Origin of the sequence: Rhizobium zaerense, assembly GCF_051810725.1 — a bacterium.
Classification (GTDB): Bacteria; Pseudomonadota; Alphaproteobacteria; order Rhizobiales; family Rhizobiaceae; genus Rhizobium; species Rhizobium leguminosarum_I.
The window spans coordinates 2224013-2279258 of the sequence record NZ_CM132690.1 but is presented as its reverse complement, the minus strand read 5'-3'; the positions used below and the strand labels follow the sequence as shown (position 1 = coordinate 2279258).

Below are 55246 nucleotides of genomic sequence, written 5' to 3'. Positions count from 1 at the left end.
ACGCCGTGGGCGTTGCACTCGGTCACCGGCTTGCCGAGATGGATCTCGACCCCGAGTTTTTCCAGCGCCTTCTGCGCATAGGCCGAAAGCTCCTCGGCGAAGGTCGGCAGCACCCGCGGGCCGGCCTCGACCAGCACGACGCGGGTCTTGCGCGTGTCGATGTTGCGGAACTCCTTGGGCAACGTGAAATGCGCGAGCTCGGCAATGATGCCGGCCAACTCGACGCCGGTCGGCCCGGCCCCGACGATGGTGAAGGTCAGCAGCGCGTCGCGTGCAGCGGGATCGCTCTCCATCTCCGCTCGCTCGAAGGCGAGCAGCACGCGCCGGCGGATCGTCGTCGCATCCTCCAGCGTCTTCAGGCCGGGCGCCACCGGCTCCCATTCGTCATGGCCGAAATAGGCATGCGTCGCCCCGGTCGCCAGCACCAGCGTATCGTAACCAAGAGTCATGCCGTTGCGTAAGGAAACCGTCTTCGCACCGCTGTCCACGTCGGTGACCTCTCCGAGCAGCACCGTCACGTCAGGCCGGTCGGCATAGAGGCGGCGGATCGGCCAGGCGATCTCCGAGGTGGAGAGAATGGTGGTCGCCACCTGATAGAGCAGCGGCTGGAAGAGATGGTGATTGCGCCGGTCGACCAGCGTAATCTTGACGCCGGCACTCTTCAACCCGTTGACGAGCTGCAACCCGCCGAAACCACCGCCGACAACGACGACATGATGATCGCTCATGACCTACCCCTTTGCGCCATTTCGCTCAAAGCCAATGTGGCCTTCGCCGCGATGGTTGCAACTGCCGTTTCGGCATGCCTGCCCTGCGCCGCCGATAGTCGACGGCGCAGGGTTTATTGGCTTCGCCTGCAGTCCGACCTCGCTTTTTGCAGAATGCTGTAAACGTGTTGTGCATTGTCGATCCCCAAAAGCTGAGGTTCATTGGCAAGGGCCGGCGTCCAGCCGCTCATCCGTCGGTTGGACCGGACGCCGAACTTGATCGTACCCCTGCCGCGGGTGCCCTCTTCAAAGCTGATCGAGGGCAGAAGTTCATGCCCGCTGGTGTATAAATTCCGAAAGAACCCGCTTCTGCGAATGATGACGCGTCTGTCGGTTACCATGTATTCCGTCCTCGCCCGCGCGGCAGCATCGACGAAAAAACGTCCCGCGATGATGTAGAGGCCCATCAGCGCAAACAGACTAAGCCACAATTTCGTAGAAACCGGCCCGTCCCCAATGACGGCGGCAAATGCGAGAACATTCGCAAAACCGCCCCAGAGAAGCGAAAACGGAATGAGGAGGCGATCTCGTGATGTCAGGAAAAATCCCTGTGCGGGACGCCCTGACCAGAGAAGCTTTTCCCCCCGCATGAAATCACGATTGATATTGCCATTGCCCATATGATTGCAGCTCTTAAAAACACCGGCTCACCGTGCATAACCCACGGGTATCGCCGTTCCATGCTTCAACTCTTCCATCGAGATCGATGCCGAAACGTCGAAGAGTTCGAGTTTGCGGACAATCTGCTTGTAGATCACGTCGTAATGCTCGACGCGCGGCAGCACGATCTTCAGGATGTAATCATGGTTGCCGGTCAGGCGGTGCGCTTCGACGATTTCGGGGATGTCGCCGATGATCCGGCGGAAGGTCTCCGTCCATTCATCGGAATGGTGCGCCGTCTTGACCAGTGCGAAGAGCGTCGTCGGCACGCCCATCTTTTCCCGATCGAGCACGACGATGCGCCGGGCGATATGGCCACTCTCCTCCAGCCGCTGGATGCGCCGGGAGCAGGCCGAAACCGAAAGCGCCACACGCTCGGCAAGATCGGTCACGGATATGCCTGCATCCTTCTGCAGCATGTCGAGAATGCGCCTATCGCGATCGTCAAGCATGTGTCTAAACTGAACCTCTCGCCGAATTTTTGCATAAACTCGTAAATCCACGCAAAATAATATCACATATTTCACAGAGATGACAAACAACGCAAACACGTCGCGCCGGAATCGCGGCATCATTCCCGACAGTTGAGAAGCATGGGAGCTTGTAGAAATGGAAATGATCGGACTGATCGGTGGCATGAGTTTCGAAAGTTCGGCGGTCTATTACCGCCTCGTCAACGAGATGGTGCGCGACCGCAAGGGTGGCCTCGCCTCGGCTGAACTCATCCTGCATTCGGTCAATTTCGAAGAGATCGTCGCGCTCCAGAAGGCCGGCGACTGGGATATGGCCGCCTCGCGCCTCGGCGATGTGGCGCTGCGCCTGCAGATCGCCGGTGCCCGTTGCATCCTCATCTGCACCAACACCATGCACCTGATCGCCGACAAGGTCGCAGACAAGATCTCCGTGCCGCTGATCCACATCATCGACGAGACGGCAAAATCGCTGCATGCGAGCGGCTGTAAGCGCCCGCTGCTGCTTGCCACCCGCTACACGATGGAGCACGGCTTCTACGGTGACCGGATGAAGGGCCTCGGCCTCGACATCATGGTGCCCGATGCCGGCGACCGCACCACCGTGCACGATATTATCTTCAACGAACTCTGCGCCGGCAAGGTGCTCGACAGTTCGCGTCAAAAACTGTTCGATGTCATCGCTCGCGCCGTTGATAACGGCGCCGACAGCATCATCCTCGGCTGCACCGAGATCTGCCTGATCCTCGACCCCGACCATTTGCCGCTGCCGGGCTTCGACACCACAGCGATCCATGCGCGGGCGGCTGTCGATTTCGCGCTGGGAATGGACGAGACAACAGAAGAGGAAGCCGCCTGATATCGTCAAATTAGTTGACTCAGTCCAATAAATGTCAGACAAGATCTTCGTCTGGAGATCTTTGCCGGGCCGCTGACAAAGTCGGTCAACTGCTCTTTCGTCATGCTCGGGCTTGTCCCGAGCATCTGCAGCCGGTGCAGCAGATCCTCGGCACAAGGCTGAGGATGACGCCGAGTGAAGAGCACGGTTCGTCAGCAGTTCGACCAGGATCTCCATTTGGAGATCATCATGTCTAGCCTATCGCTCATCGAAACCGCTCGCGATTTCAACCGGTTCTATACGAACTTCCTCGGCCTCTTGAACAAGGCCTATCTCGACACCCCCTTCACGCTGACCGATGCCCGCATCCTCTTCGAGCTCGGCTCGCATGATGGCGTCAGCGCCGCCGCACTTGTCCGCGACCTGCAGCTCGACCCGGCCTATCTCAGCCGCATTCTCAAGCGTTTCCGCGCCGAGGGGTTGATCGAGACCAGCCCCGATCCGGCCGATCTTCGCAGCCAGGTCATCATTGTCACCGACCAGGGACGCGAGACGTTCGAGGAACTCGGCCGGCGCTCCAATGCGCAGATCGCCGCCCGTTTCGACCGCCTGGCGAGCGGCGAGCCGGAGGCGGCCGTCTCCGCCATGTGCACGATTCGCGCCCTGCTCGACCCGGCGGCAAAACCTGCGCCGGCAATCATCCGCGCTCACCGGTCCGGCGATATCGGCTGGATCGTCCAGAGCCAGGGCCGCTTCTATGCCGAGGAATATGGCTGGGATCTGCGCTTCGAGGCGCTGGTCGCCGAGGTCGCCGGCAAATTCCTCGCCAATTTCGATCCGGTCAAAGAATATTGCTGGATCGCCGAGCGCGGCGGCGTCAATGTCGGCTCGGTGCTCATCACCAATGGCGGCGACGGCGTCGCCAAGCTCCGCCTGCTCTATGTCGACAAATCAGCCCGCGGCCTCGGTCTCGGCAAGCTGCTGGTCGATGAATGCATCCGCTTCTCAAAACAGAAGGGCTACCGCGAGCTTTCGCTCTGGACCAACGATATGCTGGAGACCGCCCGCGCCATCTACGTCAAGGCGGGATTCCGCCTTGTCTCCGAGGAGAGACATCGCATGTTCGGCCCCGAAGCGAACGGCCAGACCTGGGTGCTCGATCTCTGAATTTGCTGCGTCGCAGAAATTTCACTTGATTTGGAAACGTTCATTCCCTAATTAGGCGCTATGACCGTTGCCAATCTCACACCAGAAGCAAAGACCCGCAGCCGTGGCCGTCCGCGCGAGTTCGATATGGAAGCAGCACTGGATGCGGCGCTCCGCGTCTTTTCCGAACGCGGCTATCACGCCGCCTCCATCAGCGAGTTGACCGAAGCAATGGGCCTTGCTTCGGGGAGCATCTACAAGGCATTCAAGGATAAGCGCGGCATCTTTCTGGCTTCTTTCGCCCATTATCGAAAACTCGGCCGACGGCGCCTGGAAGCGATGATCGCGTCTGCGAAGACCGGTCGCGAGAAGGTCTTCCAGATGGTGATGTATTATGCCGAGGTCTCCTATGGCGAGGCCGGCCGCAAAGGCTGTCTCGTCGTCGGCGGCGCCAACGACTTCGCCCTGCTTGACGAGGAAGCCGCTGCCCACGTCGTGACTGCCTTTACCGCGGACGAAAAGCTGATGGCCGATCTCATCCGCATCGGCCAGGCAGACGGCAGCATTCCGAAGACGGCAGACCCCGATGCCGCCGCCCTCGCCTTCCTCTGCTTTACCAAGGGCCTGCGCGTCATCGGCAAAACAGGACGCAGCAGGGAAGAGATGCTGTCCGCGGCCGAGGCCGCGATGAAGCTCGTGACCTGAACAGTCCACATCGTGGACGAGAGAAATACCGGTATTCGGTCAAGGATCGGGTGGCCGCAGCCAGCATTTTTGCATTCAATCCTTTCAATCTTTGAATACCGGAGTTTCTGATGAGCATTTCAGCCACCACGCCGGATAGGGCCATTCCCAGGGCGCTATCCCCTTGGCTAACCTTCCTTTTCGCCGCCGCCTGCGGGCTGGTGGCCGCCAATCTCTATTACGGCCAGCCGCTGGCCGGCCCGATCAGTGCCGATCTCGGCTTCACGCCTGCCGCCACCGGCCTGATCGTCACGTTAACGCAGATCGGCTACGGCCTCGGCCTGCTGCTGATCGTGCCGCTCGGCGATCTCACCGAAAACCGCCGTCTGGTGTTGATGCTGATCGCCGTCTCCGCTGTCGCGCTCATCGGCGCGGCGCTGTCGTCGACGCCCGCGGCCTTCCTCGTCGCTTCGCTCTCTATCGGTCTTTCATCTGTCGCAGTTCAGGTCCTGGTTCCTTTCGCTGCCAACATGGCGCCGGATGCCACGCGCGGCCAAGTCGTCGGCAATGTCATGAGCGGCCTGCTCTGCGGCATCATGCTCGCCCGCCCCTTCGCAAGCTTCGTCGCCGAGGCCTCCTCCTGGCACGTGGTCTACTACGTCACCGCAGCGCTCATGCTCGTGCTCGCCGTCGTCTTGCGCATCAACCTGCCGGTTCGCGTGCCGAAGACGAAACTGCGTTATGGCGAGTTGCTCGCTTCTATGGGCCATCTGGCGCTCACCTCGCGCGTGCTGCAGCGCCGGGCGCTCTATCAGGCCGGCATGTTCGGTGCCTTCAGCCTGTTCTGGACGACGACGCCGCTGCTGCTTGCAAGCCCGGCCTTCGGCCTGACGCAGAACGGCATTGCCCTCTTCGCCCTCGCAGGTGCTGCCGGCGCCGTCGCCTCGCCGATCGCCGGCAGGCTTGCCGACCGCGGCATGACAAAGATCGCCTCGACGCTCGCCATGCTGCTCGGCATGGCCGCCTTCCTGATCAGCCATTTCGCCGGCGATGGCTCGCTTGGCGCTTTGCTGCTCCTGTCGGCAGCAGCGATCCTTCTCGATTTCGGCGTAACGACCAATCTCGTCTGCGGCCAGCGCGCCATCTATGCGCTGAACCCGGAACACCGCAGCCGGCTCAACGGCTTGTTCATGGCGACCTTCTTTGCCGGCGGCGCCCTGGGCTCAGCACTCGGCGGCTGGGCCTATGCGACCGGCGGCTGGACGATGACGGCCTGGATCGGCTTCTGCTTCCCGGCGCTGGCCTTCCTGCTGTTCCTGACGGAAGGACGCGGCGAGTAAAGGAAGCCGGCCTATTTGTCGACGGAATCGAACTGAGAACGGGCGGCGCGAACGGCATCATGGTTCGCTTCCGCCCAGTTCAACAGTTGCGCCAGCGTCTGGTACAGCGAGCGGCCGAGTTCGGTCATCGAATATTCCACACTCGGCGGCTTGGTCGGGAAAACCTCGCGGTGGATGTAACCGTCTCTCTGCAGGTCGCGCAGCGTCTGCGTCAGCATGCGTTGCGAAATATCGGGTATCATCCGCCGCAACTCGCCGAATCGATAAGGCCGATCCGCCAGCACATCGAGCAGCAGCGTCGACCATTTGCCGCCGATCTGCTGCATCATGTCCCTGACCGGGCAATTGCCGAAATCAAGACCGGCAAGATCGATCTCGCGCCGCGTCCCCGGCATCCTGTTCTTCAGATTGAGGACTGCGCCACTCATCTGCTGGTTCCCTTTTAGTAACGTACAGCCGAAAAACTGCCTCCTTTACACCGCGAAGTCAATTCCTATTCTAGTGTTACTCTCTTTTTGAGACCGCCTCTGAAACATAGAAGGAACCCGACGTATGAGCGAAACCATCCTGGTCACCGGCGCCGCCGGACAGCTCGGCCAGCGTGTCATCCATCACCTCATCGAGACCTACAAGGTCGCTCCAGGCAACATCGTCGCGGCAACGCGCCAGCCGGAAAAGCTTTCCGATCTGGAAAACAAGGGCGTCGTTATCCGCAAGGCCGATTTCGACGATGCGGCAAGCCTGGAGACGGCCTTCGCCGGCGTCGATCGACTGTTGATTATCAGCACCGATGCGCTCGACACCCCCGGCAAGCGTCTCGCCCAGCACAAGGGTGCCGTCGCGGCAGCAGTCAAATCAGGCGTCAAGCACATCGCCTATACCTCGATGCCGGCGCCGGACAATTCGCTCGTCACCTTCGCGCCCGATCATCTCGGCAGCGAAAACGCCATCAAGGCAAGCGGTGTCGCCCATACGATCATCCGCGACGCCTGGTATCACGACAATTACCTGCACGGCATGCCGCACAACCTGAAGGGCGGCAAATGGTACAGCGCCACGGGCGACGGCAAGATCTCGACCATCTCGCGTGACGACTGCGCCCTGGCGATCGCCGCGGCCCTTGCCTCCGGCACATCCGAGAGCGCCACCTATACGGTGACCGGCACGCAGTCGCTGGATAGCCGGCAGATCGCCGCCATCGTTTCCGACGTCGCCGGCAAGCCGCTCGAAGTGATCGACGTCAATGACGAACAACTCGGCCAAGGCATGCGCGGCGCCGGCCTCCCCGGTTTTGTCGCCGACATGCTGGTTTCTGCCGACGCCAACACCCGCGCCGGCAATTTCGACATCGTCACCGAAGACTTCACCAAGCTGACCGGCAAACAGCCGCAGCCGCTGAAGGATTTCTTCGTTGAACATAAGGCGGCCCTGACGGCCGCTGGAGCTGGCGGGCACTGAGGCATTTACGGGCAGTGGCTTGCGTTGCCCCCCTCTGCCCTGCCGGGCATCTACAAGGGGGGAGATTGGATGGGAGCGACGGCTTCCCCAGACGGCTACCGCACGTCTGCTCCGATATGGTAGAGAGGGAGCAATGATCCAGTCTCCTGCTGATCTCCCTTCTTGTGGGGGAGATGCCCGGCAGGGCAGAGGGGGGTGGCCACCCTGAGGGCAAATTGAGTCCTCAAACCGCCTGCCCGCAGGCCCGGCAGAAGCGGCGCACCGTTTCCGCCATCCCGTATTCCAACGCATCGGCGGTCAGCCCATGGCCGATCGAGACCTCGGCAAGCCGGGGAATGCGCCTGACCAGCGCCGGCAGGTTTTCGACCGTCAGATCGTGACCAGCATTGACGGCAAGGCCGATTGTGAGGGCTGCATCCGCCGTCCGTCCAAGCGCTTCCAGGATCGGGGCCGCCCGCTCCGGTGCATCGAAGCAGCCGCCGTAGGGGCCGGTATAGAGTTCGATCCGATCGGCGCCGACCGCCTTGGCGATCTCAACCGCCTGTGCGTCCCCGTCACCGTCGGAAAACAACGACACCCGGCATCCCATCGTCTTCAGCCGCGCGACGGCATCGGTCAGGAACGCCCGGTGCTTGCGGAAATCCCAGCCGTGATCGGAGGTCGCCTGCGCGGGATCGTCAGGCACCAGCGTCACCTGCTCGGGTGCCGCGCCTGCGCAGAGTTCGAAAAATTCCTCTGTGGGATAACCCTCGATATTGAACTCGGCCTTGGGGAATTCGTCGTCGATCAGGTTGCGGATGACAGGCAGGTCGGAGAAGCGGATGTGCCGCTGGTCGGGGCGCGGATGCACCGTCAGCCCGCTCGCACCGGATTTCAGTGCGATCCGCCCGAGCGCTTCGACGCTCGGCCAGGGCAGATCGCGCCGGTTGCGCAGCATGGCGACGGCGTTGAGGTTCACGGAGAGCTTGGCGGGCATGGCGAGATCCATCGGTCACGGAAATGGGAGACCTGCTTTTAAGCCAAGTGCTCCGCGATGGCCAACGAGATTCACAAATGGATGCGATGCCGATCGCTGATGGGCACCGAAATTACGCTGAGCATTTGCCGCACGCTTACCGCAGACAGTAAATCCCGTCATCTTTGAAGAGGGCCGCGGGATCCCGCAGTGCAGCACATGTTTTTGTGCAACACACCCAAGAACCCGGCAAAATATGCCGGTAAAGTTGCTATCCCATTTAAAAGAGATTATTTTTAGCACTTATAAAAAAGATTGTTCACGCATAACGTGGACATCGTATCGCGTAGAGTACGCCGCGTACTGCTTCTTTCCCACTGAGAAGAACGCCTAGAGGAAACCCCACTCGCCGCGCATGGGAAGCAACTGGCAAAACCGCATGAGGTGCAACAACATGCCCCAGGAGGGTTCATGCCAGACGGTTCCAAACGCCTGTTTGCCACCGCCGGTATCGCTTCGGAGGCCCGGTCGAAATACCGGTTCCTGCCTTCGGCCGCGCTACCGCCGGATCTACCGGACGGTCCGGTGCCCATTGCCGACATGGCAAACGCATTCGGCGTCACGCACAGGACACTGCATTTTTATGAAGAGAAAGGGTTGATTTCAGCCAATCGCATCGGCCTGATGCGGGTCTATGGCCAGGACGACGTGATGCGCATGGCCGTCATTACAGTCTGCCGCGAAACCGGCATGCCGATCGCCGTCATCCAGGAACTGATGGACGAACTCCGCAACGCCGATCTGCAGGAAACGGCCGAAGCGATGTTCCGCGAGGCCCTGCAGGTGCGCAAGCGCGAGCTGACGGCCGAGATGTCGACGCTGCACCGCCAGCTCCAGCAGGTCGGTGACCTCCTTGATTTCGACGGCAGCATCGAGGATCCGCCGCTGAACGACAATCAGGACAGTGCCAGCCTGACCGCACAGGAGCGGCGTTGCCTGGAACTGATGGCGGAGGGTTATTCCACCCAGCGCATCGCCCGGGCGCTCGACCTGAAGCATGACGAAACCCGTGACCTGGAGGCCGGAATCATCCTGAAATTCCGCGCCAACAACCGCTTCCAGGCCATCGCCAAGGCAGTTCTGCTCGGCATCGTGCAGGCCTGAATCACGCCCCCGACGGCCGCCACCATCTCCTCTTTCTTCTGTCCGATCAGCAGATGCGATCTGGTCGCGCGTGCGCCCGGGTTCACGAGTGTGAACGGGATCATCGATTTGATCGGGATCGCCGGATGTGATAGGGTCAGCGGACTATCGTCAGCGTCTCCGCCGCGCGCGTGATCGCAGTGTAAAGCCAGCGTTCCCGTGTATCGCGAAACGCCCAGCTCTCGTCGAAGAGCACGACATCATTCCATTGCGAACCCTGTGCCTTGTGAACGGTCAGCGCGTAGCCGTAGTCGAACTCGTCATAGCGCTTTCGGGTGTTCCAGGGGATCTCGCCCTCGACGTCCTCGAAGGCCTGTTTCAGCAGCTTGATCTTGGCGGCTCCCCGATCCATGTCATCGTCTTCGGGGCGGACCAGCAGATTGATGCCGGGCTTCGTCGTTTCCTTGGATGAGGTCATCACCTGCCAGAGCGAGCCGTTGAGCAGGCCCTTGGCCGGATCGTTCCGCAGGCAGACGAGCTTGTCGCCGGTCTGGGGATAATCGGCATTGAAGCCTTTCAGTTCGCGCAGGCGCTGATTGTAGCGCCGTCGTGTCCTGTTGGTACCGACGAGCACCTGGTCGGCATCGAGGACCAGCTGCTGAGTCACCTCATTTTTCGAAATCACCTTGGCCGTGCCGTAATCGCCGTACATCACCTCATTGCCTTCGCGCACCTGCATGGCCAGCTTGATGATCGGATTGTCGCGCGCCTGCCGGTGGATATCGGTGAGCAGGTAGTCCGGCTCCTGATTGGTAAAGTAGCCGCCGCCTGTGACCGGCGGCAGCTGGCCGGGATCGCCGAGCACCAGGATTGGCGTGCCGAAGCTCATCAGATCCTTGCCGAGCGCCTCGTCCACCATCGAGCATTCGTCGACGATGATCAGCGCCGCCTTGGCGACCGGGCTTTGCCGGTTGATCGAAAACATCGGCGCGATCGAGGTCTTGCCTGTTTCCTCGTCTTCCACCGCCTCCTCGCCGCGCGGCCGGTAGATCAGCGAATGGATCGTCCGGGCGTTCGAGGCGCCGCGCGAGCGCAGCACCTGCGCCGCCTTGCCGGTGAAGGCGGCAAACAGCACGTCTCCATCGACATTTTCGGCAAAATGCTTGGCAAGCGTCGTCTTTCCCGTGCCGGCATAGCCGAACAGGCGAAAGAGCGGCGAGCGCCCTTCCTTCAGCCATTTCGAAACAGCCTTCAGGGCTTCATCTTGTTGCGGCGCAAATTGCATGACCGCAGGACTTGGCAGGATTCGCGGGCTTTAGGCAAGGCGGAAAACGGCAAATCGCCCGGCCGGACGATCATCAGTTCCACTGCCGGTCCGCGCCACTGGCGCACATCGACGGGTCCTGCCCCATAGCCTCGGTGAGAAAATTCAGAACCGTCTTGACGCGCAGCGGCATGTTGCGCCGCGAGGGATAGACGACGGTAACCGGCAGCCGGCTCGGCTGGAAATCCTTCATCACGGGGACCAGCCGGCCGGCAGCGATATCGGGCATAGCGATGATGTGCGAGAGTACCGCAAGACCCGCTCCAGCAAGGGCTGCCCGGTGAATGGCGACGGCATTGCAGGCGGTCAGCCGCGGTGAGATCCGCACCGATATGTCTTCCGAGCCATTCGAGAAGGACCAGCTATTGGCCTCGCCTGCCCTGTTGTAACACAGGCATTCATGGTCCTTGATCTCCTTCGGTGCGCGGGGAGCCGCCCTGCGCGCGAGATAGGCGGGAGCTGCAACGAGGAAAGCGGTCGTCCAGCCGATCCGCCGGCAGACTAGGCTGCTGTCGGCGACCTGGCCCAAGCGCACTTCGAGATCCAGGCGCTCCTCGATCATATCCGAGCCCTGCTCCCTGAAGATGAGTTCGACCGAGAGCTTCGGATAGGCGGCGAGAAGATCGCCGAGCCGCTCGCTGAGATAGAGGCCGAGTGGTGCTGGAACGCTGAGCCTGACCTTTCCCGAGGCCATGGCTCCGTCCGATCCGGCCGCATCGCCAAGCTCCTCAACCGCTTCGAGAATCCGCAGCGCCATCGGCAGCATCCGCTCCCCCTCTGCCGTCAGCGACAGGCCGCTCGTCGTGCGATGCAGGAGGCGAGTGGCGAAATGGCCTTCGAGGGCTGCGACCTGTCGCGAGACCGCCGGCTGCGTCACGTCGAGATCGTGCGCCGCCGCCGAGAACGAACCTGTCTCCACGACGCGCTGAAAGGTCCGCAATGCCGAAACGATATCCATCCCCTGCCCCTCATACTTTTGCGCATAGGCCTTATGCAGCCAGATTAAGCGAGAATGGCTTTACAGTCCAGCGATTACGGATATCTTCTATCCATAAGGATATTTAATGTCCTTAATTAGAGGAGAGTTACATGACCCAGCGACTGAACTACGCCCAGCAGTCCCCCGAGCTTTTCAAGAAATTCATGGAATTCAGCATGGCGCTGAAGGGCAGCGTGATCGACGAGAAGCTGCAGGCCCTCGTCGAGATCCGCGCTTCGCAGATCAATGGATGCGGCTTTTGCCTCGACATGCATGTGAAGCAGGCCAAGATTCTCGGCGAGACGGAACTGCGGCTCTACCACGTCGCCATCTGGCGGGAATCGAACCTGTTCATCCCCCGCGAGCGCGCAGCCCTTGCCTGGACCGAAGCCCTGACGAAGCTGCCCGAGGGCGGCGTTCCAGACGAGATTTACGAACGGGTGCGCGGCCAGCTTTCCGAGAAGGAAATCTCGGACCTGACCTTTGTCGTCATGGCCATCAACGCCTGGAACCGCGTCAATGTCGGCTTCAAGACCGTACCCGGCGCGGCCGACAAGGCTTACGGCCTCGATAAGGCCGGGCTGAACTAAACCTTCGAATTCACCGCATCATTCAACTTTAACGCTGCCGCATCGCGGCAGCGAAGGGAGATCTGTTATGAAAATCGTTGTCATCGGCGGAACCGGCCTCATCGGTTCAAAGACTGTCGAACGCCTGCGCAAGCGCGGCCACGAAGTGATCGCAGCCTCACCGAACTCCGGCGTCAACACGATCACCGGAGAAGGACTGGCGGAGGCGCTCTCAGGCGCCGAAGTCGTGCTCGACCTCGCCAATTCGCCGTCCTTCGAGGACAAGGCCGTGCTCGAATTCTTCGAGACCTCGGGCCACAATCTTCTCGCCGCCGAAAAACTCGCCGGCGTCAAGCATCATATCGCTCTCTCCGTCGTCGGCACCGAGCGCCTGCAGGAAAGCGGCTATTTCCGCGGCAAACTCGCCCAGGAAAAACTGATCAAGGCATCGGGAATTCCCTACACCATCGTCCATTCGACGCAGTTCATGGAATTCCTTGCCGGCATCGTGCAATCGGGCACGGTCGGCCAGACTGTCCGCCTGTCGCCCGCCTACATTCAGCCGATCGTTTCCGACGACGTCGCCGACGTCATGGCGGATGTGGCTGTGGCATCGCCCGCTAATGCGACGATCGAGATATCAGGTCCGGAACGGGCGCGCCTCAGCGAACTCGTCGCCCGGTATTTGAAGGCCATGAAGGACCCGCGCACCGTCGAGGCCGATGCCGAGGCGAAATATTTCGGCGCGAGACTCAATGACCAGTCGCTCGTTTCCGACAACGACCCGCGGCTCGGCTCGATCACCTTCGAGCAGTGGTTTGCGAAGTCCGCCCAGCCGAAGTGATCCGACTTGCCCTGAGGACGCGGCCGCTCGGGCGCGTCCTGCCCAAACCCTATCAACCGTGGAGATTCCAATGACCAGAACACATTTCCTCGCCGCCGCTCTTGCTTGCCTGGCGTTCACCGGCGCTGCCGCCGCGGACGGTAACAATGCTGCCAAGGTCACGCTCGTCTATGAGCACGAACTTCCGAACGTACCGGGTAAGAGCATCAAGGGTGTGTTGGTCGAATATGGCCCGGGTGGCTCCTCCGAAGGCCACGCCCATCCCGATACGGCCTTCATCTACGCCACCGTGCTCGAAGGGTCGATCCGCAGCCAGGTCAATGATGGGCCGGTCAAGGTCTACCAGGCCGGAGAGAGCTTCTCCGAAATGCCGGGCGACCGCCATGGTGTCAGCGCCAACGGCAGCGACACCAAGCCCGCCCGCCTGCTTGCCGTCTTCGTCGTCGACACCAGCCAGCAAGAGCTGACCTACCCGCTGAAGAACTGACGATCCGTCTTGCAGCGCCGCGCCTCTTACCAGACGAGCAAAGAAGGCTGTAACACTTTCAATCCCCGCATCGGCCCGAAAATCGATTCCGATTTTCGGGCCGATGCGCTGGTCATTCGCGCCGGCCGATGCTTGCGCGGGCGGCCGACATACTGAATCATGTGCCGCCCGCCATTCCGGAGACTGAGAGATGATTCACGACGTGCTCTTCGGCAAGCCTTTGATATCCCTGATAACAGTCGGCTTTGCCGGTATCGTCGTCTGGTACTTCCTTTCCCGCCAACGGCCGACGACGCGGCTGGTGGTGCAGATCCTCTTCTTTGCGGTGATGACGCTGATCCTTGTCGTCAGCGGCATCGAACCCCACCGGTTTCAAGGATATGAGTCCGAGGATCCGCAGGCTTTGCTCGTCATTGTTGCAAAATCGCTCTGGTGGATCCATCTGGCATGGGCCGTCATAGGTTTCATCAGGCTGTATCTGGTGCTGGAGGGCAATCCGCGGGAGGCCCGCCTGCTCCAGGATCTCGTCATCGGCGTCGTCTATATCGGCATGGCTCTGTCGGTTCTGGCCTTCGTCTTTGGCGTGCCGATCGGAACCCTCGTTGCCACCTCGGGCGTGGTCGCCATCATTCTCGGTCTGGCGCTTCAGAATACGCTCGCCGACGTCTTCTCCGGCATCGCCCTGACACTCGGCCGGCCATATGTCATCGGCGACTGGATCCTTCTCAGCGACAGCACGGAGGGACGCGTCGTCGAAAGCAATTGGCGCGCCACACACATCCTGACCGGTGCCAACAATGTCGTCGTTCTGCCGAACAGTTTTTTGGCGAAGCTCGGACTGACCAACATCAGCCGGCCCGACGAAACCCATCTGCTGACTCTCACCGTCCGCGTTGCACCGACGCGCATGCCCGAAGCGATCCAGCGCGTTATGGAAGCGGCGTTGGCAAGCTGCAATTCGATCTTGCGCGAGCCGCCGCCGGTGGTCGCGCTCAAGGGACTTGATGCCGCTGCGCTGGAAATCGATCTCTATTTCAGGGTGACGAGCCCGAACCGGCGCGCCATTGCGCGAAGCGAGGTGCTCGATCTCGTTTACCGCCATTGCAAATCCGCCGGCCTGCTGCTCGCCGCTCCGGCCAGCGCCGCAATCGTGACGACCGGCCTGCCGACGGAAGAGGACGCGCGCCCACCCAGCGTGACACCACGCGAACTGATCGAGGCCATTCCGGTCTTTACGATGCTGACATCGGATGAAAAGGCAAAACTCGCCGATATCACGGCTGTCCGACAGTTCCGCAAGGGTGACGTCATCGTGCGCGAGGGCGAAATGCTGCCCTCACTGATGATGGTGCGCGCCGGCATCATCGCGGCGAGGAACGCAGGCGAGGAACGCGGACGGCTCGCCCCGGGCGACTTTTTTGGCGAGACCGGACTGCTCGCCGGCATGCAGGAAGTGTGCACCCTGGAGGCTCTGACCCCCGTTACCGCCTATGAGATCAACCAGGAGGCCTTCGCGCCGCTACTAAGCGAACGTCCGGCGCTGGCGGAAGAAATCGCCGACCACCTAGCCAGCCGCGCCGAGCGATTCCGCAATAGCGCCTCCTTGCCCCCGGAACATGCCCGCAGGGCCCATGCCATCCTGAAAGCTATCAGAACTATCTTCAAGGCATAGAGACCGGTACCCCGCTCAGCCGGCGCGCTTGAGCACCCATTCGAACGTGCTCCGCCAAATGTCGGCCGGCACTTCCTCGGACAAGGTGCCGACCAGATCGGAAAGCCGCACGCGCCTCAGAGTATCGCGCCAGGCTTCGTCGGCTTCCCACATGATGCGGGCGACCGCGCAGGGCTTGCTGTCGCAATAACCGGCCGGCCGGCAGGGATTGTTTTCCCGGATGTTCGTGCAGGTGAAGCTGCGCGCCTTCCCCTCGACCGCCTCAACGATCTCAAGAAAATTGATCTCCGACGGAGCCTGGGCAAGCCGGTAGCCGCCGCTCGGCCCGAGCGTGGTCTCGACCAGCGACGCCTGCGAAAGGCTCTGCAGCGCCTTGGAGAGATATTCCTTCGGCAGGCCATGAAGCTCGGCGAGCGCCTTGGTGGAAAGATACCTGCCCTCTGGCAGGCCCGCGAGAATGGCGCAGCAGTGAAGCGCCCACTCGACCTGGCTTTTCAGGATCATTCAGCAACTCGTGTGATGGCTGGCTCTGCCAATGGAATTAAGGACATATCATATCCGAAAACCGGCCCGATGTAAATGACCTGCAAAAGCAGCGTCTTGCTGCTTGAACGATGACACTCGACGAGATCACCAGCGCCGAATACATCTCCGTCGGGGTCATCAGGTAAGGCGGTCCGGAACGGCAAGCGTTGCGATCACGTCGAATTCGCCGCGGTCGAGGCCAAAATCGCAAGTGTCGCCTCGATACTGGGACGCACCAGGTTCGACAGCCGGAAGGCCCGCCCAGGATCGCCATCGGCTCCGTGTCGAACGCCCGACCGGACATACGCGGGTGAAACGGGCTTCGGCCCACCTCGCCCGCCGTGAAAACTTTTGCTGCGTCTGGAATAAAACCACCGCGCCTCGTGTCTCATCTCAGGTATCGCAAGATTGCGTGCCCAAACTGAGGAGAGATATCATGAAATCCGTGAAATTCCTGTCCGTCGTGGCTGCCGCCGCCTTTGCCGCGACTGCTGCTTTCGCCGCCCCTCCTGTCAAGACCGTCAGATCCGAAAAGGGCAAGGTGATTGCCGGCGAAAACGGCATGACGCTCTACACCTTCAAGAAGGACGCGAAGGGCGTTTCCAATTGCAACGGCGATTGCGCCAAGAACTGGCCTCCGCTGATGGCGGCTTCCGATGCTAAGGCCGATGGTGCATATTCGATCATCGAGCGCAAGGATGGCAAGAAGCAATGGGCCAAGGACGGCATGCCGCTCTATTTCTGGGTCAAGGACAAGAAGATGGGCGACATCACCGGCGATGGCGTCGGCGGCAACTGGGATCTCGCCAAGCCTTGATCGCCAAGATCCCGATCACAAGCGAGTTGCCGGCGTGAAAACACCCGCACCCGAAACCTTTGAGGGCCAGATCCTGGCCCTCCTGCCGTCGCTCAGGCGCTATTCGCGCAGCCTGACGCGCTCGGATGCCGATGGCGAGGACCTGCTCCAGGATTGCGTCGAAAAGGTTCTCACGCGCCGCGGCCAATGGCGCGGTCTCAACCTGCGCGGCTGGGTTCTGACCATCATGACCAATCTCTACCGCAACGGCCGGCGCGGCAAGGCGCGCGACGGCCTTGTCGAGCTTGACGCCGCAGAGGATCTCGCCGCGTCCGAACCGCCGGCCGATCCACTGGAACGCGCCCGGCTGGACGATGCGCTGAACAGCCTTTCGGAGGAATACCGCGCCGTGCTGATGCTTGTCGTTATTGAGGGATACACGTATGGCGAGGTCGCAGACGCGCTCGATATCCCCATCGGCACCGTCATGTCTCGCCTGTCGCGCGCCCGCCGGCGCGTCGCCGAGCGATTGAAGGCCGACAATATCATTACGCTCCGGAGACCGAAATGAACGAGACCAATCCGAGCGTCACCGAAGCCGACCTCCACGCCTATGCCGACGGCCAGCTGCCGGAAACGGCACGCCCCCGCATCGAGGTTTTCCTGGCCGACAATCCCGACGAGGCGGCGATGGTCGCCGAATGGCAGGCGCAGAATACAGGCATCCGATCGCTGTTTGCAGGCTATGAAAAAACAAAGGAAACCGACGCTCTCCTTGTTTCGCCGCCGCGCGGCATCTCTTCCGGGCGGAAACGCGCCGCGATCGCCGCAGCCGCCCTCCTCGTCTTCGCGCTCGGCGCCGTCAGCGGTCACTATGGTCCGGCCCTTCTGGAAAAACCGGAGTTGCAGCTTGCCGCCTCCGAAACCCTGCCGAAACAGGCTGAGACCGCCTTCATGGTCTATGCCACCGAGGTTCGCCACCCCGTCGAAGTCTTCGCCAACGAGGAGGCCCATCTCGCCACTTGGCTCGGCAAACGCTTGGCGATAGAGAATCTCAAGATCCCGAATTTGCAGTCGCTCGGCTTCAAGTTGGTCGGCGGCCGCTTGTTGCCAGTCGATGGCAGGCCGGGCGCCATGTTCATGTACGAAAACCAAGCCGGCGAGCGACTGACCGTCCTGGTCGGCCGCAACACGGAAAACCGCACGACGAGTTTCCGCTTCGCCTCATCCGACAATCTCGAGACCTTCTACTGGATCGACGGCGAACTCGGCTACGCCGTCACCGGCGAAATCTCCCGCGAGACGCTGCGGGAGGTAGCTGAGGAGTGCTACCGACAATTCCCGTCGTGAGGATCACCGCGAGGGATCGTTGCTGAGCTCGATCGGCCGGCCGTGCGGCGTCGCTTCTGCCGCCCGCTGCCAGCTTTGTTGCAGCGCCAGGATCGTATCTGCATTGGCAATCCCGCGGCTGACGATGAGGTCCGAGAGAGCCGCCACCCAGCAGTCGAAATAGTCGCTCCCGTCTTCGGCCCGGCCGGGCTTGTGCAATTGCGCAGATAGTGTCGCGGCCCATTCGCTCCAGCTGAACAGGCCGTTTGCATGCAGGTGCACGGTCATGGCAAAAGCTTCGGCAGCCCATGGCTCGGGAAAAACCGGCTCGCCCTCCGGCGATCTCGGCAGCCCGGACGATTGCGTCAGCGGCGATGTCTCATGCCGGCTCAAGATAGCTCTCCCAGGCATCGATCGATACCGTCAGTGATGGATCGGCGCCCTCGCCCCAGACCTCGCCGCCGCTGAAGACCACCGTGTAAAGCCATTGCGGGTTCTCGCCCTTGCCATGAGCATTATCGTCGGGAAAGACGAAAGAGCCCTGCACCGTCTCGACCATTCCGGTCCTGGCGCGGGCATACCGCGGCAGGCGCGTATGTGTGACCGGATTGAAATTCTTGGTCTTCACCGTCTCACCGACCACGAAGAGCGGCGCGGTCTCGACCGGACGATCGCAAGGGCCGCCTTTTGCCAGAACGCCGGGCACCATATCCGCCTTCAGCACCCGCTTCGGAACCGCTCCCGCCTGCTGCGCATGGCCGGACAGCAACTCCGCGCGAGTCGCAAAGCCGTGCCGTTTGAGCAGCTTATCGATGCCGCGGATCCAGATCTCGTAGTAGCTGGCAGCGAGATAATCGGCCGGCGGAATATTCTCGCGCGCATGCCGGCTTTCATCGATCGTCCATGCGCCGAACGCGCCGCAGGAAAGCGTGATGCCGAGCGCCCGCTTTTCCCATTCGGCATGGAAACAGGGCTCGTCCTGTTCGGGCGCGACAGGACCAAAGCCCATCTGCCCGCCGAGATCATGCGGTCCGTTCATGTGGCGCTCTCCGGCCTGCTCACAACCGCCGTGCCGATCATCGCATCGCGGCTCACCAGATCCGCAAGCGACTCCTCGTCCATTCCGTCGGTCCCTTCAGGCCGTTCGGGAATGACGAGGTAACGCAGCTCCGCCGTCGAATCCCACACGCGGATCTTCTTGTCCTCCGGCAGCGTCAGCCCAAATTCGGCCAGCACGCCACGCGGATCGATGACGGCGCGCGAGCGATAGGCCGATAGGCCGGCGCCTTGTACCAGACCGGCGGCAGGCCAAGCACCGACCAGGGATAACAGGAGCAGAGCGTGCAGACGACGAGATTATGGGTCTCGGCCGTGTTGAAGACGGCGCGCATATGCTCGCCCTGTCGGCCGGTATAACCAAGGCTGGCGATGGCCGCCGTCGCATCGCGCTTCAGCCAGTCGGCGAAATCGGCATCGCTCCAGGCCCTGGCGACGACATGGGCGCCGTTTCTCGGTCCCACCTTTGTCTCGTAGGTCTCGACGATCGCATCGATTGCCGCCGGATCGATCAGCCCCTTCTCCGTCAGCAGCGTTTCCAGCGTCTTCACCCGCGCCTGCATGTCGGAATAATGGTTGTCATGATCGTGCCCGTGGGCGTGCTCATCTCCGTGAGCATGGTCGTCGTCATGGTCGTGCAAGGCGAAGCCCTCCCGAAACTGCCCGCTAGTTCTATCATACACCACACGCCCGCCAAGCCCTCCTATGCCACTCACGCTTTTCCGCTAATCTCCTGCCATGAACATTCTGATTCTCGGCGCAACCGGCTTCATAGGCTCCGTCGTCGCGGCCCGGCTCGTTGCCGACGGCCACGCCGTGACTGGCCTCGGCCGCAATCCCACGCGTGCACGCCTGAAACAGCCAGCGATCGACTGGCGACGCGCAGATCTCTCGCGCATGACGAAAGCGACGGATTGGGACGAGATCCTCAAGGACCAGCATGTCGTCGTCAATTGCGCCGGCGCCCTGCAGGACGGCCTGTCGGATGATCTGTCGGCCACGCAGGCAGAGGCGATGCTGGCGCTCTATTCCGCCGCAAAAGGCTCATCGCGCCCGTTGATCGTGCAGATATCGGCAAAGACGGCGGGAGCCGCGAGCGATCTTCCCTTCCTCGCCACCAAGCGGCGAGCCGACGAGGCGCTGGCGGCAAGCGGCCTGCCTCACCTCATCCTGCGCCCTGCCCTCGTTCTCGGCCGCAATGCCCACGGCGGTTCGGCGCTGCTGCGGGCGCTTGCCGCCTTTCCCCTGGTGCTGCCACTGGTTCATGCCGAAAGTCCGGTCGAAACACTCTCTGTGGACGATGTGGCGGAAGCCGTGTCGCGGGCGGTCTCCGGTGGCATCTCCGGCGATGTCCATCTTGCCGCCAACGAAGTTCTGACGCTCGCCGATCTCGTCAGCCTTCACCGCCAGTGGCTCGGCCTGCCGCCCGCCCGCGTGTTTGCTCTTCCCGGCTGGCTTGCCGGCCCGGTGACGTGGCTTGCCGATCTATCAGGATTGCTCGGCTGGCGTTCGCCGCTGCGCTCGACGGCGATGACTGTCATAACCGAAGGCGTGCGGAGCTCGAAAAAAGGGGGCGGCCTTGCCTTGACACCCGCGGCAGCAACGCTCGCGGCCAATCCCTCCGGCGTACAGGATCTCTGGTTTGCCAGGCTCTATCTTCTGAAGCCGCTCGTCATATCGGGCCTGTCCGCTTTCTGGCTGCTCTCAGGTTTGATCCCGCTGCTGGCGTTGGAGAATACGTCCGCGCATTTCCTGCCGTTCATGCCTGAGCCCGCAGCAACGGCGCTGACGCTTGCAACCTGCCTGATCGACATCGCTCTCGGCGCTGCCGTCCTCCTTCGCCCGCTGGCGAAACGTGCCCTTCTCGGGATGCTGGCCGTGTCGTTCGCCTATCTTGCCGGCGCCAGCCTGCTCGAACCCGCCCTCTGGCTCGATCCGCTCGGTCCACTCGTCAAGGTGCTGCCGTCGATGCTGCTGACACTCATCGCACTTGCCACCCTGGATGAACGCTGATGCTTGAGGAATGGCTGCTGCTTGCCCATGTCGTCGGCGCAACCATGCTCTTCGGCACCGGCGCCGGCATCGCCTTCTTCATGGCGATGGCGCACCGGACACGCGATCCCAAGCTGATCGCCCATGTTGCGGCAACGGTGGTGGTCGCCGACACCCTCTTCACCGCCACCGCAGCCATTCTCCAGCCGGTGACCGGCTATCTGCTGGCCCGGTCGATCGGCTGGGAGCTGTCGGAGGGCTGGCTTGCGCTGTCGCTGCTGCTTTATGTGGTGACCGGCCTGTTCTGGCTGCCCGTCGTCTGGATCCAGATCCGGCTGCGCGATCTTGCCCGCGCCGCAGCAGCGGCGGGAAAAGCCCTGCCGCCGGCCTATTTCAGCCTCTACCGCATCTGGTTTGCTTTCGGCTTTCCGGCCTTCTCAGCCATCATCGGCATTCTCTGGCTGATGCTGACAAAGCCGTCGATCGCTCTATTTTAGCATCGGCCAGAGGCTTAGCACCAACAGCACTGCCATGCTGATATTGAACCATTTCAGTCGCACGGGATCCGAAAGCCATTCCCTGAGCGCCGAGCCGAAGCCGGCCCAGGTCGACACGCTGGGCACATTGACTGCCGCGAAAGCGAGACCGACGATCAGCACGCTCGCGAGGTAGAGTTGCGGATTGGTATAGGTCGCCATCGCGGTGACCGCCATCACCCAGGCTTTCGGATTGACCCACTGGAAGGCCGCCGCCGCGACGAACGACATCGGCTCGACGCCAGTGCTGCCTTCGCTGAGCGAGCGCGAGGTAGCGATCTTCCAGGCGATCCAGACGAGATAGGCGCCGCCTGCAAACTTCAGCGCCGTATAGACTACGGGCACCGTGTGTAGCAGCGCGCCGAGCCCGAAGCCGACGCCGATGAGCAGCGAAAAGAACCCAACGCCGATGCCAAACATATGCGGGATCGTCCTGCGGAAACCGAAATTCACGCCCGATGCGAAGAGCATCATATTGTTCGGCCCCGGCGTGATCGAGGTCGTGAAGGCGAAGAGAACGAGGGCGAGAAATGTATCCAGCGGCATGCGACCTCCCGAAGCCAGCTTTCCTGCGGCCTGTTTATTTAGGTCAGCATAACTGTCCTAAACCATCGATGCCATGACATCATTGTCATGGTGACAGGATTACTTGAAAGATGGCGACACGGCCCAATCTCCTGTCAAAGGGACAGAAAACCATGCAGGACGACCCGATTCCATCGATCACATTCCCGAACGGCACCGAGGTGCCGGCGCTCGGCCAGGGCACCTGGGCCATGGGCGAGGATGCCGGCCATGCCAAGGCCGAGATCGAAAGCCTCAAGGCCGGCATCGATCTCGGCATGACGCTGATCGACACCGCCGAAATGTACGGCGACGGTGGCGCCGAGGAGATCGTCGGCCAGGCGATCAGGGGCCGGCGCGACGAGGTCTTCATCGTCAGCAAGGTCTATCCCTGGAATGCCAGCCTGCATGGTACGATCGAGGCCTGCGAGCGCAGTCTCGAACGGCTGGGCACCGATCGCATCGATCTCTATCTGCTGCACTGGCGCGGCAATTATCCGCTCACAGAGACCGTCGCGGCCTTCGAAACGTTGAAGGCATCGGGCAAGATCGGTGCCTGGGGCGTCTCCAATTTCGACACCGACGACATGGAGGAACTGCTTGGAGTGCCCAATGGCGCCAACGTCGCCGCCAACCAGGTGCTCTATAACCTTTCCCGCCGCGGCATCGAATTCGATTTGCTGCCCTGGTGCCAGAGCCGCGGCATTCCCATCATGGCCTATTCGCCGATCGACCAGGGAAGCATCCTGCACCATCCCGAGCTGATCCACATCGCCAAGGCCTATCAGGCAACGCCCGCCCAACTGGCCCTCGCCTTCCTGCTGGAACGCGACGGCGTCATCGTCATTCCGAAGACGGCAAATGCCGAACGCGCAGCGGAAAACCGCGACTGCGTCTCGCTCGACATTACCGACGATGACTGGGATGCCCTCGACGCCGCCTTTCCACCGCCCACAAAGAAAAAACCGCTGGAGATGCTCTGACCTTCAGCGGCTTTCCCAATCAGCATCGAGTTTAGATGCCCAGCCTGTAATCTTACATGCCCGGGCTGTAATCTCTACATGCCCGGGCTGTAATCTTTACATGCCCTGCACGCCGCGGTTCATCGCCGCAATCCCGGTACGGCACACCTCGATGAGGCCAAGCGGCTTCATGATCGCCACGAACTGATCGATCTTCGACGATTTGCCGGTGATCTCCAGAATGAAGTGACCGACCGTCGCATCCACTACCTTGGCATGGAAGGCATCGGCAAGGCGCAGCGTCTCGGCACGCATCTCGCCCTCGCCGATCACCTTGACCAGCGCGACTTCGCGCTCGATCGGCCGGTCCTGGCCGAGCTCGCGGGCACGCACCGTCAGGTCGACGACGCGATGCACCGGCACGATGCGCTCGAGCTGCGCCTTGATCTGCTCCAGCACCTGCGGCGTGCCGCGTGTGACGACGGTGATGCGGGAAAGATGCGCCTGATGCTCGGTCTCGGAGACGGTCAGGCTCTCGATATTGTAGCCGCGGCCGGAGAACAGGCCGATGACCCGGGCAAGAACGCCCGGTTCGTTGTCGACGAGAACCGAAAGCGTGTGGCTTTCGACGGCCGCCGTTTCCGGCGAGATGAAATAGGCGGAGCCCGTGGGCTGTAGGTGTGCGTTCATGGCGATGTTTCCTCTTCCCTTTTAGACGAGCGCGCGGCCCTTGGCATCGATCGCATTGGCGACCGCTTCGTCGGTGGCTTCGTCCGGCAACAGCATTTCGTTATGAGCCTTGCCCGAGGGGATCATCGGGAAGCAGTTGGCGAGATTGGCGACGCGGCAATCGAAAATGACCGGCTTCCTGACCTCAATCATCTCCAGAATGGTGTCGTCGAGATTTTCCGGCTTTTCGCAGCGCAGGCCGACGGCGCCATAGGCTTCCGCCAGCTTGACGAAATCGGGCATCGCCTCCGTGTAGGAGTTGGAAAGACGATTGCCATGCAGCAGCTTGCTGCCACTGGCGCACCATGCCCATATATTGGTTGTTCATGATGAAGATCTTGATCGGCGCATCGTGCTGGATCGCCGCCGACATTTCCTGGATGCACATCTGGATCGAGGCGTCACCGGCAATGTCGATGACGAGGCTGTCGGGATGGGCGATCTGCACGCCGAGTGCTGCCGGCAGGCCGTAGCCCATCGTGCCGAGGCCGCCCGAAGTCATCCAGCGGTTCGGCTGCTCGAAACCGAAGAACTGTGCCGCCCACATCTGGTGCTGGCCGACCTCGGTGGTGATGTAGGTATCGCGGTCCTTGGTGTGGGCGAAGAGCCGCTCCAGCGCATATTGCGGCATGATGACATCATTGCTCTTCGTATAGGCGAAGGAGTTGCGTGCCCGCCAGCGGGCGATATCGGTCCACCAGTCGTCCAGGCGACCCTTTTCCGGCTTCTTCGGCAGCGCCCGCCACAGGCGGACCATGTCTTCGAGGACATGGCCGACATCGCCGCGGATGCCGATATCGACGCGGACGTTCTTGTTGATCGAGGATGGATCGATATCGATATGGATCTTCTTCGAGGTCGGCGAAAAGGCATTGAGACGGCCGGTGATGCGGTCGTCGAAACGCGCGCCGATGCAGACCATGACGTCGCAATCGTGCATCGCCATGTTGGCCTCGTAGGAGCCGTGCATGCCTAGCATCTTCAGCCAGTTCTTGCCCGAAGCGGGATAGGCGCCGAGGCCCATCAGCGTCGAGGTGATCGGGAAATCGGTGAGTTCGACCAGCTCACGCAGCAGCTTGGAAGCCTCGGGGCCGGAATTGACGACGCCGCCGCCGGAATAGATGACGGGACGGCGCGCATTCGCCATCAGCTCGATTGCCGCATGGATCTGGTTGAGGTCGCCCTGGATCTTCGGCTGGTAGCTCTTCTGGATCGTGTAGTCGGCGGGAGGCGTGTAGGTGCCGGTCGCAAACTGCACGTCCTTCGGAATATCGACGACGACAGGGCCCGGACGGCCGGATTGGGCAATGCGGAAGGCCTCGTGAATGACGGCGGCAAGCTCGTTGACGTCCTTGACCAGCCAGTTGTGCTTGGTGCAGGGGCGGGTAATGCCGACCGTGTCGCATTCCTGGAAGGCGTCGGAGCCGATCAGCGAGGTCGGAACCTGGCCGGTCAGGCAGACGAGCGGGATCGAATCCATCAGCGCGTCCTGAAGCGGCGTGACCGCATTGGTAGCGCCTGGGCCAGAGGTGACCAGCATGACGCCGACTTTGCCGGTGGAGCGGGCGTAGCCTTCGGCTGCATGGCCGGCGCCCTGCTCGTGTCGGACGAGGATGTGCTTGACGTCTTCCTGCTGGAAGATCTCGTCGTAGATCGGCAGGACCGCGCCGCCGGGATAGCCGAAAATATGTTCGACGCCGTTGTCCTTCAGCGCCTTGAGAACGATCTCCGCCCCCGTCATCCGATTGCCTGCCGCCTGATTGTCCGTGCTCATCTGTCTGTTCCGTTTGATGCTGGGATTGCGTTTGTGGCCGGAAGCCCGAATTTCGGGCATAAAAAAAGGCCCCTGAGGAGCCTGTCATCTAGCGCATGGGTGGCTATCGCCGGATGGTTACACCATCCTGCCCATGCGCTTTCCCACCACGATAAGAGCCGTTGCGATTTTCATGGTCGGAAGTGATAGACAGAAAATTTCGCAGCGTCAACGCATGCCGCAATAAAAAACTCCCCCCGCCAGCATCCCCGAAAATCGATAGGATGAAGGATTTGTTAAAGGATCGACTTTATTCTTTTACGCTACCGCAGGGAGTAGCCCTTTGCTCAACAACGACTTGCGCATGTCTGGCAAGGCAGGCGAGCACGATCGCCGCGATGGCCATGCGCCGGGAAATCGCTTTCTCGGCCGCGTCGTCGCATGCAGCGGTTCGCGGGCGACGATTGCCGCGGTCGCCGAACAAGGCGGCACCGATCTGACCGAACTCTGGTCCGTGGGGCGGCTGATTTCGATCAGCGTCGGCCGCAACCGCGTCGTCGCACTCGTCTATCAGATGAACACCGGCAGCCATGCCTGGGGCGAAGGCGAAGACAATATTTTCAAGATCGAGACAGAGCTGCTCGGCGAAGTGCGTGTCGACGAGGACGGGCGCGAGGAATTCTCGACCGGCATCTCGCGTTATCCTTATCTCGGCGCCATCGCCCACCGCATCCGATCCGCCGACCTGATGCGCATCTACGATGCCGGCGAAGGTACGACCGCCGTCATTGGCAAGCTGACGCAGGACGAAAGCATCGATGCGGCGATCCACATCCCCACGATGCTCTCCAAGCATTTCGCCGTCGTCGGCTCCACCGGCGTCGGCAAGTCGACGGCCGTGTCGCTGCTCCTGCACAAGGCGATCGCGGCGGATCCGAAGCTGCGCGTCCTGATCCTCGATCCGCATAACGAATTTGCCGCCGCCTTTCCCGAGCACGCCGTCACCATCGATACCGATACGCTCGACCTGCCCTTCTGGCTGATGCGGCTGGAGGAATTTGCCGAGGTCGTGTTTCGCGGCCGCCCGCCGGTGCCTGAAGAGCTCGACATGCTGCGCGATATCATGCCGGAGGCCAAGCGCGCCTTCCGCGGCAGCGACAACTCGCTGGTGCGCCGCACGACGGAAAAGAGCTCGATCACTGCCGACACGCCGGTTCCCTACCGCATGGCCGATCTGCTGGCGCTGATCGACGAGCGCATCGGCCGCCTGGAAGGCCGCGCGGAAAAGCCCTTCCTGCGGTCGCTGAAGATGCGTCTCATCGCTGCGATCAACGATCCGCGCTACCACTTCATGTTCTCCAACAACACGATCAGCGACACGATCACCGAAACCATCGCGCAGATCTTCCGCATCCCCGGCGAGAACCGGCCGATCTGCACTTTCCAGCTCGCCGGCATCCCCTCCGAGGTCGTCAATTCTGTTGCCTCCGTACTCTGCCGCATGGCCTTCGAGGTGGCGCTGTGGAGCGACGGCGCTATCCACATGCTCGTCGTCTGCGAGGAAGCTCACCGCTATATCCCCTCCGATCCAAGTCTAGGCTTCGTGCCGACGCGCCAGGCGATCGCCCGCATCGCCAAGGAAGGCCGCAAATACGGCGTCTCGCTCGGCATCATCACCCAGCGCCCCGGCGAGCTCGATCAGACGATCCTGTCGCAATGTTCGACGCTCTTTGCCATGCGCCTTGCCAACGACCGAGACCAGGAAATCATCCGCTCGGCCATTCCGAACTCGTCGATCTCGACGACGAGCTTCATCTCCTCGATCGGCAATGGCGAAGCGATCGCCTTCGGCGAGGCGATCAGCGTGCCGATGCGCATGCGCTTTTCCCGCGTCGACGAAAAGCTCCTGCCGAAGGCGAGCAGCGCCAACAGCAAGAACAGCGAAGAAGATCCGGATACGGTCGATCTGCGCAAGATCGTCACCCGCATGCGGGCGGTGACCGTCGGACCCGACATTTCGAATTTCCAGCAGAGCTATGCCGCGTCCGCCGCAGACTTCGACGAGGCTGATCCAACCGACGAGGATCTCGACGCGAAGCAATACACGCCGCCCGTCTCTTCCGCCGCGCCGCCCGCCCCCGCGCCGCCTGAATCCTACCGCCGCGAACTGCTGCCGCAAACACCGCGGCTGGACCCCGCCACGTCACCCGCGATCGATCCCAGGCTGGACGCGCTCCGCCGTGAGATGCGCCGCGATGAGCCGGTCTTTGCCCGGCCGGCACCGCCGGCGGATCAGCCCGCCGTCTCGCGCCGGGAGCCCGGCACATCGCTGCGCGAAAGCATCCTGAAAAAACCGCTGAGCAGCCTCTACAACAAGGATTGAGGCTTCAACTCGCTCTCCAATGCGATCAGTGGCTCGACGGCCTCGAGCACCCGTTGCCGGTCCATCGGCCCGAGCGGCAAGAGAGGGCGTGGGAGCTCTGTCCTGGCGAGTGAGAGAAGATCGATTAGCGTATAGATCACGCGAAGGCTTCCGAACGCCTTGAACGTTTGCCAGAGCGGCTCGATAAGACCATCGAGCCGACGCGCTTCGCCGCCCTCGCCCGCAATCGCGGCCCTGGTCAGGGCAAGGGCGACGCGCGGAAGCACTCCGCCGATAACGCTGTACCAGGCGTCGGCACCTGAAAGCAGCGCTTCGGCAGCGCCCCAGTCGCCGCTGTAGCCGATCGCAAGCTTGGTCTTCTCACGCAATGCCGCCAGTTCGCCTGTGAAATCGCCGTCAACTGGCAGAGGCATCTTCACCGCCCTGATCGTCTCGATGTCAGACAGGCGCTGCAGAAGGTCCCGGCTGAAGGTGAAGTGGGTCGTCCCGGGATTGTTGTAGATGCAAAGGGGCAGCTTCGCCGCCTCGGTGACCGCAAGGAAATGCTCGTAGGCTTCGTCCTGAGTAAGCGGCGTGTAGGACACCGGCGCAAGCAGAAGCGCATCTGCACCAGCGGCCTCGGCATCTCTCGCAAGGCTCCGGGCGTGGTCTGTCCTCAAAGCACCGACACCGACGACGAGGGGAACACGACCGCGAACGCACTCGACCGCGGCCTCGACGGCTCGCCGTCGCTCCTCGCATGTGAGAAAGGCGTAGATCCCGGTGCTGCCGAGAAGGCCTATCGAAGCGACGCCTGTATCGCACAGGCGTTCCAGCAGGCGGCAGAGAGCTTCGGTGTCGACCCGGCCATCCCTATCGGCGGGCGTTGGCGGAAAAGCCGAAAGGCCATGAAACGGAGAGGCGACAGACATGATGCGATCCTGAAAATCCGGTCAATGTGAGAACAGAAGGCGCGATCCGGCGCCCGCGAAGAAGACGGCGAGACTGCCTTCGATCCACCGCCGCGCACGGGCGTAGCCGCGCACCATCGGCGCCGTCGAGAAGAGCACGGCATAGCCGGCAAATATCGAGATCCCGAGCAGCACGCACCCACCGAAAGCCGTGACGGCCATCTCCGGCGAAGCGCCGGGCTTCAGGCCGAGCGACATGATCGCCACCCAGGCCAGAACCGCCTTCGGATTGCCGAGATGCATCAGAACGCCGCGACGATAGAGTGTGCCGAGTTGCGCGGCGGGTCGAACGACCTCGCTTGCCGGTCTATCAGGGACGGCGGCCGAGCGGGCCGCCCTCCAGGCGAGCCAGAGAAGGTACAACCCGCCTCCGATCTTGAGAAGCAACAGGGCATGAGCATAGCGGACCAGAAGTGTCGAGATGCCGGTGACCGCGACCAGCCCCCAGCATGTCGACATCGTTATAACCCCGGCGGCAAGGGCGAGCGCGGGTCGACGCCCTTGCCGCATCGCCATATTCATGATGGCCATGTTGCTTGGTCCGGGACTGCCCGCAGCGATTGCGTAGGCAATGTAGACGACGAGAAGATCCTGCATTTGCGTTATTTTCCAGAAGTTTGCGCTCGCGCACGGCACCACGCCGAAGACGAAAAATACGCCCTCGGGAAGTCGCCAATCCGCTTCCTTTTCTTTTAAAATTGGTCCACCATGAAGCTCCATTTTGAATAATTTTTATGGACCATTTTGAAATGTCCAAACGGCGCAGCACCATCGAAATCCCATCGCTCAACGCGATCGATCGAATGGCCAATGTCAGCCGTCAGCTTGCCCAGGCCTTGCGGAATGCAATCGCCTGCGGTGAGCTGAGGCCAGGCGAACGCCTTCCTTCGACGCGGAGTCTTGCGGCTTCGCTGAAGATCGCGCGCGGCACTGTCGTCGAGGTGTTCGATCAGCTGACCGCCGAAGGCTATCTCGAAGCGCGGGTCGGATCCGGAACTCGTATTGCCGCTCATCTGATGGACGCAACGCCGGCGCTCCCGCCCGCGCCGGCAGTGCCATCAATCGCGGATGCTGTCGACTTGCCTTCCCAGGCTGCCCGGCTGATCGCCATCGCCCGTGCGCTCACCCCGCACCCGCCCGTTCCCTTTGCCATCGCCGTCCCGGCTTGCGGTATTGCGCCCGACGACAACTGGCGCCGTCTCGGCAACCGCGTGCGCGCGTCGCGACAGGCCGCACCCTCGGGTTATCACGATCCTATGGGCTTGCTCGAACTCAGGCTTGCCATTGCCGACCACGTCCGGCGCGCGCGGGCCGTTCATTGCGAGCCGGAACAGGTCATCGTCACGTCAGGCACCCAGCAAGGCCTCTATATGGCGGGCCGGGTCCTTCTCTCGCGCGACGATCCGGTATGGGCCGAGGACCCGGCCTATCCCGGCTTGACGGCAGTGCTCGACGATCTCGGCGTACGGATGCACCGCCTGCCGGTCGATGCACAGGGAATGAACGTGGAACGCGGCCTCGAACTATGTCCGCAGGCCCGCGCCGCATTCGTCACCCCTTCGCACCAATATCCGATCGGGATGCCGCTCAGCATGGCGCGGCGCAATGCCTTGATCGCCTGGGCCGATCAAAATCGCGCCTGGATCGTCGAGGACGACTACGACAGTGAGCTGCGTTATGCCGGACACCCATTTCCCTCGATGCAGGGATTGCGTCCGTCACGCGTCATCTATCTCGGCACCTTCAGCAAGGTGCTCTTTCCTTCCCTGCGCCTCGGCTACGTCATCGCCCCTTCTCCGCTCGCAGAAGCCTTTGCCGGCGCCCGAGCTATTCTCGACCGGCATTCGCCGACCGGCGAACAGCACGTTCTGGCGGCTTATATGCGGGAAGGCTATTTCGAAGCGCATATCCGGCGCATCCGCGGCCTCTATGCCGAACGCCGCGCTGTTCTGCTCTCGGCGCTCGATCGGGCCTTGCCTGAGGGGTGCCGCGTCCAGGAGAGCGACCAGGGCATGCATATTCTTCTGTGGCTGCCCGAGGAGGTCGACGACGTGCAACTCGCAGCCCGCGCCCTGTCTTCCGGCCTCGCCGTGCGTGCGATCTCCCCGATGTATGCCACGCGGCCGGCGCGCCCCGGCCTGATGCTGGGCTTCGGCGGATTTCTGCCGGAACAGCTGCAGGCGGCGATTGGCGGACTCGTCAATCTGCTGAGCCAGCAGATGTCTCAAGCAGGAGGCCCGCAACAAACTGAAACCTAAACTGTCAGCCGCTCCCAGCTATCGTCCATTTGGTTGCGAAACCATGTCATCTGCCGCTTGGCATATTGCCGCGTCGCCGCAGCCCCCTTCTCCAGCACCTCCTCGCGCGTCATCTCGCCCCTGACCATCGCCGCAATCTGCGACACGCCGATTGCTTTCATCACAGGCGCATCGGCCGGCAGGCCGAGCGCGAGCAGCGCCCTCACCTCTTCTTCTGCGCCTTGCTGCAGCATCTTCTCGAAACGCTTGTTGATGCGCTGATGCAGCACTGCCCTGTCCGGCAGCACGACGATCTTGCGGGCCTCAGCCGCGTCGATGACCTCCGGCCCCGACCGCCCCTGGAAATCGGCGATCGACCGTCCTGTCGCCTTCATCACTTCGAGCGCCCGGACGATGCGCTGCCCGTCCTGTCGGTTGAGGCTTGCCGCCATAGCGGGATCGGCTTCGGCGAGCTCCGCATACAGCCCGTCCGGTCCCACCTGCAACAGCCGCGTCCTGAGTTCGTCCCGCAGCGCCTCGGGTATCTCGGGCATATCGGAGAGGCCGCCGGTTAGTGCCTTGAAATAAAGCCCGGTGCCGCCGACGAAGACCGGCAGCCGCCCCGTGGTCCTCAGCACCGGCAGCAGTGCTGCGACATCGCGCAGCCAGGCGCCTGTGGAATAGGTCGCACCTGCCGGCACGTGGCCGTACAGATGATGCGGCACACCCTGCATCTCCTCCTCCGACGGCCGCGCGGTCAGCACCTGCAGCGTGTCGTAGACCTGCATGCTGTCGGCGTTGACAACCGCGCCGTCATGGCGCCTGGCCAATTCGACGGCGAGCGCGGACTTGCCGCTGGCGGTCGGCCCGGTTATCAGGATCGCGTTCACTGAGCTCAGAAGGTTTTCCATCATGGCCCTCGTTGCCACGCTTGTTGCCAATCCGTCAAATCCCGTGCTGACACCCGAAATCGCCGAGCAGGCGGCCAAGGCCGTGAACGCTTCCGGTCTCTACTGGCTGGCCGACGGCATCGCCTGCGATATCGCGCTGCGTGACGGCACGGACATGCAAGCGGCCGAGGCCAATATCCTTGCCGTCATATCAAGCGCGCCCATCGACCTCGTCATCCAGGAGCAGGAGACCCGCCGCAAGAAGCTGCTGATCGCCGACATGGATTCGACGATGATCGGCCAGGAATGCATCGACGAACTCGCCGCCGAAGTCGGTCTGAAGGAGAAGGTCGCGATCATTACCGCCCGCGCCATGAACGGCGAGATCGCCTTCGAGCCTGCCCTGCGTGAGCGTGTCGCTCTGCTGAAGGGCCTGCCGATATCCGTCGTCGACGAGGTGATCGCCAAGCGCATCACGCTCACCCCGGGCGGCCCGGAACTGATCGCCACCATGAAGTCGAAAGGCCTTTACACCGCGCTTGTCTCCGGCGGTTTCACCGTTTTCACCAGCCGCATCGCCGCCACCCTCGGTTTCGACGAGAACCGCGCCAACACGCTGCTCGAAGACGGCGGCATTCTCTCCGGCTTCGTCGCCGAACCGATCCTCGGCAAGCAGGCGAAAGTCGATGCGCTGAATGAGATTTCGGCCCGCCTCGGCATTTCGCCGGAAGAAGCGATCGCCGTCGGCGACGGCGCCAACGATCTCGGCATGCTGCAACTGGCCGGCTCCGGCGTTGCCCTCCACGCCAAGCCCACCGTCGCTGCTCAAGCGCGGATTCAAATCAACCACGGCGACCTGACCGCCCTGCTCTACATCCAGGGCTACCGGAAGACCGAATTTGTTTTCCCGATAGCCTCTTGATGTTTTACAAATTTGTACGTACAATTTTATTGGATATGACATGCCGCGGTTTCAATGGAACGACGAGAAAAACCGAATCAACAAGGCCAAGCATGGCGTCTCCTTCGAGACGGCGTGCTTGATCTGGGATGATCCGCAGTATCTTCTCATTCCAGACGCGGCCCATGCCGGCGAACAAAGATGGCTGGCGATCGGCGCCGTGGGTTTTGTGACTGTACTGGTCGCCGTCCATGTCATCTTCGGTGCCGAGGATGAAGAGACCGTTCGAGTGATCAGCGCTCGAAAGGCGACATCTCACGAAAGAAGACGATATGAGCAATCGACCTTTGACTGACGCGCAGCTCGCCGAACTTCGGGCACTGGAGAAGCTTCCCGACGAGGATATCGACACCGGCGACATTCCTGAGATCACCGATGAACAGTGGCGCCTAGCTCGCAAGGGCGATTTGTACCGGCCGCTGAAGCAATCGGTTACCATCCGTCTGGATGCCGATATCCTAGACTGGTTCAAGAGCCATGCGGGCGGCCGTGGCTACCAGACGGACATCAACGCCGCGTTGCGCACTCACGTCGCTAAGGATCAAAAAAGGAGCGGCTGACCGCTCCTTTTTCCCTTACTCCATCGGCACCGCCACGAACCGCAGATCGCCATTCGCCGATGCGATCATCAGCTGGGCATTGCGGCGGCCTTCCTGTTTCAGCGCCTGCACCTTGGCGGCGACCGCATCCGGTGACTTCATGAACTCCTGCGCCACCTCGACGATCACATCGCCGGGCTTCAGCCCCTTTTCGGCGGAAGCGGAGCCGGGCGTCACCTCTGTCACGACGACGCCGTCGACGCTCTCGGCGATGCCGAAGGCCTTGCGCGTCTCGGCGCTCAACAGCGACAGCGACAGCCCGAGCACGTTCTTCGGCGTTGCCGCATCCGGCGACACCTGGCCCTTATGCTGGTCGGGCGCACCCGGCGCTGGTTGGGCCTGATCGCCGGTGTCAGGTTGGTCCATGTCGTTGTTCTCACCGGGATCCGGGGTGATCACGCCGTTATCCTGCGAGCCGTCGGGCGCTGAATCGTCGGATGTCGCCGCCTGATCGCTGTCCTCGAGCCGGCCGAGTTTCACTTTGACGGTCTGCTCCTTCCCGTCGCGCAGCACCACCACGTCGACTTCCTTGCCGACCGTGCTTTCCGCCACGACACGCGGCAGATCGCGCATTTCGCTGACAGTCTTGCCGTCGAATTTCAAAATGACGTCACCCGCCTTGATCGAGCCGTCGTCGACGGGGCCACCCTTGATGACGCCGGCGACCAGCGCGCCCTTTGCTGTGTCGAGCCCCAGGCTGTCGGCGATATCGTCGGTCACCGGCTGGATACGCACGCCGAGCCAGCCGCGCCGCGTCTCGCCATATTCGCGTAGCTGGTCGACGACGCCGGAAGCAAGCTCCGATGGCACCGAGAAGCCGATGCCGATCGAGCCGCCGCTCGGCGAAATGATCGCCGTATTGATGCCGATCACTTCACCCTTCATGTTGAAAAGCGGACCGCCGGAATTGCCCTTGTTGATCGCCGCATCCGTCTGGATGAAGTTGTCATAGGGACCGGCATTGATGTTGCGGCCACGCCCGGAAATGATGCCGACCGTCACCGAACCGCCGAAGCCGAACGGATTGCCGATCGCCATCACCCAGTCGCCGATACGCATCGTGCTGGAATCGCCGAATTTCACCGATTTCAACGGCGTCTTCGGCTCGACCTTCAGCACCGAAAGATCGGTCTTCGTATCGGTGCCGATCAGCTTCGCCTTGAGCTTCGTACCATTGGCGAAATTGATCTCGATATCGTCGGCACCCTCGATCACGTGATTGTTGGTGACGATATAGCCGGCTGGATCGATGACAAAGCCTGAGCCAAGCGAACTGACATTGTGGTTGCCGCCCTTGTTGCCCTGCTGCTTATTGAAGAAATCGTTGAAGAATTCCTGGAAAGGTGAGCCGTCGGGCGCGCGCGGCGCCGGGCCTGCACCCTCGTCGTCCTTCACATTCTGCGAGGTCGAGATGTTGACCACGGCATCGAGCAGCCCCTCTGCGAGGTCGGCGACCGAAGCCGGACCGCTGTTGGGCACGACGGCCTGGATCGGGGCGGCCTGCTGCGGTGCGGGAGCAGCCGCGGCCGGCGGTGTGGGTGTAGGAGCGGTCGTTTCAGGAGCAGCCGGAGCGGGTGTCGTAACCCCGGGTGTGGTCGTCTGAGGTGCGGTTTGGGCGTACGCGACCCCGTTCATGCCGGCATGCGCAAGAATTGCAGCGCTGGCCATAAGCGCGAGCGTTCGTCTGAAGGGCGAGCGAATCGTGGGGGCCATCAAGCTTCCTCATAGGGGGTACATGCGCACATTGAGCACCAGCATAAGGCGGAATGATGGAGGGCGAAATCACCTTTTCGCGAAATCCCCGTGCAATGTGACGTGGCCTCGCAAAAGCCAAATTATCTCGACCATTCCACGAAAAAAGGGCCGGCACTCGGGCCAGCCCTTCCATGATCGTCGGGATGCGAATGACATCCCTTGCCGTTAGTTCGCCGGCTGGGTGGGAGCTGCGGGAGCAGCCGCGCCGGGAGTTACCGCAGCCGGTGCGGCAGGATTTGCCGGCGGCTGCAAACTGCCGGCGGCATTGTCGAAATAGCGGAAGAATTCCGAATTCGGCGACAGCACCAGCGTCGTGTCCTGCGACGAGAGGGCAGAGGAATAAGCCGCCATCGAGCGATAGAACTCGAAGAAGGCTGGATCCTTGCTGAAGACTTCGGCGAAGACGCGGTTGCGGTCCGCATCGCCCTGGCCTCGAAGGATTTCCGCATCGCGCTGCGCGCCTGCGGTGAGCTCGACGACCTGACGGTCGGCGATGGCCCGGCGCCGCTGGCCTTCCTCATTGCCCTCCGCACGGATACGCTCCGCCTCGGCGAGGCGTTCCGAACGCATGGCATTATAGGTGTTCGGCGCGACCTCCGGCGAAAGGTCGGTGCGGCGGATGCGAACGTCGTCTATATGCAGCCCGAGATTTTCGGCATCGGTGCGCAGATCGTCGCGAATCTCCAGCATCATCGCGACACGCTCTTCCGAGAGCGCCGCATTGTAGTCACGCAGACCGTAGACGCGGCGAAGCGATGAATCGAGCTGCGCTCTCAACCGCGCTTCCGCGGCTTCGCGATCGCCCGATACCGTTTCGCGGAAGCGGCGAACATCCGAGATGTTATAGATCACGAAGGCATCGACATCGAAGGTCTGGCCGTCCTGGACCTGAACGCGGATATTGTCGAGATCGAGCCGCAGCGCCTGCTTTTCGACCAGCTGAACCCGGTCGGCGTCCATGAAGCCGAAGGGCAGCTTGAAGTAAATGCCAGGCTCGGTCTTGACCGTCTGGATCTGGCCGAAACGGACGACGATGGCCTGCTCGCGCGCATTCACCACGAAGATGGACGAATAGAGCCCGACCAGCACGATGGCAAGGATGAGGAAAACGATGGGAAGTCTGTTCGATGTCATGACTCAACCTCCCTGCTGCGCCGGCTTGCCGAGCTCATTGAGCGGCAGATAGGGCAGGACACCCTGCTTCTCGTCGATGATGACCTTCCTGGAATTCTTCAGCACCTGCTCCATCGTTTCGAGGTACAACCGCTTGCGGGTCACGTCGGGCGCCTTGGAATATTCGTCGTTGATCGCAGTGAAACGCTGCGCTTCACCTTCCGCCTCCTTCACGACACGGTCCTTGTAGGCGGCGGCATCTTCACGGATTCGCGCCGCATCGCCTCGCGCCTGGCCGAGCTTCTGGTTCGTGTAGCGGTTGGCCTCTTCGATCGTGCTGTCACGGTCACGGCCGGCACGCTGCACTTCTTCGAAGGCATCGGCGACTTCGCGCGGCGGCGCCACGTTCTGGATCGTCACTCCGGTTACGGTCACGCCTGCGCCATAGCGGTTCATCGTGTCCTGCAGGATATTGAGCACATCCACTTCGATCGGCTGGCGATTGCTGCGGAAGGCGTCCTGCGCCGGACGCCGGCCGACGATTTCACGCATGGCACTGTCGGAAACCTGCTGCAGGGTCTCTGCCGGATTTTCGACATTGAAGAGATAGGCCTTCGGGTCACTCACCGTGTAAAAGACGGCGAACTGCACGTTAATGACGCTCTTGTCGCTGGACAGCATCAGGCCATTCGAAGACGATGCCGAAGTCGCCCCGATGTTCAGCTGCTGCACGGTCACCTTGACCGTCTCCACGGTTTCCATCGGCCACAGGTGGAAATGCAGGCCCGGCATCGAAATCTCTTCCTTCGGCTTGCCGAACCGCAGCTCGACGCCGCGTTCGTCCGGCTGCACGACGTAGATGCACTGGATCAGCCAAAAGACGGCGACGATCGCCGCGACGATCACCGCCACGCCGCCGTTGAAGCCGCCGGGAATGATGTTGCGCAGTTGGTCCTGGCCGCGCCGGATGATATCTTCCAGATCGGGCGGTCCGCCCTTGCCGCCGCCACCGCGCGGCCGGTTCGGCCCCTGTCCCCATGGTCCCTGATTATTACCGCCGCCGCCGCCCCAAGGGCCGCCGCCGCCATTCTGATTGCTCCAGGGCATCAAAACCTCGTTGTTCGTTAAGTCTCCACGCATCCGAAACCGTGGGGGCTGACCGGCGGACGCGTTGGTGACCGTTATAGGTATCGCCGCATCGGCTTTCAACGCAGCGTGAGAAACTTGGTCAATTTAATTGGAAAATAGTTCATTTTCAGGCCTGCCGGCGTTCGTAGACGACGAAACGCGTGGGATAGCTGTCCTTTTCGCTGGCCGGAACCGCGATCGCCTCCCCTGCCTGCCAGATGTCGGGATCGATCGCGGGAAACGACGCGTCTCCGTCAAGATTGGCCTCGACATGCGTGATGCACATCCGGTCGGCAAGACCGATCGCCTGGGCATAAACCTGCCCACCGCCGAGAATGCAGATCTCGTCGACGCCGGTTTCGAGCGCCAGCCTTTCGGCCGCCTTTATCGCCTCGGGCAGCGAATGTGTCATGCTGACATCAGCATGGTCTATCGCCGCCTGCCGCGAGATGACGACGTTCGGCCGTCCCGGCAGCGGCTTGCCGATCGAATCGTAGGTCTTGCGGCCCATCACCACAGGCTTGCCCAATGTCAGCGCCTTGAAGCGCTTGAGATCGCTGGAAAGCCGCCACGGCATGTCGCCATCGCGGCCGATAATGCCGTTCCGGGCGACGGCGGCGATAATGGTCCTGCGGATGTCAGCCATGAAATATCCCGGATCAGACGGCGATCGGCGCCTTGATGCTGGCATCGGCCTCGTAGCCGATCAGCTCGAAATCGTCGAAGTTGAAACCGAAAATATCCTTCACATCAGCATTGATGCGCATGAACGGCAGCGGTTTCGGCCGGCGCGCCAGCTGCAGCTTCGCCTGGTCGAAATGGTTGTGATAGAGATGGGCGTCGCCGAGCGTGTGGACGAAATCGCCGGACCTCAGCCCGGTCACCTGAGCCACCATCATCGTCAGCAGCGCATAGGAGGCGATGTTGAAGGGCACGCCGAGGAAGATATCGGCCGAGCGCTGGTAGAGTTGGCAGGAAAGCTTGCCGTCAGCCACATAGAACTGGAACAGGCAATGGCAGGGCGGTAGCGCCATTTCGTCCACTTCGGCCGGATTCCAGGCCGAAACGATGTGGCGGCGCGAATTCGGATTGTTGACAATGCCTTTGATCAGATTGGCGATCTGGTCGATATGGCCGCCGCCGGGCGCTGGCCAGGAGCGCCACTGGGCGCCGTAAACCGGCCCGAGATCGCCGTTTTCGTCGGCCCATTCGTCCCAGATCGAAACGCCGTTCTCCTTGAGATAGCGGATGTTCGTCTCGCCCTTCAGGAACCAGAGAAGCTCGTGGATGATCGAGCGCAGATGCAGCTTCTTCGTGGTGAGGACGGGGAAGCCCTCTTCGAGGTCGAAGCGCATCTGATAGCCGAAGACCGAGCGTGTGCCGGTGCCGGTGCGGTCGCCCCGGTCGGAGCCCTTTTCCATCACATGATTCAAGAGATCGAGATATTGCTTCATGTCGCGCTGATTCCGTTTCGGCTAATTTAAGCCTTCGGAACCGGGAAACCAATCTCCGGCGGGCATTTTCCCAAAGTTTCTGATGGATCGCATAACGCTTTTATGACGTTTGCCCTTTCCATGGGCTGAGGAAACCACTATATGACCCCTGCCGGCTTTCGGGCCGGCTATGGCGATAAATGAGCGGTGTAATAAACCTATTGGACCCGGGGGCGGTACCCGGCGCCTCCACCAAAAACCGGCGGTCTTAAAGGCCGGCTTTTGATGGGGGCGAAACAGGATCGACAAGGGTGTAAAGATCGTCTTTTTGCTCGGCATTGTACCGCCGTTATCGGGCTAAAATTGTAGTTGCAAACGACAACTATGCGGAAGCTCGTCTCGCTGCTTAATCGCGGTGTGACACTTCAATCAAAGTCCTAGTGGTTCGCACCTCTAGGCGGGGTCCGAAGGCACCTGGCAACAGAAGCCTTCACCTTCTCCCTGCCGCCGAAATCATGTATGCTGCTTAAAAACGTGACTCGGCTCCGGTCTTTCCCAAGGCGCCCGGACGTGGCATACAACCTTGTGAAAAGACTCCGAACCGACGAAAGACAGGAAAAGCATGGGGCAGGATCATATCCGCTACGACATTCTGGCACAGGATGCACTTCGCGGCGTCATCCGCAAGGTTTTGGCGGAAGTTGCAGCCACGGGCCGCCTGCCCGGTGATCACCACTTTTTCATCACCTTCCTCACTGGCGCGACCGGCGTGCGCATCTCCCAGCATCTGAAGTCGAAATACCCCGAGCAGATGACCATCGTCATCCAGCACCAGTTCTGGGATATGAAGATCACTGAGACGCATTTCGAGATCGGCCTTTCCTTCTCGGACGTTCCGGAAAAACTGGTCATCCCATTCAATGCGATCCGCGGTTTCTACGATCCCTCCGTCAACTTCGAGCTCGAATTCGACGTGCCTCTCGCCGATGGCGAGGAATTGCCGTCCGGCGAAATCACCGCCTATCCGGTGGATGCGGCCGGAAAGCCCGACGACGTCGCGGGCGCAAAACCCGCCGACGGCGAGGAGAAAAAACCGGGCTCCGTCGTCTCACTCGACTCCTTCCGCAAGAAGCAGTGATTTGAAAGGGAGGCTCTGCCTCCCTTTTTCATAGGAATCGAGGGCCATGAGTGCCGAAATCGTCAACCTGCGCCAGTTCCGCAAGAAGCAGGCCCGCTCCGAAAAGGAGAGGCAGGCCGAGCAGAACCGCATCTCCTTCGGCCGAACCAAGGCCGAGAAACAACTGACCCGCAGCTTGAACGACAAGGCCGACAAGGCCCATCGCGACGGCCGGATCGAAACCGATGACGACGGCGCATGACGGCTTCACGCAAAGCTTTAAGAGCCGGAATGGATTCTGCGATCAGCCACTTGAGCGATCGCCTTGAATCGATCTCTAAACCCCAACCAAGATCTGAAACAGCCCGTCGTGATCCGTAAGCATTCGGCGACACTGCACGGCCATCGCACCAGCTTCTCGCTCGAAGATGAATTCTGGGCCGAACTGAAGACGATCGCCGCAAGCCGTTCGATCCCGCTCGCTGCCCTGATTTCCGAAATCGACGACCACCGCCCTACGGACAGCAACCTCTCCTCGGCGCTGCGGCTGCATGTGCTCTCGTGGCTGAAGGCCGCAATTCAGGCAAGGTGACGCGCAACGTGGCCGCGCGTCATTGAGGGTGTCGTTGCAAAGCTCAGTCCGTGATCGCCGACAGGATGGGACCTCCGTTCGGCGCCTGCACCAGGATGGCGGTTTTCAGCCCTGATTCAGGCAGAGGAAGGGGAAAGGAAGCCTTCGATCCATTCCATATTCCCAAGCGATCGAGACGACGCACGACATGGGTATGCGGCAGGGTGTTGCCCTCATTCTCGCCACGCGCCACCGGAACGGATTCGATGCGCGGATCATAACGAACGAGCCAGACGTCGGCCGCGTTCGCGACATTGGAGGTTCCGCCAATCTCGATGCGATCATGATCAAGTGCGAGGCTCGGCCCTTTGGGCGGTCGCGCCTGGGATAGTAGCGCCTCGACGTCGGAAAGACGGTTGCCGACTGTGGTTGTCGTGCCGTTCACCACCATTTGCGGCGTGAAGGGACCAGCTTGCCGCAGCGCCGGCTCGTAATCGACCTGCCGTTGCGTATATTCCGGTTTCCCGTAGGTGTCCTTCCACCCGAGATAATCCCAATAGGTCACCGAAAAGCTCAGCGCCAGCACGTCCGGGCGGCTGCTGATCTTGATGAGATTGGCGTTGGCCGGTGGGCAAGACGAGCAGCCCTGACTGGTGAACAGCTCGACAACCGTCGGTGATCGATCGGCGGCAAATACCGGCATCGTGGTCGTGACGGCAGCAAGAGTTGATGCGATCGTTGCAGTGATCTTTCCCCGCTGGTTCATGTTGGCGCTCCCTTTTCAAACGGCTTCGATGTTGGAACCACCCAACCCGATATGTTTGATTTCGCTGTGAGGGGGCGGTTTGTTACGCCGTCACGTCAACGTGATCGTCGTAACGGCCGATCAACCGGCCGCGCCGGAGAGAACAAGGCAACTCGCCGAGAAAAGAGCAGCCGTGGCTATGACACGCTTTATTGCGCCTGAACGCCGGGCACCTGATCGAAATTGAGCTGGCCGGGCTGCGACTGCTCGCCCCGACGCGCTGCCTCGGCTGCGGCCCTTGCCTGCGCATCCGCCTTCTCCTTCGCTTCAGCCGCAACACGTGCGGCCGCCTCCTGCGCCAATGCACGCAGCCGCTCTTCCTCCGCCTGCCGTTGTTGCTCGATCTCGGCCGCCTTGATGCGCTCGGCGTCGTTGAACCGATAGAGCGCCACCTCGCGACGCAGCCGCTGTTTTTCGAGCACGATCGCCTGCAGCCGCTCGACCCGCCGGCGCTCGCGCTCGAAGGCGCGCAGCGACAGGTAGCTGGTGATATCGGTCACATCCATCGTCTTGCCGGGCGACGGCAGCATGCCGGAAAAATTCAGCTTGAGCGCCGGCTCGGCGCCGGAAAGCGCTTCGGTTCCCGGATTGAACCCGACACCTAGCGTCGCGCTGACCCGCTTTTCCGGCAGCGCGATCTGCGCATCGGCGGTGATGCGGGCGAGATCGTTGGCGACGGTGACATTCTGCACCCTCAGCGTCCCGTCGGTGATGTTGAAGGGAACGCCGAGCGGCGGCAGCTTCGCCTCGCCGTTGCTGAGCAGTGTTTCGATGATCGGATGCACCTTGCCGGCATTGATCTGCTCCTGCATCGTATCGGTCGCGGCAAGCAGCGGCGGAAGGATGGCAAGGTTCAGCCCGCGTATGCTGGTATCGCCGAGCCTCAGTTCGCCGGAACCATTGAGCGAGCTGGCGATCTCGCCGATCGTCTTGCCCGAGGCCTCCATCGACAGCGACAATCCGAACTTGCCGTTGGCGATCGGCGCGCCGTCGCGCAGCCAGACGACGCCGGAAAGATCGGAATCGGCAAGCGCAAGCTTCGTCTGCAGGAAGCCGGTGCCGTTGGCATTGGTGAAGAACAGATTGCCGGAAAGCTTTCCGCCGTCCCAGTTGCCGGCCATGTCGTTGAGCTGCAGCTCGTCGCCCTTGTAGGCGACGTTGCTGGTGAAGTCCGACACCGCCGTTTCCGGCAGGCCCGGCCAGAACTGCTTGGCCGTCAGCTTTACGTTGACGTCGAGATCCTTGAAGACGGGCAGCCCCAGCGGCGCCGTCGTCAGCTGTCCGTTGGCGGGATCGACGATCTGGCCGAATACCGCCTCGCCGAGCCAGCCGGCATCGGCCTTTGAGAGCGTCAGGCCGCCGCTCGCTGTCGTCTTCGCAGCCTTCCGGTCGAGGGTCAGCGCACCTGAAAATTCGTTGTCGGCCGCATGCCCCTTAAGATCCGAAAGGACGATCTTGTCGCTATCGACGGCTGCATTGACTTGCAGGCCGAGCGGCAGCCCGGATCCGGTCTGCGGCAGGGCGATGCCGTTCATGATGAGATAGGGGTCGATATCGGCGCTGTCGAGCGACAGCGCGATCTGGCCGTTCATGAAGCTCTCCGGCCGGACATCGACCTTGCCATTGGCCATGAACGAGGTCCGGTCGGTCGCAAAGCTCAGCGCCGCATCGGCAGGATCGTTGCCCGATGCCTTCACCTTGAGCGTCAGGCGGCCATTGGCCCCGACATCGACCGGCAGCGGGTCGAGCCCGGCCTGACCGAACAGGATGGACGGCACGGCGTTTTCGAGCGTCGCCTCGAGGCTCGTCGTGCCGTTGCCGGTCAACGCCAGGAGGTCGGACATGCGGTAGTCGAGATTGACGCGGCTGCCGTTCGCCACGCCGGCAAGCGTCACGGCCAGCGCGTTGCCCTCATCGCCGCCGAGCGTCAGCGCGCCGCGCAGGGCCGTATTGCCGTACCAGCCGGCATTGCGCACCAGCCGATCGAGCACCGGGTGATGCGGCAGGTGCTCGCGCAGCATGGTGAAGAACCCGCCGGGATCGGCCGATTTGAAAGTGATCTCACCGGCGCCCTTGTAGTCGAGCAGCGAGCCTTCTGCCCTGCCGGTCGCCGTCAGCTCGGCACCTGCGATATTCTTGATCGACAGCCGGTCGACGGCAAGCGCCCCATCGGCGATCGTAAAGGTGGTCTCGACATTCTCGGCGTCGACGCCGAAGGCCGTGAACTTATCGGCCTTGAGTTGGGCGGCGATCTTGTGGTCGAGCACGTTATCGCCGGCATCCGGGCCGGTCATGAGCCCGCTCAGCGCCTGCAGCGCGTCGAGATCGAGCGTATCGCCGTTCAGCGCCACCGACAACGTCGGCGTCTGGCCGGAGATCGCCTGGCGCTCCAGCCGACCCTTCAGCGTCGCCGGTCCGACGGCGATCTCGAGATTTTCGAAACGCTGCAATTCGTGCGTCAGGCTGACATTGGCGGAAAAGCCAGCCTGCCGCAATTGCCGGATGGCCGGATCGACCGAGCCGGCAAGCCAGGAGGCAAGTCCCGTCGGCTGGCTGGAGGCCACCACGATCTGGCCATTGAACGAAGGTTCGCCCTCAAGCAGGAGCTTGCCCTTGCCTTCCACCTGCGTGCGCCCCGGCAGCATGCCGGTGGCGCTGTCGATCATCCAGCCGGTGCCGGCCGGTTCGAGCTCCAGCTGCACGTCGCGCAGCGTCGTATCGCCGGCGACGATCGCCGGCAGTTTGACGCTCGCCTTGCCCGGCACCTGCGGGATCGGCACTTGCCGGACGATATCGATCAGCGAATTCAGCCGTTGGCGCGCCGAGACAGCGGGATCCCGTGTCGTCTTGCCCGCCGCGCCCTGATTGCCGATGCGGTTGACGTCGATCTGCTGCCCATCAGCGGTCAACAGGAATTCCGGCGCATTGCCGGTATCGAGCGTCGCCTCGCCGGTTATAACATAGGGATCGTCCGTCGGGCCGATCTCCATCCGGTATTCGGGAATGCGGATGCGTTCATTGGTGAGCTCGAAGCGGCCCTTGACGCGCGGCGGCTGCTCTTTTTTGTTGGCGGGCTTGGCGCTGTTGCGGATTTCGATCGCGGCCGAAAGCTGGCCCTGATAGTTCGGCTTGCTGTCGACGAGCTTCAATTCGCCGTCCAGATCGACGCTGACAGGGTGCTTGTCCGGCGAAAGCCTGGTGCGCATGCGCAGCACGCCCTTCTCGTCCGGTTGACTGCTCGAGATCGAGAAGCCGCCGTGTTCGCCGTCGAGCGCAGCGTCGCCCTCGATGCGCCAGGGACCGGCCAGCGACTTTGCCGACATTTCCGCATTGAGGCCGGTGATGCGACGCAAGCGGCCCGACTGGTCGTCGATGAATTCGACCTCGCCGCCGCTGACATGCACGTTTTCGAGTACGACGGTCCTTGCCGGTATTTCCGCGCGGCTGCCGCGCATCCAGTCGAGCGTGCCGTCCTTGAGCAATCTCAAGCGCACCTTCGGATTGACGATACGCATGTCGAAGATCAGCGCTTCACCCGACAGGAAAGGTGCGAGCTCCGCATCCATCGAGAACTGCTCGACCTTGACGATCGGCGTGCCGTCAGCCTCCTGGCCAACGCGCACGTCATGCAGCGTCACTGATGGAAATGGCAGCAGGCGCGCATCCACCGTGCCGTAGACGGTGACTTTCTTGCCGATAATGCGGCTTGCCTGATCCTCGAAATTCTTGCGGAAATCCGTCCAGTCGATGAACAGCGGCGCAAGCAGCGCCACAAACAGCGCTACGACGATCACTCCCCCCAGAAAGACGAGGAACCGGCCTACCAATGCAAAGCGTCTCCATTCGGGATTCTGTTGCCGACACTAGAGCATGATGCCGAAAAGTGTGAGCGGTTTTCGGACGACATCATGCTCTAACTCTTTATTTGAGAACAGGATTCAGATTTCAGGTTGAGCCGGCCCAACATCATCCTGTTCTAGCGCTATTCATGCCGGGGGCAAGGCCCAACTTCATGAGACCATTCCGTTTTCAGCCATGATGGAAAATCTTGCCGGGATTGAAGATATCGTCCGGGTCGAGCGCCTGTTTCACCTGTCGCATCAGATCCACAGCGCCGCCAAGCTCCTGTTCCAGAAACGCCATCTTGCCTTGCCCGATCCCGTGTTCGCCGGTGCATGTCCCGTCCAGGTCGAGCGCCCGCTGGTTGAGTCGCTGCACGAAGCTCTCAGCCATGGCGATGTCTTCGACGCTTCTGTCGTCGAACAACAGCAGCACATGGAAGTTCCCGTCGCCGGCATGACCGACGATCGGCCCCAGCAGCCCGTGCTCCTCGATATCCGCCTGCGTTTCGGACACACAATCGGCGAGCCTCGATATCGGAACACAGACATCGGTCGAAAGTGCGGCAAGCCCGGGCGCCAGCGCCCTTGCGGCCCAATAGGCATCGTGACGCGCCTTCCAGAGCTTTGTCCGCTCCTCGGCATTGGCGGTCCACAGGAATTCGCTGCCGCCGCATTCGGCCGCGATCTCGGCAAAAGCTGCCGATTGCAGCGGCACCGTCTCGTCGGTGCCGTGGAATTCGAGGAAAAGTGTCGGGCTTTCGGCATAGGAAAGCCCGGAGTAAGCATTGCAGGCCCGCATCTGCACCGTGTCGAGGAGCTCGATGCGCGCCACCGGAATGCCCATCTGGATCGTCATGATGACGGCATCGCAAGCGGCCTTGATGCTCGGAAAGGCACAGGCCCCTCCGGCGATCTTCTGCGGGATCGCCTGCAGGCGCAACGTCACCGAGGTCAGGATTCCGAGCGTGCCCTCGGCGCCGACGAAGAGCCGCGTCAGATCGTAGCCCGCCGAGGATTTGCGTGCGCGCCGGGCCGTGCGGATCTCTTCACCATTGGCGGTGACGGCGGTGACGGCAAGCACATTGTCCTTCATCGTTCCGTAGCGCACGGCATTGGTGCCGGACGCCCGCGTCGAGGCCATGCCGCCGATCGAGGCGTTGGCGCCGGGATCGATCGGGAAGAACAGACCGGTATCGCGCAGGTGGATGTTCAGCGCTTCGCGTGTCACACCCGGCTCGACGGTACAGTCGAGATCTTCGGGATTGACCTCGAGCACCCGGTTCATGCGGCTGAAATCGATCGAAATACCGCCATGGGCGGCATTGATCTGCCCCTCCAGCGAGGTGCCGGTGCCGAATCCGATGACCGGCACCTTGTGGGTCGCACAAGCCCTGACCGCCGCCTTCACATCCTCGGCGCTCTCTGCGAAGAGCACGCCGTCCGGCAGCTGCGGTGGGATATAGGTGGTCGTATGGGCATGTTGTTCGCGGAAGGACTGGCCGGTCTGGAAGCGCTCGCCGAAGCTCTGCTTGAGAATGCTAAGCACGGCGGCGATACCCGCCTCGTTGCGTGTGCCGGCCTTTGCGTCCTTCAGCGCCATCCCTTTGATCTCCCTGCTATTCCGCGGAAACCAGATCGTGTTCCGCAGGTTAGCTGGGTATGCGGCAAGTCAAAGCGGCTGTCCAGTTAAGATTGGCAGAAGAATTCATTCCCCTTTTGTTGTAGGCGGCTTGTTATAGCCAAATCCGCCGCCCCCGGCGCCTCAGACGATCGGCGGATTGAGCCGCGCAAAACCCTCCTGCCGCCGATAGGGGAAATAGGGATAGGGCGCCGTCACCGCGCTGACGGCGTCGAGCCTTTCGATCTGCTCCTTCGACAGGCTCCAGCCGACCGCGTCGAGGTTCTGCCGCAGTTGCTCTTCGTTTCTGGCGCCGATGATGACGCTCGACACCGTCGGCCGGCTGAGCAGCCAGTTGATAGCGATTTGCGGCACCGTCCGGCCGGTCTCGCCCGCGATGGCGTCGAGCACGTCGACGATGTCGAACAGCTTTTCGTCGTCGACCGGCGGGCCGTATTGCGCCGTCTCGTGCAGACGGCTTGCCGCAGGCAGCGGCCGGCCGCGGCGGATCTTGCCGGTCAGCCGTCCCCAGGCAAGCGGGCTCCAGACCAGCGCTCCAACACCCTGGTTGGCGCCAAGCGGCATCAGCTCCCATTCGTAATCGCGCCCGGCCAGCGAATAATAGACCTGGTGGGCGACATAACGCGGATAGCCGTGGCGCTCGGCGGCGGCAAGCGACTTCATCAGTTCCCAGCCGGCAAAATTCGAAGCGCCGACATAGCGGATCTTGCCTGCGGCGACGAGCCCATCGAGCGTCGACAGCACCTCCTCGACCGGCGTCGAGGCATCGAAAGCATGTAGCTGCAGAAGGTCGATATAGTCGGTCCCGAGCCGGCGCAGTGCATCCTCGGTGGCGCGGATCAGCCGCGCCCGCGATGTTCCCCAGTCCTGCGGCCCCTCGCCCATCGGCAGCGCCGTCTTCGTCGAGATCAGCACGGCGTCGCGCCGGCCGCGGATCGCCTGGCCGAGCACCTCTTCGGAAGCGCCGGCCGAATAGACGTCGGCTGTGTCGAAAAGATTGACGCCGGCTTCGAGGCAGATGTCGACGAGCCGCCGCGCTTCCTCGGCACCGGTATTGCCCCAGGCGCCGAATAGTGGGCCGCTGCCGCCGAATGTGCCCGCGCCGAAGCTTAAGACCGATACTCTGAGGCCGGATGCGCCGAGATTTCTGTAGTCCATGGACCTGTCTCCTGTCTTTCCTATGAGATAGACCTTGGCGGTTCGATGATATAGATTGCCCGCCAGCAAAACATTTGAGACTTGAATTCATCATGAGCCGTCAGGACATCAATCGCTCCGGCGAAATGGAAGTTTTCGTCAGTGTCGTCGAGCGCGGTGGATTTTCGGCCGCCGCCACGGCCCGGCGCATGACGCCGTCGGCCGTCAGCAAACTCGTCGCCCGGCTAGAGACACGCCTCGGCGCCCGCCTCGTCAACCGCTCCACGCGAAGGCTGCAACTGACGCCGGAAGGCTGCGCCTTCTACGAGCGCAGCATCGCCATCCTTGCCGATATCACCGAGGCCGAGCATCAGGCCTCGACCGGCGAACAGGCCTCAGGCCGCATCCGCATCAACACTAGCGGCTCCTTCGGCAACCATCTGCTGGCGCCGCTCGTACCTGCCTTCATGGCGCATCATCCGGCCGTGACGCTGGATATTTCCCATACCGACAGGATAGTTGACCTGATGGAAGAGCGCGCCGATGTCGCGATCCGCGCCGGCCCCTTGAAGAATTCCAGCCTGATCGCCCGCAAGCTTGGCGTCACCGGCAAGATCATCGTCGCGTCGCCGGATTATCTCTCGCGTCACGGCAAACCACACACGACCGCCGATCTCCGCCGTCATTGCCGTATCGGCTTTTCCTATGCCCGCGCCATCGAGGGCTGGCCGCTGCGCGAGGACGGCGAAACGGTGATGATCCCGATCACACCGGGCGTGCAGGTGGGAGACGGCGAAGCCATGCGCCACCTCGCTTTGTCAGGTGCCGGCCTTGCCCGCCTTGCCGCCTTCACCGTGCGCGCCGATATCGATGCCGGGCGCCTGGTGCCGGTGCTTGAGGAGGCCAATCCCGGCGATCTCGAAGAGTTCTACGCCCTCTATATGGGCCAGGGTGGCCCGCTGCCGGCGCGTGTACGCGCGCTGCTCGATTTTCTCGTCAGCCATGTGCATTTCTAGTGCATCTCGTTCAAAACCGTTCAGTGGCTTTGGAGGACGATCTGCATGAAAACAACGACTTGAAGCGGCCGCATGAATCAGTTTCGCATGCCAAGACGCCAAGAAGCCAGATTTCGCAATTGACCGCGGCCGTGCCACCCACCTATACCGGACCCGCGCCGGGCGGCTCCTGCAGCCGGCCTCTCTTCGTCATGCCGGAGCTTCCCCTACCTTCAGCTTCAGGGCTTGGCACCGGCCAGGAAAGATACGGGGATCCATGTCATTCAGCGACGCGAGCCGCCTGCTGCGGGATGCCGGCCTGCCGAAATGGGCGCTGCTGCTCGCGCTTTCCACGGCTCTCGTCGTCTTGCTCGAGCTCTTCGCCCTGCCGGCCTCGCTGCTGATAGGGCCGATGGTCGCTGCAATCGCGCTGGCGCTAACCGTCGGCAAGGGAAAGCTTCGCGTGCCCTTCTGGCCGTTGCAATTCGGCCAGGTCCTCGTCGGCCTGATGATGGCGCGCACCATCACGCCCGATATTCTCGGCACCATGGCGAAAGACGCGCCGCTCTTTCTGTTGTTCATCTTCTCGGTCATCGCCATTGCCACCGGCCTCGGCTGGCTGCTGACGCGCTGGCAGGTGCTGCCGGGAACGACCGCGGTCTGGGGCTCCTCGCCGGGCGGCGCCTCCGCCATGGTCATCATGTCGGAAGCTTATGGCGCCGATGCCCGTCTCGTCGCCTTCATGCAGTATCTGCGCGTTGTCTTCGTCGCCGTCGGCGCCTCGGTGATCTCGCGTCTGTGGGTGGCAGCCGACGGCGCCGAGCCGCCGCCGCTTGTCCTCTTTCCCGAGATTGACCGGCCGGCCTTTGCAGCGACCATGGCTTTTGCGGCCTTTTGTGCCTATGGCGTTTGGCGCCTGCGCCTCCAGGGCGGCACGATCATCGTGCCGCTCTTTCTCGGCGCCCTGCTGCAGGGGATGGGCCTGCTGAAGATCGAGCTGCCGATGTGGCTGCTCGCCATCTCCTACGCACTGGTCGGCTGGAGCATCGGCCTGCGCTTCACCCGCTCGATCCTCAAGCACGTGGCGCGCGCCCTGCCGAGGGTATCGGCCTGCATCGTGCTGCTGATGGCGCTCTGCGGCTGCATGGCTGTGGGGCTTCACGTCTTCGCCGGCATAGATCCGCTGACCGCCTATCTCGCCACCAGCCCCGGCGGCGCCGATTCCGTCGCCATCATCGCCGCCTCCAGCGACGTCGACGTGCCCTTCGTGATGGCGATGCAGACCGGCCGTTTCCTGGTGATCCTGATGATCGGCCCGATGCTCGCCCGTTTCATCGCACGCCGTTCCGGCCTTGCGGAAAGCCCCGCCTAGAGCGGGATTGTTTTAGTCGGAATCGGAACAGGGATTCCCTTTCTGGTGCAAATCAGATTCACCATTCTGGCCGGTGCAGGAGGCCGGTCTGGATGGCGAAACCTTTTTCGGATGATCTTCGGGAACGCGTTGTTGGCGCAGTAACGCGCGAGGGCCTGTCGTGTCGAGCGGCGGCAAAGCGCTTCGGCATTGGCATCAGCACCGCGATCGACTGGGTCCGGCGCTTGCGTGAGACGGGCAGCGCGGCTCCCGGCCAGATGGGCGGGCACAAGCCACGGGCGATCTCAGGTAAACATCGGGTCTGGTTGATCGATCGCTGCCACATGCAGGCGTTCACCTTGCGCGGGTTGGTGGCGGAACTCGGAGAGCGCGGCCTGAAAGTGGATTACAGCGCCGTCCGGACCTTCGTGCATGAGGAAGGGCTGAGTTATAAAAAAAGACGTTGGTCGCCAGCGAGCGCGAGCGGCCCGATGTTGCCGCCCGGCGGGCGCGCTGGCTGAAGCATCGCCATCGCATCGATCCATCTCGCCTTGTCTTTATCGACGAAACCTGGACGAAGACGAATATGACGCCGCTCAGGGGCTGGGCGCCGCGCGGCGAACGGCTGTTGGGCCATGCGCCCTTCGGCCACTGGAATACCATGACTTTTGTCGCAGCCCTCAGGGCCGACCGCGTCAGCGCACCGTGGATCATCGACGGCCCGATCAATGGCGAACGCTTTCGCATCTATGTCGAGAGGGTGCTGGTACCGGAGCTCAAACCCGGCGACATCGTCGTCATGGATAATCTCGGCTCGCACAAGGCCGGCGCTATCCGTGCCGCCATCCGCAAGGCCGGCGCCAGATTGTTCTTCCTGCCGCAGTATTCCCCCGATCTCAATCCGATCGAAAAACTCTTCGCCAAGATCAAGCACGAGCTGCGCAAGGCGCAGGCTCGAACCCGACAGGCCATCGACGACGCGCTGGCAGCCACCCTTCAAACCGTCTCGCCGAAAGAGTGCCAAAACTACTTCAAGGAAGCCGGATATGAACGGACATAAAACAATCCCGCTCTAGTGCCCTGCTTGGGGTGGAATGCGAGTGCTGCCCACTGGCCAGGCGTCATGCCGTAGGCCTTTTTGAAATGGCGGTTGAGATGGCTTTGGTCGGCAAAGCCTGTCGCCGCCGCCACATCGGAAATCCCCTCGCCCGCGCCGATCATCGCCCGGGCTCGCTGCAGCCGCCGCATCAGCAGGTAGCGATGCGGACTGGTGGCAAAGGCCGCCCGGAAATGCCGCGACAGCGCAAAACGGTCGAGACCCGTTACCGCCTCAAGCTCGCCGGAATTCACTGCCCGGGTCGCGTGCGCCTCGAGATAATCCCGTGCCGCCCGCGCCTGCCGCCAGGCGACGGGGCCCAGCGGCCGCGACGGCAGGCGCGCATGCCGGGACAGGCCGCCTGCCACCTGCGATACGAAATCGTCGACGAAAAGCGCGTCCAGTTCGCGGTCGAGTTCGCCGAGAGCCGCCAGCAGTACACCCGCCAGCGCCGGATCGCCGATCACGGGTTCGCCGACGAATGGCAGGCCGACCCCATCCGCCTCCAGGCATTCAAGCAGCAGCGACGGCTCCAGATAGAGCATGCGGTATTGCAGCCCATCTTCCGTCCCCGCCCCGCCATCGTGCTCTTCGTCGGGATGCAGCACGATCACCTGCCCCGGCAGACTGAAGCGCCGCTCGCCGCGATAGCGGAAGGTCTGAACCCCTTTCAGCGTCACGCCGAGTGCATAGGTGTCGTGCCGATGCGGCTCGAAGGCATTGCCTGAGAACTGCGCCTCGATGCGTTCGATGCCGGGAAAGGCCGGCGCAGCCAGGATGGCGTTGCCGGAGGGGCCCGCGCACAAACGTTCAAGACCTTCGAAGACCTGTGGATGTAAATCCTGGTTCAACGCGCCGATACTCCGTAAGCCGTAGATAGGTGAAAGACCGTCCGATGTTTGATACCAAAATTGCCGTCGTCCTGCGAAACAATCTTGCCGGCTGGCAGAAGCTGAACGTCACCGCCTTCCTGATGACAGGCATCGCCGGCCGGCATCCCGAGATTATCGGCGCAGCCTATAGGGACCGCGCCGGCAACCTCTACAATCCGCTATCGATCCAGCCGATCATCGTGCTCTCCGCCGACGAGGCGACCGTATCAGCCATTCATCGCCGCGCGCTGGAGCGCGATATCACCAGCTCGCTCTTTATCGAGGAAATGTTTGCAACCGGCCACGACGCAGCCAACCGCGCCGTCTTCGCAGAATTTGCGCCCGAAGACGCCAAGGTGGTCGGCATCGCCTTGCGCGCCGAAAAGAAGATCGTCGACAAAATCACCAAGGGTGCGACGATGCAGCACTGACGAGAAAGGCCGGGAGTGACCCGGCCTTTCTGCAAATGCATATGAGCCGAAATCAGCCCTGCGTGATCGGCGCGATCTGGATCTCGACGCGGCGGTTCTGTGCGCGGCCGGCCTCGTTCGCATTGGAGGCGACCGGCTGGGACGGGCCGTAACCGACAGCGGAGACGCGGCGCTGGTCGATGCCCTGGCCGCCGAGATAATCGGCAACCGACAACGCGCGGCGCTGCGACAGGTCTTGATTATGCTGCAGGCTGCCGGTCGAATCCGTATGGCCGTTGACGTCGATCAGCGTGCGGTTGAACTTGCGCAGCACGATCGCCACCGAATTCAGCGTCGGATAGAAGCCCGGCTTTACCGCATCCTGATCGACGTCGAAGGTGATGTTCGAGGGCATGTTGAGGATGATGTTGTCGCCGTTACGAGTCACCGAAATGCCAGTGCCTTCGAGTTGGGCGCGAAGCTCTGATTCCTGCTGGTCCATGTAATTGCCGATCGCACCGCCGGCGAGAGCGCCGACGCCTGCGCCGATCAGCGCCGCATTGCGCTTGCCGTGGCCGCCGCCGCCGACGGCCACGCCGACGAGCGCGCCCCCGAGGGCGCCAAGCGCGGCGCCGCCGGCCGTATTGGAAACCTTCTGTTCACCGGTATAGGGATCGGTCGTCGTGCAGGCGCTGAGATAGCTTGTGGCAATAGCTAGAAGTATGAATTTTTTGATCATTGACAGGACGGTCTCCGTTCGACTGATGCGAGCAAATGGCAAGGATTGCGGCAAGAAAATGAAGATGTTCTCCTGATACGGCAAATTCGGACGTCGAAACACCGCCATGTTGCCGGAATGCGCTGATTATCACCAATTTTGGTGGATGCCGTCCCTGCGCCTGCACGCGAATTTGTGAAAACTCCGCAGGCGGAAAGCACTTCCTACCTGCGGAGTTCGATGTCACGCGTTTATGATCAAGAGAGTCTGGCCTCAGAAATTCTGGAACAACTGCCGCACGGTATCGTAAGTTGCGTTGGCGATGTTCAGTGATTGCAGGCCGAGTTGCTGCTGCGTCTGCAGCGCCCGCAGCCTGCTCGACTCCTCCTCCATGTCGGCATCGACGAGCCGGCCAATGCCGCCGGTGATGTTGTCATGCAGTTTCGTCGCGAAGTCGTTCTGCAGATTGATGCGTTTTTCCAGCGCGCCAAAAGCCGAACCGACCGTCGTCAGCTGCGTCAGCGCTGCATCGACGACGCTGATCATTTCGCTGACCTGTCCTTTCGTCGTGCCGGCCGAGAGCGAAATCACCACCTGCCCGGTGGTGGTGCCGTTCTTGCTCTGCATCAGCACATAGTCCTGCGAGGCGCCGAGCTCGGTGGCGAAGTAGGCCGATGTCAACACGCCGTATTCGCCCGAACCGGTGGCGCGATCGTCGATCAAGTAGCGGGTGTCCTTGGAGGTCGTGGTCCCACTCGGCGTCGTGTCGATATGGTAGCTCAACATGCCGACCGAGATCGTGCCATCGGCGTTGCGGATGAAGGAGGCCGGGATCTGGCGCGGCTGCGTCGGCGTCGCATCGTTGGTAAGGACCACCCAGTTGTCGCTATTGAAGGTCGCCGATTCCGAAACGCTGCGCAACTGCTCCTGCAGCTGTTTGATCTCGTCGTTGATCTTGTTCTTGTCGATGCCGTCCTCGGTCGCGGCAACCAGCTTGGCCTTGATTTCGGAGACGACGTCGATGACATTCTGAACGCCGGTATAGGCCGTTCCCATCGTCGCCGCCGCCATACCGAGTGCATCCTGGATCGCCGAAACCGCCTTGTTGTCGGTTCGAGCAGTGGTAGCGATCGACCAGTAGACGGAATTGTCTCTGGCCTCTGCGACACGCATGCCGGTGGTGATGTGGTTTTGCGTGACCGCCATGTTACGGTTGATGTCGCGCAGCACATGAAGCGCCGCATCCACCGAGACGCGCTGATAAATACTCACGAAACGAAACTCCAAAAACACAACAAGACGCAAACTGCACAAGAAATGAACCGTCCGCACGGACTCTCATGTCCGGGGTCGCTGGAATTCCAGCGCGTTGCGGCCTCCAAGAAACGAAGAAGACCATTCGGTTGCTGGTAACAATCATTGCCGTTTATGCTTAATAAACGACTAAACTTCAGAAGTAATTTAGCTTATTTCACAAGGTTTCATACACCAAGAGAAACGCCGCCGGATTGCGGCGTCGCGCGTCTTCTGAGACCCGCAAAGGACGCTGTAGCACTTCGAATTGCCGCGTAACTTTGTCCTTAAATCGATTAGGATTCAAGGAACTATGCAGCAGGTCCGGCAGCATTCGAAATCGGATGAAAGCCTTATTCGGCGGCCTGTAGAT

Annotated in this window: 56 protein-coding genes, 1 other RNA gene and 3 pseudogenes (2 of these 60 cut by a window edge); 29 read left to right on the top strand and 31 right to left on the bottom strand. The window is 61.9% G+C overall.

Going from position 1 to position 55246, the window contains the following annotated elements; translation table 11 throughout:
* From ACS4RR_RS10905 to ACS4RR_RS10895, 3 genes are all read right to left on the bottom strand, one after another.
* Positions 1-728 carry the 5' portion of an NAD(P)/FAD-dependent oxidoreductase gene (locus ACS4RR_RS10905; protein WP_260109024.1) on the bottom strand. 538 nt of this gene lie to the left of the window's left edge, so 728 of the gene's 1266 nt are visible here — the first part of the coding sequence; its start codon is at positions 726-728; the stop codon falls past the left edge of the window.
* A gap of 113 nt (positions 729-841) precedes the next feature.
* Positions 842-1387 (bottom strand): PH domain-containing protein, encoded by a 546-nt coding sequence (locus tag ACS4RR_RS10900; RefSeq protein ID WP_260109025.1) that lies wholly within the window; start codon positions 1385-1387, stop codon positions 842-844.
* 27 nt (positions 1388-1414) lie between these two features.
* A complete protein-coding gene (locus ACS4RR_RS10895; protein ID WP_170276453.1) occupies positions 1415-1879 on the bottom strand; it encodes an Lrp/AsnC family transcriptional regulator in 465 nt (154 codons plus the stop codon).
* 157 nt (positions 1880-2036) lie between these two features.
* On the opposite strand from ACS4RR_RS10895, the gene ACS4RR_RS10890 reads away from it, so the two are divergent.
* The 4 genes from ACS4RR_RS10890 to ACS4RR_RS10875 all read left to right on the top strand — a co-directional run bounded on the left by ACS4RR_RS10890 (position 2037) and on the right by ACS4RR_RS10875 (position 5905).
* On the top strand, positions 2037-2756 hold the full coding sequence (locus ACS4RR_RS10890) for an aspartate/glutamate racemase family protein (RefSeq protein WP_260109026.1): 720 nt from the start codon (positions 2037-2039) through the stop codon (positions 2754-2756).
* Between the two features lie 228 nt (positions 2757-2984).
* Positions 2985-3902, top strand: coding sequence for a bifunctional helix-turn-helix transcriptional regulator/GNAT family N-acetyltransferase (locus ACS4RR_RS10885; protein ID WP_170255031.1), 918 nt, complete (start codon positions 2985-2987; stop codon positions 3900-3902).
* A 60-nt stretch (positions 3903-3962) separates the two neighbouring features.
* Positions 3963-4586, top strand: a complete 624-nt coding sequence (locus ACS4RR_RS10880) for a TetR/AcrR family transcriptional regulator (protein ID WP_260109027.1) — start codon at positions 3963-3965, stop codon at positions 4584-4586.
* A 110-nt stretch (positions 4587-4696) separates the two neighbouring features.
* Positions 4697-5905 carry an MFS transporter gene (locus ACS4RR_RS10875; protein WP_170282635.1) on the top strand — a complete coding sequence of 403 codons (1209 nt, stop codon included), beginning with the start codon at positions 4697-4699 and terminating at the stop codon, positions 5903-5905.
* Positions 5906-5916: 11 nt separating this feature from the next.
* On the opposite strand, the gene ACS4RR_RS10870 is transcribed toward ACS4RR_RS10875, so the two are convergent.
* A complete protein-coding gene (locus ACS4RR_RS10870; protein ID WP_260296556.1) occupies positions 5917-6333 on the bottom strand; it encodes a winged helix-turn-helix transcriptional regulator in 417 nt (138 codons plus the stop codon).
* Between the two features lie 124 nt (positions 6334-6457).
* On the opposite strand from ACS4RR_RS10870, the gene ACS4RR_RS10865 reads away from it, so the two are divergent.
* Positions 6458-7363, top strand: a complete 906-nt coding sequence (locus tag ACS4RR_RS10865) for an SDR family oxidoreductase (RefSeq protein ID WP_260296557.1) — start codon at positions 6458-6460, stop codon at positions 7361-7363.
* A gap of 223 nt (positions 7364-7586) precedes the next feature.
* On the opposite strand, the gene ACS4RR_RS10860 is transcribed toward ACS4RR_RS10865, so the two are convergent.
* Positions 7587-8339, bottom strand: coding sequence for a pyridoxine 5'-phosphate synthase (locus tag ACS4RR_RS10860; RefSeq protein WP_260296558.1), 753 nt, complete (start codon positions 8337-8339; stop codon positions 7587-7589).
* A 450-nt stretch (positions 8340-8789) separates the two neighbouring features.
* On the opposite strand from ACS4RR_RS10860, the gene ACS4RR_RS10855 reads away from it, so the two are divergent.
* Entirely contained in the window at positions 8790-9482 is a 693-nt protein-coding gene (locus ACS4RR_RS10855) for a MerR family transcriptional regulator (protein WP_456190077.1), read from the top strand.
* A gap of 136 nt (positions 9483-9618) precedes the next feature.
* Here ACS4RR_RS10855 and ACS4RR_RS10850 read toward each other — a convergent pair whose 3' ends face one another.
* Both ACS4RR_RS10850 and ACS4RR_RS10845 read right to left on the bottom strand, forming a co-directional pair.
* Positions 9619-10746 carry an ATP-dependent DNA helicase gene (locus ACS4RR_RS10850; RefSeq protein WP_018074216.1) on the bottom strand — a complete coding sequence of 376 codons (1128 nt, stop codon included), beginning with the start codon at positions 10744-10746 and terminating at the stop codon, positions 9619-9621.
* Positions 10747-10819: 73 nt separating this feature from the next.
* The gene (locus tag ACS4RR_RS10845; protein ID WP_222386248.1) at positions 10820-11743 is read right to left on the bottom strand and encodes a LysR family transcriptional regulator; all 924 of its coding nucleotides are present in this window, start codon (positions 11741-11743) and stop codon (positions 10820-10822) included.
* 131 nt (positions 11744-11874) lie between these two features.
* Between ACS4RR_RS10845 and ACS4RR_RS10840 the strand changes: the two genes are divergently transcribed.
* From ACS4RR_RS10840 to ACS4RR_RS10825, 4 genes are all read left to right on the top strand, one after another.
* Complete coding sequence (locus ACS4RR_RS10840; protein WP_222386249.1) at positions 11875-12354, top strand: carboxymuconolactone decarboxylase family protein; 480 nt, start codon at positions 11875-11877, stop codon at positions 12352-12354.
* A 67-nt stretch (positions 12355-12421) separates the two neighbouring features.
* Positions 12422-13177, top strand: a complete 756-nt coding sequence (locus ACS4RR_RS10835; RefSeq protein ID WP_222386250.1) for an SDR family oxidoreductase — start codon at positions 12422-12424, stop codon at positions 13175-13177.
* A gap of 70 nt (positions 13178-13247) precedes the next feature.
* Positions 13248-13664, top strand: a complete 417-nt coding sequence (locus ACS4RR_RS10830) for a cupin domain-containing protein (protein WP_222386251.1) — start codon at positions 13248-13250, stop codon at positions 13662-13664.
* Between the two features lie 190 nt (positions 13665-13854).
* Positions 13855-15336: a cyclic nucleotide-binding domain-containing protein gene (locus tag ACS4RR_RS10825; RefSeq protein WP_456190076.1), complete on the top strand. Its 1482-nt coding sequence runs from the start codon at positions 13855-13857 to the stop codon at positions 15334-15336.
* Between the two features lie 15 nt (positions 15337-15351).
* Here the strand turns inward: ACS4RR_RS10825 and ACS4RR_RS10820 are convergent, their stop codons facing one another.
* Complete coding sequence (locus tag ACS4RR_RS10820; RefSeq protein WP_017965026.1) at positions 15352-15840, bottom strand: RrF2 family transcriptional regulator; 489 nt, start codon at positions 15838-15840, stop codon at positions 15352-15354.
* A 118-nt stretch (positions 15841-15958) separates the two neighbouring features.
* Positions 15959-16147, bottom strand: a pseudogene (locus ACS4RR_RS10815) (winged helix DNA-binding protein); the annotation flags it as partial.
* 150 nt (positions 16148-16297) lie between these two features.
* Between ACS4RR_RS10815 and ACS4RR_RS10810 the strand changes: the two are divergent.
* Genes ACS4RR_RS10810 through ACS4RR_RS10800 form a run of 3 tightly spaced genes read left to right on the top strand, consistent with a single transcriptional unit; the run spans position 16298 to position 18007 of the window.
* Entirely contained in the window at positions 16298-16678 is a 381-nt protein-coding gene (locus tag ACS4RR_RS10810; protein ID WP_456190075.1) for a COG4315 family predicted lipoprotein, read from the top strand.
* A gap of 34 nt (positions 16679-16712) precedes the next feature.
* A complete protein-coding gene (locus ACS4RR_RS10805; RefSeq protein ID WP_260296561.1) occupies positions 16713-17228 on the top strand; it encodes an RNA polymerase sigma factor in 516 nt (171 codons plus the stop codon).
* Positions 17225-18007, top strand: a complete 783-nt coding sequence (locus ACS4RR_RS10800; protein WP_260296562.1) for an anti-sigma factor family protein — start codon at positions 17225-17227, stop codon at positions 18005-18007. Before ACS4RR_RS10805 ends, ACS4RR_RS10800 begins: the two co-directional genes overlap by 4 nt.
* Positions 18008-18010: 3 nt before the next feature.
* Here the strand turns inward: ACS4RR_RS10800 and ACS4RR_RS10795 are convergent, their stop codons facing one another.
* The 3 genes and pseudogenes from ACS4RR_RS10795 to nthA all read right to left on the bottom strand — a co-directional run bounded on the left by ACS4RR_RS10795 (position 18011) and on the right by nthA (position 19683).
* On the bottom strand, positions 18011-18379 hold the full coding sequence (locus tag ACS4RR_RS10795; RefSeq protein WP_222386253.1) for a nitrile hydratase accessory protein: 369 nt from the start codon (positions 18377-18379) through the stop codon (positions 18011-18013).
* Complete coding sequence (gene nthB / locus ACS4RR_RS10790) at positions 18366-19025, bottom strand: nitrile hydratase subunit beta (protein WP_260296563.1); 660 nt, start codon at positions 19023-19025, stop codon at positions 18366-18368. The genes ACS4RR_RS10795 and nthB overlap by 14 nt, the downstream gene beginning before the upstream one ends.
* Positions 19022-19683: pseudogene (nthA, locus tag ACS4RR_RS10785) on the bottom strand (nitrile hydratase subunit alpha). The gene nthB and the pseudogene nthA overlap by 4 nt, the downstream one beginning before the upstream one ends.
* A gap of 97 nt (positions 19684-19780) precedes the next feature.
* Between nthA and ACS4RR_RS10780 the strand changes: the two are divergent.
* Together ACS4RR_RS10780 and ACS4RR_RS10775 are read left to right on the top strand one after the other, a co-directional pair.
* The gene (locus ACS4RR_RS10780) at positions 19781-21055 is read left to right on the top strand and encodes an SDR family oxidoreductase (RefSeq protein ID WP_260296564.1); all 1275 of its coding nucleotides are present in this window, start codon (positions 19781-19783) and stop codon (positions 21053-21055) included.
* Complete coding sequence (locus ACS4RR_RS10775) at positions 21055-21531, top strand: DUF2269 family protein (protein ID WP_017965034.1); 477 nt, start codon at positions 21055-21057, stop codon at positions 21529-21531. The genes ACS4RR_RS10780 and ACS4RR_RS10775 overlap by 1 nt, the downstream gene beginning before the upstream one ends.
* Here ACS4RR_RS10775 and ACS4RR_RS10770 read toward each other — a convergent pair.
* A complete protein-coding gene (locus tag ACS4RR_RS10770; RefSeq protein WP_222386256.1) occupies positions 21523-22116 on the bottom strand; it encodes a LysE family translocator in 594 nt (197 codons plus the stop codon). The genes ACS4RR_RS10775 and ACS4RR_RS10770 overlap by 9 nt on opposite strands.
* A gap of 152 nt (positions 22117-22268) precedes the next feature.
* Between ACS4RR_RS10770 and ACS4RR_RS10765 the strand changes: the two genes are divergently transcribed.
* On the top strand, positions 22269-23117 hold the full coding sequence (locus ACS4RR_RS10765) for an aldo/keto reductase (protein WP_162116008.1): 849 nt from the start codon (positions 22269-22271) through the stop codon (positions 23115-23117).
* Between the two features lie 96 nt (positions 23118-23213).
* Here ACS4RR_RS10765 and ilvN read toward each other — a convergent pair whose 3' ends face one another.
* A complete protein-coding gene (gene ilvN, locus ACS4RR_RS10760; RefSeq protein WP_003560902.1) occupies positions 23214-23786 on the bottom strand; it encodes an acetolactate synthase small subunit in 573 nt (190 codons plus the stop codon).
* A 21-nt stretch (positions 23787-23807) separates the two neighbouring features.
* Positions 23808-25599 (bottom strand): annotated as a pseudogene (locus ACS4RR_RS10755) (acetolactate synthase 3 large subunit).
* Positions 25600-25921: 322 nt separating this feature from the next.
* On the opposite strand from ACS4RR_RS10755, the gene ACS4RR_RS10750 reads away from it, so the two are divergent.
* Positions 25922-27961, top strand: coding sequence for an ATP-binding protein (locus ACS4RR_RS10750; RefSeq protein WP_456190074.1), 2040 nt, complete (start codon positions 25922-25924; stop codon positions 27959-27961).
* Here ACS4RR_RS10750 and ACS4RR_RS10745 read toward each other — a convergent pair.
* Positions 27946-28872, bottom strand: coding sequence for a dihydrodipicolinate synthase family protein (locus ACS4RR_RS10745; protein WP_260296567.1), 927 nt, complete (start codon positions 28870-28872; stop codon positions 27946-27948). The genes ACS4RR_RS10750 and ACS4RR_RS10745 overlap by 16 nt on opposite strands.
* Before the next feature lie 21 nt (positions 28873-28893).
* Positions 28894-29508 carry a LysE family translocator gene (locus ACS4RR_RS10740; RefSeq protein WP_162116005.1) on the bottom strand — a complete coding sequence of 205 codons (615 nt, stop codon included), beginning with the start codon at positions 29506-29508 and terminating at the stop codon, positions 28894-28896.
* Positions 29509-29660: 152 nt separating this feature from the next.
* Here ACS4RR_RS10740 and pdxR point away from each other — a divergent pair, with 152 nt between their 5' ends.
* A complete protein-coding gene (gene pdxR / locus ACS4RR_RS10735) occupies positions 29661-31169 on the top strand; it encodes a MocR-like pyridoxine biosynthesis transcription factor PdxR (protein WP_260109043.1) in 1509 nt (502 codons plus the stop codon).
* On the opposite strand, the gene miaA is transcribed toward pdxR, so the two are convergent.
* Positions 31166-32062 (bottom strand): tRNA (adenosine(37)-N6)-dimethylallyltransferase MiaA, encoded by an 897-nt coding sequence (gene miaA, locus ACS4RR_RS10730; RefSeq protein WP_456190073.1) that lies wholly within the window; start codon positions 32060-32062, stop codon positions 31166-31168. The genes pdxR and miaA overlap by 4 nt on opposite strands.
* On the opposite strand from miaA, the gene serB reads away from it, so the two are divergent.
* Genes serB through ACS4RR_RS10715 form a run of 3 tightly spaced genes read left to right on the top strand, consistent with a single transcriptional unit; the run spans position 32061 to position 33559 of the window.
* Positions 32061-32960, top strand: coding sequence for a phosphoserine phosphatase SerB (serB, locus tag ACS4RR_RS10725; RefSeq protein WP_017965042.1), 900 nt, complete (start codon positions 32061-32063; stop codon positions 32958-32960). The genes miaA and serB overlap by 2 nt on opposite strands.
* Before the next feature lie 40 nt (positions 32961-33000).
* Complete coding sequence (locus ACS4RR_RS10720) at positions 33001-33294, top strand: BrnT family toxin (protein ID WP_456190072.1); 294 nt, start codon at positions 33001-33003, stop codon at positions 33292-33294.
* Positions 33272-33559, top strand: a complete 288-nt coding sequence (locus ACS4RR_RS10715) for a BrnA antitoxin family protein (RefSeq protein WP_260109046.1) — start codon at positions 33272-33274, stop codon at positions 33557-33559. Before ACS4RR_RS10720 ends, ACS4RR_RS10715 begins: the two co-directional genes overlap by 23 nt.
* 15 nt (positions 33560-33574) lie before the next feature.
* On the opposite strand, the gene ACS4RR_RS10710 is transcribed toward ACS4RR_RS10715, so the two are convergent.
* The 5 genes from ACS4RR_RS10710 to ACS4RR_RS10690 all read right to left on the bottom strand — a co-directional run bounded on the left by ACS4RR_RS10710 (position 33575) and on the right by ACS4RR_RS10690 (position 39048).
* Positions 33575-35311, bottom strand: a complete 1737-nt coding sequence (locus ACS4RR_RS10710; protein ID WP_017965045.1) for a Do family serine endopeptidase — start codon at positions 35309-35311, stop codon at positions 33575-33577.
* Positions 35312-35518: 207 nt separating this feature from the next.
* Positions 35519-36487: a protease modulator HflC gene (gene hflC / locus ACS4RR_RS10705; protein ID WP_017965046.1), complete on the bottom strand. Its 969-nt coding sequence runs from the start codon at positions 36485-36487 to the stop codon at positions 35519-35521.
* A gap of 3 nt (positions 36488-36490) precedes the next feature.
* Positions 36491-37573 (bottom strand): FtsH protease activity modulator HflK, encoded by a 1083-nt coding sequence (hflK, locus tag ACS4RR_RS10700; RefSeq protein ID WP_064249590.1) that lies wholly within the window; start codon positions 37571-37573, stop codon positions 36491-36493.
* A 148-nt stretch (positions 37574-37721) separates the two neighbouring features.
* Entirely contained in the window at positions 37722-38240 is a 519-nt protein-coding gene (locus ACS4RR_RS10695; protein ID WP_260109048.1) for a dihydrofolate reductase, read from the bottom strand.
* A 13-nt stretch (positions 38241-38253) separates the two neighbouring features.
* On the bottom strand, positions 38254-39048 hold the full coding sequence (locus tag ACS4RR_RS10690; protein WP_260109049.1) for a thymidylate synthase: 795 nt from the start codon (positions 39046-39048) through the stop codon (positions 38254-38256).
* Positions 39049-39159: 111 nt separating this feature from the next.
* Here ACS4RR_RS10690 and ssrA point away from each other — a divergent pair.
* The 4 genes from ssrA to ACS4RR_RS10670 all read left to right on the top strand — a co-directional run bounded on the left by ssrA (position 39160) and on the right by ACS4RR_RS10670 (position 40736).
* Positions 39160-39522: a transfer-messenger RNA gene (gene ssrA / locus ACS4RR_RS10685) on the top strand.
* Between the two features lie 127 nt (positions 39523-39649).
* Positions 39650-40165, top strand: a complete 516-nt coding sequence (locus tag ACS4RR_RS10680; RefSeq protein WP_170255005.1) for an SspB family protein — start codon at positions 39650-39652, stop codon at positions 40163-40165.
* 46 nt (positions 40166-40211) lie between these two features.
* The gene (locus ACS4RR_RS10675; protein ID WP_064249591.1) at positions 40212-40406 is read left to right on the top strand and encodes a DUF4169 family protein; all 195 of its coding nucleotides are present in this window, start codon (positions 40212-40214) and stop codon (positions 40404-40406) included.
* A 108-nt stretch (positions 40407-40514) separates the two neighbouring features.
* Positions 40515-40736, top strand: coding sequence for a ribbon-helix-helix domain-containing protein (locus ACS4RR_RS10670; protein ID WP_170255003.1), 222 nt, complete (start codon positions 40515-40517; stop codon positions 40734-40736).
* A gap of 43 nt (positions 40737-40779) precedes the next feature.
* Here the strand turns inward: ACS4RR_RS10670 and ACS4RR_RS10665 are convergent, their stop codons facing one another.
* The 4 genes from ACS4RR_RS10665 to ACS4RR_RS10650 form a co-directional block, all read right to left on the bottom strand.
* Complete coding sequence (locus tag ACS4RR_RS10665; protein WP_260109051.1) at positions 40780-41481, bottom strand: DUF1223 domain-containing protein; 702 nt, start codon at positions 41479-41481, stop codon at positions 40780-40782.
* 188 nt (positions 41482-41669) lie between these two features.
* The gene (locus tag ACS4RR_RS10660; protein WP_260109053.1) at positions 41670-45347 is read right to left on the bottom strand and encodes an AsmA family protein; all 3678 of its coding nucleotides are present in this window, start codon (positions 45345-45347) and stop codon (positions 41670-41672) included.
* Positions 45348-45549: 202 nt separating this feature from the next.
* Positions 45550-46962 carry an FAD-binding oxidoreductase gene (locus tag ACS4RR_RS10655; protein WP_260056433.1) on the bottom strand — a complete coding sequence of 471 codons (1413 nt, stop codon included), beginning with the start codon at positions 46960-46962 and terminating at the stop codon, positions 45550-45552.
* Positions 46963-47124: 162 nt separating this feature from the next.
* Entirely contained in the window at positions 47125-48159 is a 1035-nt protein-coding gene (locus ACS4RR_RS10650; RefSeq protein WP_222386268.1) for an aldo/keto reductase, read from the bottom strand.
* A gap of 92 nt (positions 48160-48251) precedes the next feature.
* On the opposite strand from ACS4RR_RS10650, the gene ACS4RR_RS10645 reads away from it, so the two are divergent.
* The 3 genes from ACS4RR_RS10645 (at position 48252) to ACS4RR_RS10635 (ending at position 51544) form a co-directional block, all read left to right on the top strand.
* Complete coding sequence (locus ACS4RR_RS10645; protein ID WP_170254998.1) at positions 48252-49154, top strand: LysR family transcriptional regulator; 903 nt, start codon at positions 48252-48254, stop codon at positions 49152-49154.
* A 256-nt stretch (positions 49155-49410) separates the two neighbouring features.
* Positions 49411-50505 carry an AbrB family protein gene (locus tag ACS4RR_RS10640; protein ID WP_260109057.1) on the top strand — a complete coding sequence of 365 codons (1095 nt, stop codon included), beginning with the start codon at positions 49411-49413 and terminating at the stop codon, positions 50503-50505.
* 92 nt (positions 50506-50597) lie between these two features.
* Positions 50598-51544 (top strand): IS630 family transposase gene (locus ACS4RR_RS10635; protein ID WP_222282285.1). Its coding sequence is split into 2 segments (ribosomal slippage): positions 50598-50936 and positions 50939-51544, totalling 945 coding nucleotides; the frame shifts between segments, so codons are not numbered across the junction.
* On the opposite strand, the gene ACS4RR_RS10630 is transcribed toward ACS4RR_RS10635, so the two are convergent.
* Complete coding sequence (locus ACS4RR_RS10630; protein ID WP_456190071.1) at positions 51511-52431, bottom strand: AraC family transcriptional regulator; 921 nt, start codon at positions 52429-52431, stop codon at positions 51511-51513. The two genes, ACS4RR_RS10635 and ACS4RR_RS10630, sit on opposite strands and share 34 nt — an antisense overlap.
* Positions 52432-52475: 44 nt before the next feature.
* Here ACS4RR_RS10630 and ACS4RR_RS10625 point away from each other — a divergent pair, with 44 nt between their 5' ends.
* On the top strand, positions 52476-52883 hold the full coding sequence (locus ACS4RR_RS10625) for a DUF2000 family protein (protein WP_222386270.1): 408 nt from the start codon (positions 52476-52478) through the stop codon (positions 52881-52883).
* Between the two features lie 52 nt (positions 52884-52935).
* On the opposite strand, the gene ACS4RR_RS10620 is transcribed toward ACS4RR_RS10625, so the two are convergent.
* From ACS4RR_RS10620 to ACS4RR_RS10610, 3 genes are all read right to left on the bottom strand, one after another.
* The gene (locus tag ACS4RR_RS10620) at positions 52936-53601 is read right to left on the bottom strand and encodes a YiaD family glycine zipper/OmpA-like lipoprotein (protein WP_222386271.1); all 666 of its coding nucleotides are present in this window, start codon (positions 53599-53601) and stop codon (positions 52936-52938) included.
* 252 nt (positions 53602-53853) lie between these two features.
* Positions 53854-54852 (bottom strand): flagellin N-terminal helical domain-containing protein, encoded by a 999-nt coding sequence (locus ACS4RR_RS10615; protein ID WP_260109058.1) that lies wholly within the window; start codon positions 54850-54852, stop codon positions 53854-53856.
* 374 nt (positions 54853-55226) lie between these two features.
* Positions 55227-55246, bottom strand: the 3' portion of a protein-coding gene (locus tag ACS4RR_RS10610) for an efflux RND transporter permease subunit (protein ID WP_222386273.1). The gene runs 3136 nt beyond the window's last position; 20 of the gene's 3156 nt are visible here — the last part of the coding sequence; its start codon lies beyond the right edge, outside the window; its stop codon occupies positions 55227-55229.

Coding starts and splice junctions, on each gene's coding strand:
- ACS4RR_RS10665 (WP_260109051.1), bottom strand. CDS start 41,481: ATGAACCAGCGGGGAAAGATCACTGCAACGATCGCATCAACTCTTGCT.
- ACS4RR_RS10675 (WP_064249591.1), top strand. CDS start 40,212: ATGAGTGCCGAAATCGTCAACCTGCGCCAGTTCCGCAAGAAGCAGGCC.
- ACS4RR_RS10740 (WP_162116005.1), bottom strand. CDS start 29,508: ATGCAGGATCTTCTCGTCGTCTACATTGCCTACGCAATCGCTGCGGGC.
- ACS4RR_RS10775 (WP_017965034.1), top strand. CDS start 21,055: ATGCTTGAGGAATGGCTGCTGCTTGCCCATGTCGTCGGCGCAACCATG.
- ACS4RR_RS10710 (WP_017965045.1), bottom strand. CDS start 35,311: ATGGCCCCCACGATTCGCTCGCCCTTCAGACGAACGCTCGCGCTTATG.
- ACS4RR_RS10885 (WP_170255031.1), top strand. CDS start 2,985: ATGTCTAGCCTATCGCTCATCGAAACCGCTCGCGATTTCAACCGGTTC.
- ACS4RR_RS10625 (WP_222386270.1), top strand. CDS start 52,476: ATGTTTGATACCAAAATTGCCGTCGTCCTGCGAAACAATCTTGCCGGC.
- ACS4RR_RS10845 (WP_222386248.1), bottom strand. CDS start 11,743: ATGGATATCGTTTCGGCATTGCGGACCTTTCAGCGCGTCGTGGAGACA.
- ACS4RR_RS10655 (WP_260056433.1), bottom strand. CDS start 46,962: ATGGCGCTGAAGGACGCAAAGGCCGGCACACGCAACGAGGCGGGTATC.
- ACS4RR_RS10680 (WP_170255005.1), top strand. CDS start 39,650: ATGGGGCAGGATCATATCCGCTACGACATTCTGGCACAGGATGCACTT.
- ACS4RR_RS10860 (WP_260296558.1), bottom strand. CDS start 8,339: ATGCCCGCCAAGCTCTCCGTGAACCTCAACGCCGTCGCCATGCTGCGC.
- ACS4RR_RS10810 (WP_456190075.1), top strand. CDS start 16,298: ATGAAATCCGTGAAATTCCTGTCCGTCGTGGCTGCCGCCGCCTTTGCC.
- hflK (WP_064249590.1), bottom strand. CDS start 37,573: ATGCCCTGGAGCAATCAGAATGGCGGCGGCGGCCCTTGGGGCGGCGGC.
- ACS4RR_RS10690 (WP_260109049.1), bottom strand. CDS start 39,048: ATGAAGCAATATCTCGATCTCTTGAATCATGTGATGGAAAAGGGCTCC.
- ACS4RR_RS10780 (WP_260296564.1), top strand. CDS start 19,781: ATGAACATTCTGATTCTCGGCGCAACCGGCTTCATAGGCTCCGTCGTC.
- ACS4RR_RS10640 (WP_260109057.1), top strand. CDS start 49,411: ATGTCATTCAGCGACGCGAGCCGCCTGCTGCGGGATGCCGGCCTGCCG.
- ACS4RR_RS10835 (WP_222386250.1), top strand. CDS start 12,422: ATGAAAATCGTTGTCATCGGCGGAACCGGCCTCATCGGTTCAAAGACT.
- ACS4RR_RS10875 (WP_170282635.1), top strand. CDS start 4,697: ATGAGCATTTCAGCCACCACGCCGGATAGGGCCATTCCCAGGGCGCTA.
- ACS4RR_RS10880 (WP_260109027.1), top strand. CDS start 3,963: ATGACCGTTGCCAATCTCACACCAGAAGCAAAGACCCGCAGCCGTGGC.
- ACS4RR_RS10745 (WP_260296567.1), bottom strand. CDS start 28,872: ATGTCTGTCGCCTCTCCGTTTCATGGCCTTTCGGCTTTTCCGCCAACG.
- ACS4RR_RS10840 (WP_222386249.1), top strand. CDS start 11,875: ATGACCCAGCGACTGAACTACGCCCAGCAGTCCCCCGAGCTTTTCAAG.
- ACS4RR_RS10865 (WP_260296557.1), top strand. CDS start 6,458: ATGAGCGAAACCATCCTGGTCACCGGCGCCGCCGGACAGCTCGGCCAG.
- ACS4RR_RS10720 (WP_456190072.1), top strand. CDS start 33,001: ATGCCGCGGTTTCAATGGAACGACGAGAAAAACCGAATCAACAAGGCC.
- ACS4RR_RS10850 (WP_018074216.1), bottom strand. CDS start 10,746: ATGCAATTTGCGCCGCAACAAGATGAAGCCCTGAAGGCTGTTTCGAAA.
- hflC (WP_017965046.1), bottom strand. CDS start 36,487: ATGACATCGAACAGACTTCCCATCGTTTTCCTCATCCTTGCCATCGTG.
- ACS4RR_RS10645 (WP_170254998.1), top strand. CDS start 48,252: ATGAGCCGTCAGGACATCAATCGCTCCGGCGAAATGGAAGTTTTCGTC.
- ACS4RR_RS10855 (WP_456190077.1), top strand. CDS start 8,790: ATGCCAGACGGTTCCAAACGCCTGTTTGCCACCGCCGGTATCGCTTCG.
- ACS4RR_RS10695 (WP_260109048.1), bottom strand. CDS start 38,240: ATGGCTGACATCCGCAGGACCATTATCGCCGCCGTCGCCCGGAACGGC.
- ACS4RR_RS10900 (WP_260109025.1), bottom strand. CDS start 1,387: ATGGGCAATGGCAATATCAATCGTGATTTCATGCGGGGGGAAAAGCTT.
- pdxR (WP_260109043.1), top strand. CDS start 29,661: ATGTCCAAACGGCGCAGCACCATCGAAATCCCATCGCTCAACGCGATC.
- ACS4RR_RS10825 (WP_456190076.1), top strand. CDS start 13,855: ATGATTCACGACGTGCTCTTCGGCAAGCCTTTGATATCCCTGATAACA.
- nthB (WP_260296563.1), bottom strand. CDS start 19,025: ATGAACGGACCGCATGATCTCGGCGGGCAGATGGGCTTTGGTCCTGTC.
- ACS4RR_RS10890 (WP_260109026.1), top strand. CDS start 2,037: ATGGAAATGATCGGACTGATCGGTGGCATGAGTTTCGAAAGTTCGGCG.
- ACS4RR_RS10715 (WP_260109046.1), top strand. CDS start 33,272: ATGAGCAATCGACCTTTGACTGACGCGCAGCTCGCCGAACTTCGGGCA.
- ACS4RR_RS10770 (WP_222386256.1), bottom strand. CDS start 22,116: ATGCCGCTGGATACATTTCTCGCCCTCGTTCTCTTCGCCTTCACGACC.
- ACS4RR_RS10830 (WP_222386251.1), top strand. CDS start 13,248: ATGACCAGAACACATTTCCTCGCCGCCGCTCTTGCTTGCCTGGCGTTC.
- ilvN (WP_003560902.1), bottom strand. CDS start 23,786: ATGAACGCACACCTACAGCCCACGGGCTCCGCCTATTTCATCTCGCCG.
- miaA (WP_456190073.1), bottom strand. CDS start 32,062: ATGATGGAAAACCTTCTGAGCTCAGTGAACGCGATCCTGATAACCGGG.
- serB (WP_017965042.1), top strand. CDS start 32,061: ATGGCCCTCGTTGCCACGCTTGTTGCCAATCCGTCAAATCCCGTGCTG.
- ACS4RR_RS10820 (WP_017965026.1), bottom strand. CDS start 15,840: ATGATCCTGAAAAGCCAGGTCGAGTGGGCGCTTCACTGCTGCGCCATT.
- ACS4RR_RS10765 (WP_162116008.1), top strand. CDS start 22,269: ATGCAGGACGACCCGATTCCATCGATCACATTCCCGAACGGCACCGAG.
- ACS4RR_RS10870 (WP_260296556.1), bottom strand. CDS start 6,333: ATGAGTGGCGCAGTCCTCAATCTGAAGAACAGGATGCCGGGGACGCGG.
- ACS4RR_RS10895 (WP_170276453.1), bottom strand. CDS start 1,879: ATGCTTGACGATCGCGATAGGCGCATTCTCGACATGCTGCAGAAGGAT.
- ACS4RR_RS10650 (WP_222386268.1), bottom strand. CDS start 48,159: ATGGACTACAGAAATCTCGGCGCATCCGGCCTCAGAGTATCGGTCTTA.
- ACS4RR_RS10800 (WP_260296562.1), top strand. CDS start 17,225: ATGAACGAGACCAATCCGAGCGTCACCGAAGCCGACCTCCACGCCTAT.
- ACS4RR_RS10620 (WP_222386271.1), bottom strand. CDS start 53,601: ATGATCAAAAAATTCATACTTCTAGCTATTGCCACAAGCTATCTCAGC.